A 57,365-nucleotide genomic window follows, 5' to 3' on the forward strand; every position below is an offset into this window, starting at 1 on the left:
ATCCCGGCCGCACCGACCAGCGGGCCGAGGATGCCCTGGACAACCTGGGCGAGGGTTTCTCGCTGCACCGCCCCGCGGACCGGGCCACCGATCATCCGTGGCACAGGCAGACCAACGCCACCGCAAGGATCCGCCGGGTGATCCGCCTGCGGGGCCGCAGCTACGAGATCGACGGCGGACTGATGGCGCGCCTGCGCCTGCGGCGGACCGGGGAATGAAACTCTACCACGCGCCGTTCTCGCCCTTCGTGAGGAAGGTCATGGTCCTGTTGCACGAGGCCGGGGCAACCGGGCGTGTCACCCTGGTCCCGGCCTCCGGCAACCCGCTCGATCCCGGCACGATGCCGGTGGATCGCAACCCCCTGGGCAAGATCCCGGCGCTGGAACGGCCCGACGGCCCGACCCTCTACGACAGCCGGGTCATCTGCCGCTTCCTCGACGATCAGCTGAAGGCCGGGCTCTACCCGGCAGCGCCGCGGCTCTGGGACACGCTGGTCATCGAGGCCACCGGCGACGGCATCGCGGATGCGGCTGTCCTGATGCGCTACGAGATGCATGTCCGCCCCGAGCCCAGCCGGTCTGCCGACTGGGCCAAGGCGCAATGGGGCAAGATCGCCCGCGCGCTGGCCGCGCTGGAGGCGCGCTGGATGAGCCATCTCTCCGGCCCGATCGACATGGGCCAGATCGCCGTCGGCTGCGCACTGGGCTATCTGGACCTCCGCCACGCCGAGCGGGACTGGCGCGGCCCCCACCCCGCACTTGCCGGATGGTTCGCCGGCTTTTCGTCCCGCCCCTCGATGCAGGCCACGCTGCCGCCGGGCTGAACCCGCGTTAAAGCCGTCATACGGGACAGTGTGCCGCAGAGAAATGCGCCCGATCTGGGCTAAGTCCGCTGGACGAGGGGGCAAGCCTTGGCTAAACACGCGCCCGGCGGGGCGTGGATTTCCATCGCCCCTAAATCCATATGGGCCGGCGCCTCCGGCCTGAAAGGGGAGAAGATCTCGTGTCCTACGCAGACGATCACGCAGGCACCGGCGAAGGCACTCGGCGGGATTTCCTGTACTACGCAACGGCGGGTGCCGGGGCGGTGGCCACTGGCGCCGCGGTCTGGCCGCTGATCAACCAGATGAACCCCTCGGCCGACACCCGGGCGCTGGCCTCGATCCTGGTCGATGTCTCGACGGTCGAGGTCGGCACGCAGCTGACCGTGAAATGGCTGGGCAAGCCGGTCTTCATCCGCCGCCGCACGCCCGAAGAGATCGAGGCCGCCCGCGCCACGCCGCTGACCGATCTGCCGGACACCGGGTCGGAAAACGCCAACCGGCCCGGCACCGATGCCTCGGACCAGAACCGCACGCTGGACGAGGCGGGCGAATGGCTGGTGATGATGGGCGTCTGCACCCATCTTGGCTGTGTGCCTCTGGGCGACGGCGCGGGTGACTTCGGCGGCTGGTTCTGCCCCTGCCACGGCTCGCATTACGACACCGCGGGCCGCATCCGCAAAGGCCCCGCACCGAAGAACCTGCCGGTGCCGGTGGCGACCTTCTTCGACGAAACCACCATCAAGCTTGGGTAAGGAGCAGCATCATGGCTGGAATTCCGCACGACCATTACGAGCCCAAGACCAGGGGTGAGCGCTGGCTTCACAGCCGCCTGCCCATCGTCGGGCTTCTCTACGACACCATCATGATCCCCACGCCAAAGAACCTGAACTGGATGTGGATCTGGGGCATCGTCCTGACCTTCTGCCTTGCCTTGCAGATCGTCACCGGGATCATCCTGGCGATGCATTACACGCCGCATGTGGACATGGCCTTCGCCTCGGTCGAACACATCATGCGCAACGTGAACGGCGGCTACTTCATCCGCTACCTGCACGCCAACGGCGCCTCGCTGTTCTTCTTCGCCGTCTACCTGCACATCTTCCGCAGCCTCTACTACGGCAGCTACAAGGCCCCGCGCGAGGTGACGTGGATCATCGGCATGGTCATCTACCTGCTGATGATGGGCACCGCCTTCATGGGTTACGTCCTGCCCTGGGGCCAGATGTCCTTCTGGGGCGCCACGGTCATCACCGGCCTCTTCGGCGCGATCCCCGGTGTCGGCGAGGCGATCCAGACCTGGCTGCTGGGCGGCCCGGCGGTGGACAACGCCACGCTGAACCGCTTCTTCAGCCTGCACTACCTGCTGCCCTTCGTGATCGCCGCCCTGGTCGCGGTGCACATCTGGGCCTTCCACACCACCGGTAACAACAACCCCACCGGGATCGAGGTGCGCCGCGGCTCGAAGGAAGAGGCCGCGCGTGACACCGTGCCGTTCTGGCCCTACTTCGTGATCAAGGACCTCTTCGCCCTGGCGGTGATCCTGGCGGTGTTCTTCGCCATCGTCGGCTTCATGCCGAACTACCTGGGCCACCCCGACAACTACGTCGAGGCGAACCCGCTGGCGACGCCGGCGCACATCGTGCCGGAATGGTACTTCCTGCCGTTCTACGCCATCCTGCGGGCGTTCACCGGCGATGTCTGGGTGGTGATCGCGGCCAACTGGCTGTCCTTCGGCATCATCGACGCCAAGTTCTTCGGCGTGCTGGCGATGTTCGGCGCGATCGCGGTCATGGCGCTGGCGCCCTGGCTGGACACGTCATCGGTGCGGTCGGGCAGGTATCGCCCGATGTTCAAGTGGTGGTTCGCGCTTCTGGTGATCGACTTCATCGTGCTGATGTGGTGCGGCGCCATGCCCGCGGAAGAACCCTATGCCACGATCTCGCTGCTCGCCTCGGCCTACTGGTTCGCCTATTTCCTGGTGATCCTGCCGATTCTGGGCGTGATCGAGAAGCCGCTGGCCCAGCCCGCGACCATCGAGGAAGACTTCAACGCCCAGTTTCAACGCCCACAACGGAACGCCCACTACGGGGCCCAGGCCACGCCGGCCGAGTAAGGGGAAACGCCACATGTTCCGCAATATCGCACTCATCGCCGCATCGGCCCTGACCCTGACCGCCGGCGGCGCGCTTGCCGCCGGGTCTGAAGGGCATGTCGAGGATGTGGCTTTCTCGTTCGAAGGCCCATTCGGCAAGTTCGACCAGTTCCAGCTGCAACGTGGCCTTCAGGTCTATACCGAGGTCTGCTCGGGCTGCCACGGGCTGAAATACGTGCCGATCCGCACCCTGTCGGACGAAGGCGGCCCGGGTCTGCCCGAGGATCAGGTCCGCGCCTATGCCAAGCAGTTCACCGTGACCGACAAGGAAACCGGAGAGGACCGCGAAGCCGTGCCGGCCGACAATTTCCCGGCCAACACCGGGGCCGGCGCGCCCGACCTGTCGCTGATGGCCAAGGCCCGCGCGGGGTTCCACGGGCCCTATGGCACCGGCATCAACCAGCTGTTCCGCGGCATGGGCGGGCCGGAATACATCTACTCGCTCCTCACCGGCTACACGGGTGAAGAGAAGGAAGAGTTCGGCTCGTATTTCTACGAGAACAAGGCCTTCCCCGGCGGCTGGATCGCCATGGCTCCGCCGCTGTCGGACGACCAGGTGACCTATGCCGACGGCCATCCCGCCACCGTGCATCACATGGCCGAGGATGTGGCGGCCTTCCTGATGTGGGCAGCCGAGCCGAAGCTGATGGACCGCAAGAGCGCGGGCTTTGTCAGCGTGCTGTTCCTGATCCTGCTTTCGACCCTGCTGTATCTGACCAACAAGCGGATCTGGGCCGGGGTCAAGGGCAAGCAGGCCCACGCCTGATCCCGTCGCCATCGCATTCGGAAAGCCCCGCCCCCGTGGCGGGGCTTTTCATTTGCGGCCCAGGTAGTCCTGCACCTCGGGGGTGGGATCGGCCAGCAGCGCCGCGGTTTCGACCGGCGCACTAACCCGGCCCTGTGTGACGAAGGCCAGGCTTCCGCCCAGCGCCCTTGCGTCCTGGGGGTCATGCGTGACCATCAGGACCAGCGCCCCGGTCTCGGCAGCGACCTCGCGCACCAGATCCAGCATCTCGGCCCGGAGCGCCGGGCCCAGCGCCGCGAAGGGCTCGTCCAGCAGGAGGATCGGTCGGGCGCGCAACAGGGCGCGGGCCAGGGCTGCCCGGCTGGCCTGCCCGCCCGAAAGCTGCGCCGGCCGTCGCCCGCCAAGCCCGGCCAGCCCGACACGGGTAAGGGCGGTCTCTACCCTCTCCCGGTCCCCTGCCGACAGCCGCAGGTCCGGGCGCAGGCCTAGCCCAAGGTTCTGCGCCACCGTCAGGTGCGGAAAGAGGTTCTGGTCCTGGAACAGGATCGTCACCGGACGCCGGCCGGGCGGAACCGGGGCCAGGTCGGCCCCCTGCCACAGCACGCGCCCCCCGGTCGGCGCCAGAAAGCCCGCGATCAGCGACAGAAGCGTCGATTTCCCCGCCCCCGACGGCCCCATGACCGCGATCAGGCTGCCGGGTTCGGCCGACCAGTCCGCCGTCAGGCGGAAGCCAGGTTGCGCAAGGCTCAGGCGGTCAAGATGCAGCACGGCGGCCTCCGGCGTCGCAGGCCCAGAACAGGGCGAAGGAAAGGGCGACCAGCACCAGAGCGGCGGCGGCGGCCGCCTCTGTCCGGTAGGCGCCAGCCAGTTGGCTGACCACCAGCGGCAAGGTGGCCTGCCGTTCGCCCGCGAACAGCGCGATGACGCCAAGGTCGCCCATCGAAAGCGCCGCCGCGATCCCGGCGCCAAAGCCCAGAGGCCGGGCGAGCCGCGGCAGGACCAGCCAGCGCAGCCGGGGCCAGCCTTGCAGGTCCAGACTGTCGGCAAGACGGCCATGATCCGCGTGCAGCGCCCGCGCCTCGGGCAGAAGGATGCGGAAGAGATAGGGCAGGGACAGGGCGACGTTGACCAGCACGGTCACCGGCAGGGCCAGCACCATGGGCGGCGCGAAGGGCTGGATCAGCAGGAACAGGCCCGTGCCCAGCACCAGCCCGGAGGTCGCCAGCGGCAGGGTCGCCGCGGCTTCGGCCCAGAGGCTTTGCCTTCGGGCTGCCAGCAGGGCGAGCGAAAGGGCGGCAGTCGTGGCCAGAAGCGCCGAGGCCAGGGCAACCGAGACCGAACGGGCAGCAGCGGGCAGGACCGGGGCCGGCAGATCGGCGAGACCCGGCAGACCGCGCAGGACCACGGCGAAGAGCGGCAGGACAAGGAACAGGGCGGTCAGGCTCAGGGCCAGCACGTCAAGCCCGTGGCGCCAGCCCGGCGGGGCCTCCAGCCGCAAGGCGCGGTCCAGCCCCGCGCCAAAGCCCGCCGGCCGGGCCAGAACCCAGGCCGCCAGCGCCGCCAGCCCGCCCAGCGCCAGTTGCACGCCGGCCAGCCCGGCCGCGCGCGACAGGTCGAATTCGAAGCGCACCGCCTGGTAGATCGCCAGTTCGATCGTGGTGGCCGCAGGGCCTCCGCCCAGGGTCAGGACCACGGCAAAGCTGGTCAGGCAGATGACCAGGACGATCAGCGCGACCCCTGGCAGGACCTCGCGCAGCATCGGCGCTTCCAGATGCCGGAAGGTCTCGCGCGGGGTGAAGCCCAGCGATTGCGCCAGGCGGATGCGCTCGGCCGGAATGGATTGCCAGCCTTGCAGGATCATCCGCGTGGCCAGCGGCAGGTTCAGGAAGACATGCGCCAGCACCACGCCATGCAGCCCGTAGATCGAGACCGGCGGCAGACCAAGGGCGATCAGCGTCTGGTTCAGGATCCCCGCGCGGCCGAAGACGGCAAGCAGTCCCAGGACGGCGACGACGGCGGGCAACAGGAAGGGCGCGCCCATCAGGGCGATCAGCGCCGTGCGGCCCGGGAACCGGCGACGGGCCAGCGCGCGGGCAACGGGAATGGCCAGAAGGGTGGAAAACAGGGATGACAGAAGCGCCTGGGTCGCCGAAAACCGCACCGCCGCCCAGTCGGCCGGCCCGAACGAGACCCCGGCGCCGCGCCAGCCCACGGCCAGCAGCGGCGCAAGCACCAGCGCCAGCAGCAGGCCGGCCAGCAGAAGCGCGGGCAGGTCCCGCCGCCGGAAGCGGGCGCGGCTCATCCGGCAAGCCCCCCACCCCCATCCCCTCCCCACCGGGGGGAGGGGAGGCGCCCGGCGACAGGCCGCGCGCGGTGGGTCATCTTGCCAGCGCCGCCTGCCATTCGGCCAGCGCCGGGTCACGGGCGGCCTGCGCCTCGGCTGGCGTCAGCAACAGGGATGTCGCAGGGCGGAAGGCGTCGAAGCCTTCGGGCAGGCCGGCCGCCGGCGTGACGGCGGGATACATCCAGTTTGTCCGGGGGATGGCCGACTGGAAGGCATCGGTCAACATGAAGGCGAGGAACCGGTCGGCCAGCTCGGGCTGGTCGGTGGCGGCCAGCTTGCCGGCGACCTCGATCTGCATGTAATGGCCTTCCTCGAACAGCGCGGCGGCCTTGCTGTCGTCGCCTTCCGCGATCAGGTGGTAGGCGGGCGAGGTGGTGTAGGACAGCACCATGTCCGCCTCGCCTTCGAGGAACAGGCCATAGGCCTCGGACCAGCCGGGGGTGACGGTGACGACATTGTCGGCCAGACCCGTCCAGATCTCTGCGGCGCGGTCGCCATGGGCCGCCTTGACCCACATCAGAAGCCCGAGACCGGGGGTAGAGGAGCGCGGGTCCTGGATCACGATCTTCAGGTCCGAGGCAGCAAGGGCCGCGAAGGAGGTCGGGGGTTCGGGAACCCTGGTCCTGTCGTGGACGAAGGCGAACCAGCCCCAGTCATAGGGCAGGAACAGGGGATCGGCGAAGTCCACCGGCAGGTCGGTGGCCGGGGTCAGGCCGTGCGGGGCGAACAGCCCGGTCGCGGCGGCGGCGGCGGTCAGGCTGGTGTCGAGGCCAAGCACCACATCCGCCTCGGACCCCGCTCCTTCCAGCTGGACGCGGGCCAGCAGCGCCGCGCCATCGCCCGCCGGCACCAGGCGCAGGTCGCAGCCGCAGGTAGCCTCGAAGGCCTTCTCGATCGCCGGGCCGGGGCCCCAGTCCGAGGTGAAGCTGTCATAGGTCAGCACGGTCAGCACGGGTGTTTCGGCCAGCGCGGCATTGGCGATGGTCAGCAGGCCCGCAGCAAGGAGGTGTCTTTGCATGTCTTTCTCCATGTTGCGACGGAATGGTCGGGGATGGAGAAACCCATGCACCTTCCCTCCGCCGGTATGATCCGGTTCAGGTTCAACGGGTTCGCTTGCGCGTCTCAGCCCGTTGCCGGGCACCCCGAGGTAGCTACGACCTTACGGAAATCGCTGGCGGGTGCAAGGGGGCTGGCCGGGTGCCAAGGTCAGGCCGCGGTCGCCTCCGGCGGGAGTATTTGTGACATGGGCAAGACCTGGTCGCGGCGCAGGAAGAGCGTTCCGTTCGGCTCGCCGTTCTCGTCCTCGGCGAATCCCAGTGCGGCGAGGGCGGGGACAAGCTTCGCGCGCGCCGACGTGACTTCGGAGGGGTCGAGGAAGGGGATCAGGATGCGGCGGACGCCGGTCAGCGCCGCGGCGTCGAAGGCCTCGGCCGGCAATAGGGGGCCGGAGAGACGAAGCGCCTCGGGGCGGGCGGTGGCAATCAGCCTGTGCAGACCGGACCAGATGCCGTCCGGGTTCAGCGTGGTCTGCGTCCAGGCCAGGCCGTCCGTTTCGGGAAAGTTCAGCGCGGCGATCCGGCGCGAGAGGAGGAGAAGCGCGGGGCGTTCTTCGTGGATGGTGACGCGCAGGTCGGGCAGCGCGGCGCGGGCGCGCAACGCGACAAAGCCGACGCCGGCGTCGAGGTCGAGCAAACTGGAACAGCCGTTCAGGAATCCGGCGATGTTGCGCGCGTGGCGGCGATCGAACTTGCCCGACTTCAGCACCTCGAGGCTGGCGGCGGTGAAGACGCGCGGGTCGAGGGGTATCTTAAGGCCCTGGTTTTCCACCAGTTCCAGCGGGATGTCCTGCGACAGGTCGGCCGAGCCCGAGACATAGGGCGAGGCGAAGGGCGAGCCCCAGCCGGGCGGTGGCGGGGTGCGGCGTTCTTCCTTGGGCAGGGCGTTGCGGCGCTGTTCCAGCCTGGTCTGGACGGCCCTCACCGCCTCGGGGTCGCGGGGCTTGGGCGGCTTGGCCACGACCTGGCTGATCGGCACGTTCGAGGCGGCCTCGAGATTGGCGACATAGGCGAGGTAGTCCGGCGACTGCCGGTACTCGGCCAGCCGCGCCTCGGCCCGGTCGTGGGCGGCCTCGTGCAGACGGCGGACCTCGGGGTCGGACAGAAGCTCGGCCATGATCGCGGCCCGGCGGTCGCGGTGGCGGAAGATGCGGGTGTCCTCGACCTCGTTGCGGTCCTGCAAGGACCAGTAGTCGGCGTTGTACTTGTCCTTCTTCAGGTTCGCGTTGCCGCGGAACTTGCGCAGGGAATAGGCCGCCATCGACTTGATGGCATAATGGTTGATCTGCGCCCAGTCGTAGCCGACCGTCCGCCGGATCGAGCGCCAGCCGCGGAACTTGAACCAGTCCTCGAGCGGCCGGCCAGACCCGTTCACCCAGAGCACGCTTTCGGGATAGTCGGTGTCCTTGTGCTGCGACTTGATGATCGGCCGGTGCATCCCCAGCCGCAGGTATTTCGGGTCGAACTTCAGCAGCGTCTTGGTGCCCCAACCCTTGTTCCAGAACTCGGGCGCGGCGCGGGTGAACTGTTCGGTGATGGGCGCGCGCGACCAGTCGCGGATGCCGGAAGAGCCGAAGATCCGCCAGGTCAGCACCATGGCGCTGGCGCCCATGGCGTTCAGGTCCGCCACCAGCCCGTCCAGCGTGCCCGAGGGGTGGTTGATGACCATGAACTCGTCGGCATCCAGCACCAGAAGCCAGTCGGAATTGACGATCAGCTCTTCCTCGGCGGCCGCCTTCAGCATCGAGGGGTGCGGCTTCATCCCTTCGGGGATCACGTTGTCGCGGTGGTGGACGCCGATGTCCAGCGCTGCAAGGCGTTTCAGAAGGTCGTCGGTCCCATCCGAACAGTCGTTCGTATAGACCATGATCTCGGTGAACCCGATCGCCAGGTGATGCGCAACCCATTCGACGACGGTCGGGCCCTCGTCCTTCATGGTGGACAGCGCCACCAGCGCGCCGTGCCGGCTGGTCTGTCTGGTGAAGGTCATTCTTCCAGCGCGGCTGTGGGGTCGATCTCCAGCCTTTCGCACATCCGGGCGATGTAGCTGCCCTTCAGCGGCGGGTTCTTCCGCCACCAGGGGCGGGCGGCGTTGGTGTAGATGTGCACCGAGAGGGTCTGGTCGGTGAAATGGCCCTCGACGTTGGAATGGGGGTCATAGAACACGTCGTTCAGCTGGAAGGGCACGGGGTAAAGCGTGTCGGCGGTCATCGCCTTGTCGATGTCGCCCGTCAGCTGCGCGAAATGGGTGAAGGCCTGGGGCCCGAAGGCGGTGCGTTCGGTCTGGAAGATGCGGACGGCCTTCGGCAGGCGGGGATCCAGCTTGTCCATCTTGCGGCGCTGCTTGTTGCCCCACCAGGCGGGGTAGTCGGGCAGGTTGTCGTAATAGTCGAGCAGGCTTTCGATCAGCCGCCCGGTCCGGGGCATCGCCACCACGCCGCAGTTCAGCGCGCCGCGCATGCCGTGGCCGGCATAGATATGCTCCTGGCCTTCGGGTAAGGGGCGGTGGCAGAAGGCGTCGCAGTCGATCCAGATCGCCCCGGTCGCGGCGATCATCTTGTAGCGGAACACGTTCGACAGGAACGAGGCCGAGGTCGCCTCGACCAGCGCGCGGTCGATCTGCATGATCTCGGTCGCGGGCCGCACCTCGACCCCTTCGGGCACGTTGCGCACCTTGTCGGTGCAGTAGAGCGTGACCGGATGGCCCATCACCAGATGCGATTTCAGGCAGAGCTGGTTGATGTAGTGCAGGCTTTCGCCAATCCAGAGCGAGGCGACAGGTCGGCGGTTCAGGTCCATGGTCTTGTCCTTTGCACGGTCAGAAGACCGAGGCGAAACGGTCGGGAAGGCGGTAGAGCGATTTGGTGCGGCCGCCGCCGAAGAAGGTGATCTTACCGTCGTGCAGGTGCTGCTGGCCCTCGATCATCCGCTTGCGGAACTCGGGCAGTTCGGCGTCCTCGCGTTCAGCCACGCCTTTCGACAGCTTGAGGAAGGTTTCCAGATCCTTGCCCCAGGCCTTGCCCACGGTCGCGGGATCGCGGTCGCCGGTCATGGTGGCGCGCATGTCCTTGCGGCCGGCCAGACGCTCGGTCACCATGTCGTGGTCGAAGAAGCGCAGGTGGATCAGGTAGAGATGCGGGTCCAGCACGCGCGGCTGGTGGTTGTTGGCGTGCCCGCCGACGGTAAAGCCGGTTTCCTTGCGCAACACGCAGGGCTTGGCGTAGTTGGCATTGGCGCGGAACACCCGGCGGCGCGACAGGATCGGCTGGTCATCGGCAAGGGGTTCGGGCTCTTCTTCGGGGTTGTGGATCAGCTCTATCCCGAAGGGACAGAGCGAGGCGGGCGTCCGTTTCGGGTCGGTGTAGCGGCCAAGGTAGGTCACCAGGTCGGGGGCCACGGCGGGATCGACGATCACCACCTCGTCCACATCGCCGACGATGAACCAGTTGTAATAGCGCAGCATCCCGGCCGAGAACTGGCTGTTGATGCTCCAGCGCCGCCGCTCCATCCGCCACAGCGTGGGGTCGCGCGGCAGGCGGATGACATTGGCGCCTTCGCAGATGCGGTCGTGTTCCGGGTCGCCGCCGTGCGAAAGGACGTAAAGATGTTCGCGCCCGAACTGGCGGCCGTAGTAATCGACCCAGCGGCGCAGGAAGTAATAGTCCTTGTAGACCATGGTCATGGCCCCGGCCGGCTTCTTGGTCGGGTCGAGCGTGGCTGGTCCGGGCTGGGTGGGGGGTTCGGTCATCCGGCCTTCCTGGGGCATGCGGACGGACCGTATCACGCGGATTCGCGCGGGTTCAAGCGCAGGAAGCGGCTTGCCGCCCTGCCCGCAGCCGGTCGATCGGTCGGCGCAACGGTCGCTGATGCCGCTGCGGCTCAGGTCCGTTACCCGCCGGCCCTGCCGGACATGCTGCTGTCCGAACGCGGGCCCGGACGTCAGGGACCTGCGTCCGGGCCGGATGGCTCAGCTGGTTGCGGCCTGAAGGGCCAGGTCCATCAGGGCCTTGATCTCGTCCCTGGCCGTGCCGGCAACGATGCGGCCAAGCTCCTTGTCGCCCTTCAGGACGACAAGGGTGGACCGGCGGGGTATGTTCAACTGTTTGACCAGATCGCCGTCGGACCAACGGTCCCAGTCGACGTTGATGAAGCTGAGGGATTGCTCATATTTCGGATTTTCCTTCAGCAGCGCAGTGATGACCCGTTCCTGCGCGGCGCAGGTGGAACACCAGCTGGCCTTGAAATCCAGGAACACGGTCTTGCCCGCGGCCAGTTCGGCCTTGAGCAGCTCGGGCGTGTAATCGGCTGCGGCACGGGCGGCGACCGGCAGGGCCAGGGTCACGGCGGCGGTGGCAATCAGGAAGTCGCGGCGGTTCATGGGAAGCTCCATTCAGAAGGAAACGCTGAGGTCGATCAGCCAGGTGGGAAGGTGGTCGATGAGCCAGGCTTCGGCGACGTGGTGCCAGCGGAAGAGGATGGCGAGGCCGACGGCCAGGAACATCGCCCCCATCACCGGCTTGGCGCGGTCGGCCAGACGGCGCAGCAGGTCGCGGCGGCGCAGGATCGCGGCGCGTGCGCCGTAGCCCAGCGCCAGGATCACTGTGGCGACCCCTGCGGCGAAGGCGGTCATGATCGCGCCCGCCCAGCCGAGGCTCTGGCCCTGGCTGGCCAGGCTGATCGCGCCGCCAAGGGTGGGGCCGATACAGGGGCTCCAGACCGCGCCGAGGAGGATCCCGGCAAGCACCTGACCGCCGAGGCCCGAGCGGTCGATCCCGTCGATCCCGGCATCGGCGCGGGCGGCGAACCCGGCGGTGACGGTGGCGAAACCGGCGTTGAGGCGGGGGATCAGGAGGATCAGGCCGAAGCCGATCATCAGGACAGCCCCGGCCTGCGCAAGGGTGCGTTCGTCAAGGCCAACGGCCTGGCCGAAGGCGGTGACGGTGAGGCCGAGAGTGACAAAGCTGACCGCCATGCCGCCCGCCATGGCCAGGGGTCCCAGCCGATGCGCCTGCAAGGCCGAGGCCAGCACGATGGGCAGCACCGGCAGGACGCAGGGGTTGATCAGGGTCAACAGCCCGGCAAGATATGCAAAGACAAGTTCCATGGCATGACCTTGCCGTGTGAGCCGGTTACAGTCACTCAAACCTTTCGTTGGCCTGTGTGATCCGCCGCGAGGCGGTTGTAACAATCGGCGTCAGCCGGGCGGCTGCCACAGCTCGATGGGCGTGCCTTCGGGATCGTGGATGCGGGCGAAGGTGCCGTAACTGCCGTCGCCGTCCCAATCGGCGCGGGTTTCGACCTCGATCCCCGCGGCGCGCAATGCCGCGATCATTCCGGTCAGGTCATCGACGCGCAGGTTCAGCATCCATTGCCGTTCGGCGGCAAAATAGTCGGTGTCGGCCTCGAAGGGCGAAAGGACCGTCGGTCCGGCCTGTTGCATCCAGACCGAGACCTCGGGCTGGGTGATGCCAAGATGCGTGCGATACCAGTCGTTCAACGCCGCAGGGTCCTGCGCCCGGAAGAAGATGCCACCGATGCCGGTGACCTTGGCCATGCCTGCCTCCCAAAGCAAAAGGGCCGCCTTGATGGCGACCCTCTCACATCCGGCGGACGGCGGAAAGCCTTAGCCGTTGACCACGTCCTTCAGCGCCTTGGCGATGGCGAACTTGACCTGCTTGTCGGCCGGCTTGGTCATCGTCTCGCCCGTGGCGGGGTTGCGGACCTGACGTTCCGGGCGGGCCTTGCAGGCCACCTTGCCAAGACCCGGCAGCGTGACGGTGCCGCCAGCGGCGACTTCGCGCGACACGACGGCGGCGATGGCATCCAGAGCGGCAGTCGCGGTCTTCTTGTCCCCACCCATCTCTTCGGCAACGGCGGCCACCAGCTGGGTCTTGGTCATCGGTTTGGACATTTGATCATCCTTCGTTGTTATTCGCTTCGTGTCATATGCACGGTTCGGCCCGCAAAGCACGGGCGTCCACCCCCGGTTGCGGGGCCACGGCCCAGACACACGGTTTGAGGGCCGAAATCAAGCCCCGAACCGCGAAACAAGGGGGTTTGACGGTTTTTTCGCCGTCTAGAGGAAGGCCGTTTCCTCGAAACTGCGCAGTTTCCGGCTGTGAAGGCGCTCGATCGGCGTTTCGCGCAAACGCTCCATGGCGCGGATGCCGATCTGGAGATGGCGGCTCACCTGGGTCTTGTAGAAGTCGGACGCCATGCCGGGCAGTTTCAGCTCGCCATGCAGGGGCTTGTCGCTGACACAGAGCAGCGTGCCGTAGGGCACCCGGAAGCGGAACCCGTTCGCGGCGATGGTCGCCGACTCCATGTCCAGCGCCACGGCGCGGGATTGCGACAGGCGGCGGACCGGGCCGGACTGGTCGCGCAGCTCCCAATTGCGGTTGTCGATGGTGGCGACGGTGCCGGTGCGCATGATCCGCTTCAACTCATAGCCTTCCAGCTGCGTCACCTCGGCCACCGCCTTTTCCAGCGCGATCTGGATTTCCGCCAGCGCCGGGATCGGCACCCAGACCGGCAGGTCGTCGTCCAGCACATGATCCTCGCGCAGATAGGCATGGGCCAGCACGAAATCGCCCAGCGACTGGCTGTTGCGCAGCCCCGCGCAATGGCCGACCATCAGCCAGGCATGCGGTCGCAGAACGGCGATATGGTCGGTGGCGGTCTTGGCGTTGGACGGGCCGACGCCGATGTTGACCAGCGTGATCCCGTTCCCGTCCGGCCGCTTCAGATGATAGGTCGGCATCTGCGGCATCTTCGCCACGGGCTGGATCACCCCGTCCGGCGTGGTGATGATCTGGTTGCCGGTCGCCACGAAGGCCGTGTAGCCCGAGGTCGGGTCGGCCAGCGCCGAACGGGCATAGGCCTCGAACTCGTCCACATAGAACTGATAGTTGGTGAACAGAACGTGGTTCTGGAAATGCGTCGGGTCGGTCGCGGTGTAATGCGACAGCCGCGCAAGACTGTAGTCCACGCGCTGCGCGGTGAATGGCGCAAGGGGGGCCGAGCCGTCGTCATAGCGCGTCATCACCCCGTTCACGATGTCGTCGTTGGTGGTGACGAGGTCCGGCACGTCGAACACGTCGCGCAAGCTGAAGTCCATCACCCCTTCCTGCGGGATCGCAACTTCGCTGCCCGAGACGGCGAAATGCACCGGCATCGGCGTGTCGGACAGGCCCACCTCGACCGTTACGCCGTGGTTGCGGATCAGAAGCTCGATCTGCTGGATCAGGTAGTTGCGGAACAGGTCGGGCCGCGTGACAGTGGTGGCATAGGTGCCGGGCGCCGAGACATGGCCGAAGGCAAGGCGGGTGTCGATCTTGTCGAAGCTGGTGACCGTCAGCCGGATCTCGGGGTAATAGGCGCGGATGCGCCGGCCGGGATGGCCTTTGGACACGGTTTTCAGGAACTGTTCGGACAGAAAGCGGGTGGCCTGGAAATAGAGCAGCTCAAGACGGTCCACGGCCTCGGCGGCATTGGTGAAACTTTCCATTGCCGGGGCGTCCGGGGTGAGAATGGCGCTGTTCTGGTCGTCTTGCATTCCGGGGTCCTGCGGTTGATCCGGCATATAAGCCGAAAGCCGGGCAGGTCCGCAAGTGAAGCCATTGTAACGGCCGTGGCTGCCCCGAAATCCCCCGTGCCAAGCCCCGCCTCCTGCGCTGGCCTCTTGCACACCGCTGTCCGCCCTCCGATAGTCCGGCCATGTCCACGCTTCTGTCCCTTGGCCACGGCTACTCCGCCCGCGCCCTTGCCCGCCGCCTGCTGCCGCAAGGCTGGCGCATCATCGGCACCACCCGCAATCCCCAGAAGGCCGAGGCCCTGCGCGCCGAAGGGGTCGAACCGCTGCTCTGGCCCGCCGACCCGGGCCCGGCACTGGCCGAGGCGACGCATATCCTCTGTTCCGCCGCCCCCGACGCCCAGGGCGACCCCTTCCTGCGCGCCGCACCGGAAATCGCCCGTTCCGGCGCGGTCTGGGTCGGCTATCTGTCCACCACCGGGGTCTATGGCGACCACGCGGGCGGCTGGGTGGACGAGACGACGCCCCTGACCCCGCAGTCCGACCGGGGCCGACAGCGGGTGCTGGCCGAGGGACAATGGCTGGCAACCGGACTGCCGGTCCACATCTTCCGGCTGGCGGGCATCTACGGCCCGGGGCGCGGACCGTTCGAGAAGCTGCGCGAGGGCACCGCGCGGCGGATCATCAAGCCGGGGCAGGTGTTCAGCCGCATCCATGTCGATGACATCGCGCAGGTGCTGGAGGCGTCGATCCGCCGCCCCAACCCCGGCGCGGCCTACAATGTCTGCGACGACAACCCCTGCCCGCCGCAGGATGTCATCAGCCATGCCGCCCGGCTGCTGGGAATGCCCGAGCCCCCCGCCGTGCCGTTTGCAGAGGTCGCCCCGACGCTGACGCCGATGGCACTGGGCTTCTACAGCGAATCGAAGAAGGTGCGGAACGACCGTATCAAAGAGGAGCTTGGGGTCAGGCTTCTGTATCCGGATTACCCGCAGGGCCTGGCAGCGCTTCTGGCCGAGGAACAGTCCTGACCGGCCCGCATCACTGCGCGGCAATGTCGCGTGGCTGGCTGGACAGGATCGCCTCGGTCACTTCGGACAGGGCCAGCGCCGCCGCGCCATGCGCCCACAGAAGGTCGCCCCAGGCGTGGATCTCGATCGGCGGGCGGGGGCGGCCGGTATTGATGGCCAGATTGTCCATCTCGGCCAGGGTCTCGGCGGCGTAGAGATAGTCATAGCGCATCCGCTCACCCGACAGGATGATCAGCGCGGGGTCGAAAAGGTTGACCACGTTCGACAGGCCGACCGCCAGATAGCGCCCGGCGCGGCGGAAGATCGACTTGGCGGTGGCGTTCCCGGCCTTCGCGTGGTCGTACAGGCTTTCCAGCAGCACGTTGATCGGCTGGCTTTCCTTGTGGCCCCAGTTCAGCGCCGTCGTCGCCTCGCGCGCCAGCGCATAGTCGGCGACATAGGCCTCGAGACAGCCGCGCTGCCCGCAGCGGCACAGCGCGCCGTCCAGATGCACCTTGGTATGGCCCAGCTCCATCCCCAGCCGCTGCGCGCCGCGATAGATGCGGTGGTTCATCACGAATCCCATGCCGACGCCGTGCTCGATGGTGACGACGGCGAAATCCGACAGGCTGCGCCCGGCGCCGAACCACAGTTCGGCCAGCGCGACCAGGTTCGCGTCATTGTCCACCTGCACCGGAATCCCCAGCCGCGCCGTGGCCGCCGCCGCGATCGGCACCGATCGCTCGACCAGGATCGAGGACCACAGCGCCATCCCGTCCTTGCAATCGACAAAGCCCGGCAATCCGATCCCGACGCCGGAAAGCTCGGCGCGGGCGACCTTCGCCTTGGTGCAGACCCGGTCCAGCAGTGCCTCGATCGTGTCGAGCAGTTCGCCCAGCTGCATCGGACCGGGCCGGCGCGGGATCGCCTCATCCGCGATCAGCTTGCCGGCGAAATCGACCACCACCGCGGTATGCTCGCGGTCCGACAGCTTCATGCCTGCGACCAGATGCGCCCCGGCCTTGACCCCCAGCGACACGGCGGGACGCCCGCGCCCGGCCTCGCCCGCGCGCTGGACGGCGACTTCCTCGATCAGGCCCGCCTCGATCAGCTCGGAGGAGATCGTTGTCACGCTGGCCGGGCTGATGCCCAGATCCTTGGCCAGCTGCACCCGGGGAATCAGGCCGGCGGCGCGCACAAGTTCGAAGACCTGCTGGCGCAGCGGACGCTGGCTTTCGGTCAGCGGCGGGATCAGCGGCCCGACACCCTTGCGCGGCTCTGTCGCGGCGGCATGCGTCGCCTTGGCCAACATTCCTTCGCCCCCCGAAGCAAAAGCCGCCGATTCTGCTGCGGATGAAGGCAGGCTCGCCGCAGAATGGCCGGACCTCCACCATTTCCTCCCTGAAGCAAGCTTTGACCAGCAGAATAATTTTGACAACTGAAATTGATGTGTCAGCGTAGCCATAGTTTTGCTCAACTGTGGGATTAGACACCCAGCAGGATGCAATCTAGGGGGGAGCGTTCATGCGAAAACTGATTTGGGTTGCGGCCCTGGCCCTGATGGCTCTGACCTCGGCCGCGCTGGCCGAAGGCAAGAAGATCGGCGTCGCCTGGGGCGACCTGGCCCAGCCGCGCTGGCGCTGGGACGTCACCGCGATGCGGTCGATCATCGAGCGCAGCGGCAACAAATACATCCCCGTCGATGCCGGCGGGTCTGCCGCAAAGCAGTTGCAGGACATCGAGAAGATGATCGTTGACGGCGTGGATGCCATCGTGATCCAGGCCGTGGACAAGGATGTGATCATGACCGCGGTGGAACGCGCCGCGGAAAGGGGCATCCCGATGCTGGCCTATGACCGGCTGATCGAACATCCGGGCGTGTTCTACATCACCTTCGACAATGTGGGCGTCGGGCGCATCATCGCCGCCATCGTCAAGCAGGCGCAGCCCACCGGCAACTATGCGATCATCAAGGGCGATCCGGGCGATCCGAACTCTGACTTCCTGCGCAAGGGCATGGAAGAGGTGATCGGTGCCTCGGTCGCGGGCGGGCAGATCAGGATCGTCGGCGAGGAATATGCCGATGGCTGGAGACCCGATGCGGCCAAGGCCATCATGGAAAGGATCCTGGCCGAGAATGGCAACCAGGTCGATGCCGTGCTGGCCGAGAACGACAACATGGCCGGTGCCGCCATCGAGGCGTTGCAGGCCGCAGGTCTGACCGTGCCGATCGGCGGCCAGGACGGCGACCCGGCTGCGCTGAACCGCGTCGCGCAGGGGATGCAGACGGTATCGGTCTGGAAGAACAGCTTCGATCTGGCCAGGCAGGCAGGCCGCATCGCCGTTCAGCTGGCAGAGGGCACACCGATGAGCCTGATTCCCGAGGCGCGGCAGTTCACGGGTGGCGAAAAGGGGATTCCGGTCTGGTCGATCCTGCTGAACCCGACCCCGATCACCGCCGACACGCTGGACGTCGTCATCGACGCCGATCATGTGACCAAGAAGGACGTCTGCAGGAACGCATTGCCGTCGGTCGCCGCCTGCCGCTAGGCCCATGCTCACGGTTGCAAGCGCCGGCCCGTGACGGGGCCGGCGCTTTTATATTTTGACAACTGAAATTATTGGCGGCATCTTCCGCCCTGTTCCGGCGAATCTGCCGGGCCGGTCCAATCAGGCCGATCCATAGGGAGGATACATATGCGTACCGCAATTCTCGCCGCCGTTCTGGCGGTGACTGGTTTCTCGTCGGCTGCTCTGGCCGAAGGCAAGAAGATCGGCGTTTCCTGGGCCCAGTTCCAGGAAGAGCGCTGGAAGATCGACGAAGCCGCGATGAAGGCCGCGATCGAGGCCGCCGGCAACGAGTACGTCTCGGCTGACGCCCAGTCCTCGGCCGAAAAGCAGCTGTCGGACATCGACGCGCTGATCGCCCAGGGCGTTGACGCGCTGATCATCAACGCCTGGGACAAGGACGCCATCGGCCCGGCCATCGAGAAGGCCGCCGCCGAAGGGATCCCGGTCGTGGGTTACGACCGTCTGATCGAGGACAACCGCACCTTCTATCTCACCTTCGACAACGTGGGCGTCGGCCGTATCATCGCGACCGAGGTCTTCAAGCTGGTGCCGAAGGGCAACTACGCGATCATCAAGGGCGATCCGGGCGACCCGAACGTCGGCTTCCTGCGCCAGGGCATGGAAGAAGTCATCGGCGCAGCCGTGGCCTCGGGCGACATCAAGATCGTCGGCGAAGCGAACTCGGACGGCTGGAAGCCCGAGAACGCCCAGAAGAACATGGAACAGATCCTGACCGCCAACAACAACGCCATCGACGCCGTGCTGGCGCAGAACGATGGCATGGCCGGTGGCGTTGCCGCGGCTCTGGCCGCACAGGGCCTGAACGTGCCGCTGGGCGGCCAGGACGGCGACCTTGCCGCGATCAACCGCGTGGCACGCGGCACCCAGACGGTTTCGGTCTGGAAGAACGCGCGCGACCTGGGCAAGGCGGCGGGCGAGATCGCCGGGATGCTGGCCGACGGCATGGCGCTGGACGCGATCCCGGGGGCGACCAAGTTCTCGGGCGGCGAGAAGGGCGTAGAGATGAACGCGATCCTGCTGGATCCGACCCCGATCACCAAGGACACGCTGAACATCGCCATCGAAGCGGGCCACATCACCAAGGAACAGGCCTGCGAAGGCGCGATGCCCGACGTCGCTGCCTGCCAGTGATCTGACCTACCGGCGCCGTCCTTTTCGGGGCGGCGCCTTCCTTTTCTCCTGGCTGGACCTGTGCCCTGCGGGGTGCGATGGCGCGCGGTGACGCGCCCGGATCCGGCACAGCCCCATCCCTCTCAGGCTGGACGAGGACATGACCGCTGCACCCCAATCCACGACGACACATGCGCCGAAGGAAGGCGGGCTCACCCGCTTTCTGCGCACGACCGAGATCGACCCCCGCCTTCTGGGCATGGTCGGCGCGCTGCTTCTGATCTGGCTGGCCTTCGAGGCCTATTCGACCTTCGTCCTCGGCCGCCCCTCGATGCTGCTGGGCGCATCCCAGGCCGAGGCGAACGGCTTCCTGACGCCGCGCAACCTGTGGAACCTGTCGGTGCAGACCGCCTATATCGGCATCATGGCGACGGGGATGGTGCTGGTCATCATCACGCGCAACATCGACCTGTCTGTGGGGTCGATCATGGGCATGGTCGGCATGTACATGGGCCTTTTGCAGGTCGAATACCTGACGCCCGCGCTGGGCCTGGGCCATCCGTCGATCTGGATCATCACGGTGATCTTCGGCATCGCGATGGGCGCGCTGATCGGCTGTTTCCAGGGCGTGCTGATCGCCTTCCTGGGCATCCCGGCCTTCATCGTCACGCTGGGCGGCCTGCTGGTCTGGCGCGGTGCGGCCTTCCTGGTGGCCGGCGGCAAGACCATTGCTCCGCTGGATGAAACCTTCGCGTTGATCGGCGGCGGCTCCTTCGGGGCGCTGGGCAAGACCGGCAGCTGGATCTTCGCCGTGATCGCCTGTGTCTTCGTGGTCTGGGCCTTCCTCAGCGGCCGCCAGTCGCGCAAGACGCACGGCTTTACCCTGCGCCCGGTCTGGGCCGAGACCTTCGTCATCGCGCTGGTCTGCGGTGCGATCCTTGGCGCGACGGCGGTGGTGAACAGCTACATCTGGCCCAAGGGCAATATCGAGAAATACTACAAGGCGCTGGGACAGGAGCTGCCCGAATGCGCCAAGTCGAACAGCACGATCTACAGCGATGTCTGCGCCAGCTTCGGCCACGGCTTCGCCTATCCGGTGCTGATCATGATCGCCGTGGCCATCGCGATGACCGTGCTGATGACCCGCACCCGGTTCGGCCGCTATGTCTTTGCCATCGGCGGCAACCCCGAGGCGGCGGCGCTGTCGGGCATCAATACCCGGGCGATGATCGTGAAGATCTTCACCCTGATGGGCGCGCTGGCAGGCATCGCCGCCGTCATCGGCGCAGCGCGGCAGAACAGCGCCACCAATGCCATGGGCAACCTTGACGAGCTTTACGTCATCGCCGCCGCCGTCGTCGGCGGCACCTCGCTGGCCGGCGGCGTGGGCACGATCTACGGCGCGATCATCGGCGCCCTGATCCTGACCTCCTTGCAGACAGGCATGGTGCTGATCGGCTTCGGCGACGGGTCTTACCAGCGCATCGTTATCGGCATTGCCCTCGTGCTCGCCGTGTACCTCGACATCGTTTACCGCAAACGCATCAAGTGAGGGGATAGGACCATGGTAGACAGAACCGGAACCCCGCTTGTCGAACTGCGCGACATCTCGATTTCCTTCGGGGGGATCAAGGCCGTGGATCACGTCACGGTCGATCTCTACCCCGGCGAGGTCGTGGGCCTTCTGGGCCACAACGGCGCAGGCAAGTCGACGCTGATCAAGTGCCTGTCGGGCGCCTATCAGAAGGACAGCGGCCAGATTCTCATCAATGGCCAGGAGGTCGAGATCAAGGACCCGCGCGACGCCCGCGCGCTGAACATCGAGACGATCTATCAGACGCTGGCGCTGGCCGACAACCTGGATGCCGCCTCGAACCTGTTTCTGGGGCGCGAGCTGGTGAACGCCTTCGGCTTCGTGGACGAATCGAAGATGGAGGCCGAGACGCGCAAGATCATGGGCCGTCTGAACCCGAACTTCCGCAAGTTCAACGTGCCGGTCAGCGCCCTGTCGGGCGGTCAACGCCAGTCGGTCGCCATCGCCCGCGCGGTCTATTTCAATGCGAAGATCCTGATCATGGACGAACCGACCGCCGCGCTTGGTCCGCATGAGACGCAGATGGTGGCCGAGCTGATCCAGGAGCTGAAGGCCCAGGGTCTGGGCATCTTCCTGATCGAACACGACATCCACAACGTGATGAAGCTCTGCGACCGGGCGTCCGTGATGAAGAACGGCCAGCTGGTCGGCACGGTGAACGTGGACGAAGTCACCGACGACGACATCCTGGGGATGATCATCCTGGGCAAGAAACCCCAGCATCTGGCCGCGTGATGTATATCGGGCTTGATCTCGGCACATCGGGAATCAAGGGAATCCTGATCGGCGAGGACCAGCGGGTCCTTGCCGAGGCGACGGCCCCCCTGACCGTTCAGCGCCCCGCCGAAGGCTGGAGCGAGCAGGCGCCGTCCGAATGGATCAGCGCGGCCGAAACGGTGTTCGACAAGCTGGCGCAGAAGGGTCTGGGCGGGGTGCGCGGGATCGGGCTTTCCGGCCACATGCATGGTGCCACGCTGCTGGATGCCGCGGACGAGGTGCTGCGGCCCTGCATCCTGTGGAACGACACCCGGGCCCATGCCGAGGCCGCGGCCCTGGACGCCGACCCGAAGTTCCGGCGCCTGACGGGCAACATCGTCTTTCCGGGCTTCACCGCGCCCAAGCTGGTCTGGGTGCAAAGACACGAGCCGCAGGTCTGGGACCGGGTGGCGAAGGTCCTGTTGCCGAAGGATTACCTGCGGCTCTGGCTGACGGGTGAGCATGTCGGAGAAATGTCGGATGCGGCGGGGACGTCGTGGCTGGATACCGGCAGACGCGACTGGTCGGACGAGTTGTTGGCCGCCACCGGCCTGACCCGGGCGCAGATGCCCCGTCTGGTCGAGGGAAGCCAGGTTTCAGGCACTTTGCGCGAAGCGCTGGCCAGCCGCTGGGGCCTGCCTAAGTCGGTCGTCGTGGCCGGGGGCGGTGGGGACAATGCCGCCTCGGGCGTGGGCGTCGGCGTGGTGCGCGCGGGCGAGGCCTTTGTCTCGCTTGGCACCTCGGGCGTGCTGTTCGCCGCGAATGACGGCTATCAGCCGGATCCGGCGACGGCGGTGCATACCTTCTGCCATGCCCTGCCGGACACCTGGCACCAGATGGGCGTGATCCTGGCCGCGACGGATGCGCTGAACTGGTATGCCCGGCTTCTGGGCACCGAGGCGGCGCGGCTTACCGGAGAGCTTGGCAGCACGCTACATGCACCGGGCAAGACGATCTTCCTGCCCTATCTGGGCGGCGAGCGGACGCCCCTGAACTCGGCCAGCGTGCGCGGGGCCTTCACCGGGCTGGAGCACGCGACCGACCGGCAGGCGGCCACCCGCGCGGTGTTGGAGGGCGTGACCTTTGCCATCCGCGACAGCCGCGACGCGCTGGCGGCCACCGGGACAAAGCTGGAGCATCTTCTGGCGGTCGGCGGCGGCTCGCGGTCGGACTACTGGCTGAAGCTGATCGCCACCGCGCTCGACTGCCCGGTGCAACTGCCCGTGGCGGGGGATTTCGGCGGGGCCTTCGGCGCGGCGCGGCTTGGCCTGATGGCCGCGACCGGGGCCGGGGCCGAGATCGCCACGCTGCCCCAGATTGCCCGCACCATCGACCCCGATCCTTCCCTCAAGGACGCCTTCGACGCGGGACATCAACGGTTCCGCGCCGCCCAATCTGCCATCAAGGATCTGACATGACCGACTTCTTCAGGGGCATCCCCGCCATCAAGTATGAAGGCCCTTCGTCCACCAACGAATTCGCCTTCCGCCACTACAACCCGGACGAAGTGGTCATGGGCAAGCGGCTGGAGGATCACCTCCGTTTCGCCGTGGCCTGGTGGCACAGCTTCGCCTGGCCGGGCGGCGACCCGTTCGGCGGGCAGACTTTCGAGCGCCCCTGGTTCGGCGACGGCATGGCTTTGGCCAAGCTGAAGGCCGATGTGGCCTTCGAGATGTTCGATATCCTTGGCGTGCCCTTCTACTGCTTCCACGACGCGGATGTCCGCCCCGAGGGCGCGACCTTCGCCGAAAGCCTGAAGAACCTGAACGAGATCGCCGATTACCTGGGCGAGAAGCAGCAGACCCACAAGGCAAAGCTTCTGTGGGGCACGGCCAACCTCTTCAGCCACCGCCGCTGGATGGCGGGCGCGGCCACCAACCCCGACCCGGACGTCTATGCCTATGCCGCCGCCACGGTGAAGGCGAACATGGATGTGACGCACCGGCTGGGCGGGCAGAACTACGTCCTCTGGGGCGGGCGCGAGGGCTATGAGACGCTGCTGAACACCGATCTGAAGGCCGAGCGCGACCACGCGGGCCGCTTCCTGCAACAGGTGGTGGAGTACAAGCACAAGATCGGCTTCAAGGGCACGATCCTGATCGAACCGAAGCCGCAGGAACCCTCGAAGCACCAGTACGATTATGACGTGGCCACGGTCTATGGCTTCCTGAAGGACTTCGGTCTGGAAAAGGAAGTGAAGGTCAACATCGAACAGGGCCACGCCATTCTGGCCGGCCACAGCTTCGAGCACGAGATCGCCCTGGCCGCCGCCTTGGGCATCTTCGGGTCGATCGACATGAACCGGAACGACTATCAGTCCGGCTGGGACACCGACCAGTTCCCGAACAACCACGCCGAAAAGGCCCTGGCCTTCTACGAGATCCTCAAGGCGGGCGGCTACACCACCGGCGGTACCAATTTCGACGCGAAGATCCGGCGTCAGAGCCTCGACCCCGAGGACCTTATCCTCGCCCATGTCGGCGCGATGGACACCTGCGCCCGCGCGCTGAAATGTGCGGCGGCGCTGCTGGAGTCGGGCGAACTGGAGGCCGCGAGGGCCGAGCGTTATGCCGGCTGGAAGGACACCAAGGCCCAGGCGATGCTGAAGGGCAGCCTCGAGGACGCCGCCGCGCGGGTGACGGCCGAGAAGATCGAGCCGCAGCCGAAATCGGGCCGGCAAGAGCGGCTGGAGAACCTCTGGAACCGCTACGTCTGACTGACGCGAAAGGAAACCCCGCCCCGGGCTTGACCCGGGGCCTCTTGCCGAACTGTCACCGTCTCTGACCGGAGAGGTCCCGGGTCAGGCCCGGGACAGGGTCTGGACATATGGACGGAGCCTGCCTTGAACCAGATCGACCGCATCCTTTCCGCCCCGCCATTCACCCTTGACGGGGCAGGGCGCGACTGGGTGCGGTCCACCCTTGGCGCGATGGACCGGGCGGCCAAGGTCCGGCAGTTGTTCGTCCATCTCTGCTTTGGCACCGGGGCAGAGGTCGTGGACCGCATCACCGCCCTCGCCCCCGCCGGGATCACCAAATTCTTCGGCCCCGACGCCACGGCGGAACTCGACACCCTCGACGCCCTGCGCGCCGCTGCCCCCATCCCCTACCTTGTCAGCGCGGACCTCGAAGGCAGCCGGATGAGCCCCTCCTTCGGGACCGAGGTGCCGAACCCCCTGGCGCTTGCGGCGGTGGACGACGCGCAGGCCTCGGCCACCATCGCCCGGATAATGGCCGAAGAGGCGCGCGCCGCAGGGATCAACTGGTCCTTCACGCCCGTCATCGACATCAACGCGCTGTTCCGGTCCCCCATCGTGGCGACTCGGGGGCTGGGGTCCGACCCCGACCGCATCCGTGCGCACGCCCTTGCGCATATCGCCGCGCTTCAGGCTCATGGCGTCGCCGCTACGGTCAAGCACTGGCCGGGAGAGGGGCACGACGACCGCGACCAGCACCTCTTGACGACGATCAACCCCCTGTCCATCGACGACTGGAACGCCACCCACGGCGCGCTTTACCGTGCCGCGATCGAAACAGGGGTGATGGCGGTCATGTCCGCCCACATCGCCTTTCCGGCCTATGTCCTCGCCCATGACCCCGATGCGGGGCTCGAGGCCTGCCGCCCTGCCTCGGTCTCGGCCCTTCTCAACCGGGTGCTCCTGCGCGGCGAACTGGGGTTCAACGGCGTCATCGTCTCGGACGCAACGCCCATGGCCGGTTTCGGCGCCTGGGCACATCGCGACGAGATGCTGCCAGAGGTCGTCGCCTCGGGCTGCGACGTGATCCTGTTCTCGGACGAACCCGAGGCCGACATCGCCCGGATCGAGGCGGCGCTGCACGATGGGCGGATCACGCCCGAACGGCTGGACGAGGCACTGATCCGGGTTCTGGGGCTCAAGGCATGGCTGGGGCTGCACCGCGACGGCCGCGCCCCCGCCGACCGCGGCCGGCTGGCCCGGCCCGAGGATGCCGCGACCGCGCAAGCGATCACCGCCCGCGCGCCGACGCTGGTGAAGGATGTGCGGGGCCTCCTGCCCCTGTCCCCCGACCGCCACCGCCGCGTTCTGGTCTACACGACCGGCATCGTGACTCCCCTGCATGGCGACGGGATGCCGATGGCCTTCCCGGACATGCTGCGCGCCGAAGGCTTCGAGGTCACGATCCATCGGCCCGGCGACCAGCTGGACCAGCGCGACTTCGATCTGGTGCTGTTCGTGATGGGCGAGGAAACGCTTCTGACCCGGGGCCGCATCTTCCTGGACTGGAACCGGCTGACCGGAGGCATGCACGGCGCGATGCAGCGGCACTGGCATCAGGTGCCGACGGCGCTGATTTCCTTCGGCTATCCCTATTACCTCTACGACGCGCCCCGGATGCCCTGCGTGGTCAATGCCTATGCCACGATGGACACGATGCAGCGCGCCACGCTCGACTGCCTTCTGGGCCGCGCGCCGTTCCGCGGCACGAACCCGGTCGATCCCTTCTGCGGCCTGCCCGACGCCCGCTACTGATCTGACTGGGTCCGGCCGGAAATCGAGAAGAAGGACTTGCCGCTCTGCCGATTTTCCGGGCTTCCTGCCGCGAAGGCGGGGTGCAAGAGTGGCGCGGCAAGGAGGTAGGGCGGGATGATGCGGAACGGCGGGCAGCTACTGGTCGAATGTCTGATCGCGCTGGGGGCGCGGAAGGGCTTCGGCGTGCCGGGGGAAAGCTATCTGGCCGTCCTGGACGCGCTGCACGACACGGCGGGCAGGCTGGATTTCGTGCTGTGCCGGAACGAGGGCGGTGCGGCCTTCATGGCAGCGGCCTGGGGCAAGCTGACCGGGCAGCCGGGCCTGTGCTTCGTGACGCGCGGTCCGGGGGTGACCAATGCCTCGATCGGCATCCACACGGCGATGCAGGACAGCGCGCCGATGCTCGTTCTGGTCGGCCAGGTCGGCACCGACATGCGCGGGCGCGAGGCCTTCCAGGAACTCGACTACCGCGCGGTTTTCGGCACCATGGCGAAATGGGTGGTCGAGATCGACGATGCAAACCGCATCCCCGAGCTTCTCTCCCGCGCCTGGATCACCGCCACCACGGGCCGCCCCGGCCCCGTGGTCATCGCCCTGCCCGAGGACATGCTGTCCGGTCCCGCCTCGGCGCCGGCGCTGACCGGCCTCGCCCGCATTGCCGAGCCGGCGCCCGAACCGGCAGCCCTGGCCGAGGCGCTGGCGCTGCTGGCAGGCGCCGAACGACCCGCGATCCTGATCGGCGGCTGCAACTGGACCGAGGCCGGTCGGGCCGCCCTGCAAGGCTTTGCCGAGGCCTCCGACATCCCCGTGGTGGCGGCGCTGCGCTATCAGGACATGTTCGACAATCACTCGCCCTGTTACGCGGGCGACCTGGGTCTTGGCCTTGCGGCGGGGGTGCGCAAGACCATGACCGAGGCGGACGTGGTGCTGGCGCTCAACACCCGGTTCGGCGAGATCTCGACCGAAGGCTACACGCTGTTCCAGGTCCCGACCCCGCGGCAGAAGATCATCCATGTGCATCCCTCGGCGGCCGAGATCGGCAAGGTCTATATCCCGATGCTCGGCATCCCCGCCGGGCCGAACGCCTTTGTCGCCGCCCTGACCCCGGTGCAGGGGCCCTGGGCCGACTGGCGCAAACGGGCGCGGGCGGATTACGAGGCGACTTTCGATCTGCCACCGCAGCCCTCTCCGGTGGACATGGGCGCGGTGACTGCCCACCTGCGCGAGGTGCTGCCCGAGGATGCGATCCTGACCAACGGGGCGGGAAATTTCACGGTCTGGCCGAACAAGTTCTTCCGCTTCGGCCCCAAGGCGCGGCTTCTGGCCCCGCAGTCCGGCGCGATGGGCTATGGCATCCCCGCCGCCATCGCCGCCAAGGTCGCCTGCCCTGACCGCACCGTGGTCTGCTTTGCCGGGGACGGCGATTTCCAGATGACCTGCCAGGAACTGGGCACCGCGATGCAGGCCGGGGCGCAGCCGATCGTCCTGATCCTGAACAACGGCACCTACGGCACGATCCGCGCGCATCAGGAACGCACCTACCCCGCACGGGTCTCGGGCACCGATCTGCACAACCCCGATTTCGTGATGCTGGCACAGGCCTACGGCTTCCACGCCGAACGGGTGGACCGCACCGCGGATTTCCCCGCCGCCTTCGCGCGCGCCCTGGCCAGCCCGACCGGCGCCGTCCTCGACCTTGCGATCTCGGCCGAGGCGCTGACCCCCCGGCAGACGCTGTCGCAGATGCGCGCCACAGCCCTTTCGGCGCGGGACCGGGGTTAGGACCGGCAGGCCCGTTGCGCTTTGCCCCGGCCGGGGCCAGACTGCCGCCGCCGGACCCCGACCGAAGAGGACCCGATGACCGACCGACTGCACCGCGCGCTTGCCCTGATCGACCAGGCCAATGCCGCCGACCCGAAGGGCGAGGCCCTGGCCTATGGCGAACGGATGACGGCGGAACTGGCCCGGCTGGCGCCCAATGCCTCCGAAGTGCTGCGGATCGCCGCGCGCGGGCAGCATGTCGAACGCTGGCTCCTGCCGCGGACGGATTATCCCGAAGGCAAGGCCGGCTATCTGGTCTGGCGGCGCGAACAGGCCCGAAGGCACGCGCTGCGGGTCGCCGGGATCATGGCCGAGGCAGGCTATGACCCCGCCGACTGCGACCGCGTGGGCGTCCTTCTGCGCAAGGAAGGTCTGAAGCGCGACGCCGAAGTGCAGCTGCTTGAGGACGTGATCTGCCTTGTCTTCCTGCGCTGGTATTTCGCCGATTTCGCCGCAAGGCACGACGAAGCCCAGGTGCTCGACATCGTGCAGAAGACCGCCCGGAAGATGTCCAATGCGGCGCGGCTGCGGGCGCTGGACGAATTCGCACTGCCGCCCTCACTGGCCGAGGCGCTCCGCCCGAACTGACCTGCGGCGCATCCGCGCGTCCAGTTCGGCATTGATCGCCCCGCCCAGCAACACGGCCCAGACCGACAGATACAGCCACATCATCAGGATGATGACCGCCCCGATCGAGCCATAGATCGCGTTGTAGCTGTTGAAATTCGCCAGATAGACCGAAAACCCGATCGACACCCCGGCCCATGCCAGCGCGGCGACCAGCACGCCGACACTGATCCAGGGGCTACGGAACCCGCCCGGCACGTTCGGACCGAAACGGTAGAGAATCGACAGGCAGGTCACCACCAGCAGGAACATCGCGCCCCAGGGCAGCACCTTGGTCAGCCAGGCCGCGAAGGTGCCGAAGGTAACATAGCTCAGCAGGATCGGCACCACGACGACCGTCACCAGCGCCACGAACAGCGCGCCGATCAGTGCGCCGGTCAGCAGGAAATCCACCGCCCAGCCGCGCAGCCAGCCGCGCGGCGTGGACTTGTGCACCACGTCCAGCCCCGCGACCAGCGCCGAAACCCCGGCCCGTGCCGAATACAGCGCGATCAGCAAGGACAGAAGCGTCGTCCATTGCAGGGCCCGTCGCGGCGCGGTGATCAGCCCCATGACCTGATCGTGGATCAATGCCCCCGCTTCAGGCGGCAGGAAACGTTCGGCCACTTCCAGATAGCCCTGGATGATGAGGGGATCGGCGAACATGCCCCAGACCGCAACGGCGGCCGCGAGGCCCGGAAACACCGCGAACATGGCAAAGAAGGCCACACCGGCGGCGATCAGGCCGAAATGCCCGTCGCCCACGCGCTGCCAGACGGCCACCACGAAATCCCAGACCTGCCGAAGCTGCCTCATGCCGCCAGCATCCCCCGGAATCCGGCCCGGCGCAACTTGAAGCCGCCCCGACCCCGGCGCATGATAGCGCCAACAGGAGGATCCCGATGACCTATGTCCCGAACCCCGACCGCTACGGTCGGATGATCTACAACCGCTGCGGCAGGTCCGGCCTGAAGCTGCCCGCGATCAGCCTCGGCCTCTGGCACAACTTCGGCCATGACACGCCACATGCCACGAAACAGGCGATCTGCCGCACTGCCTTCGACCTTGGCATCACCCATTTCGACCTCGCGAACAACTACGGCCCCCCGCCCGGCAGCGCCGAGGAAGCCTTCGGGGAACTCCTGCGCACCGATTTCCGTTCCCACCGGGATGAACTCATCATCTCTTCGAAGGCCGGCTACCTGATGTGGGACGGCCCCTACGGCGAATGGGGCAGCCGGAAATACCTGATCGCCTCCTGCGACCAGTCGCTGAAGCGGATGGGTCTCGACTATGTGGACATCTTCTATTCCCACCGCTTCGACCCCGACACGCCGCTTGAGGAAACCATGGGCGCGCTGGACCACATCGTCCGCTCGGGCCGCGCGCAATACATCGGGATCTCCAGCTACAATTCCCAGCGCACGCGCGAGGCGGTGGCAATCCTGAAGGATCTGGGCACGCCGCTCCTCATCCACCAGCCCAGCTACAACATCCTGAACCGCTGGGTCGAAACCGACGGTCTGAAGGATACGCTGAAGGAACTTGGCGTCGGCTGCATCGCCTTCGTGCCGCTGGCGCAGGGCATCCTGACGAACAAGTATCTGAACGGCATCCCCGCCGGCAGCCGTGCGACGCAGGACAAGTCGCTGCATGCTTCCGTGGTGGAAAAGGCGCTGGGTTCGGTCCGCAAACTGAACGACATGGCCGCTGCCCGAGGCCAGACCCTCGCCCAGATGGCCATCGCCTGGGTCCTGCGGGACGGCGGCATCACCAGCGCGCTGATCGGCGCATCAAAGCCCGAGCAGGTCGTCGATTGCATCGGCGCGCTGGACAAGCTGGACTTCACCACCGAGGAACTGGCCGCGATCGATGCCATCTCGGAAGAGAAGGACATCAACCTCTGGGCCAGATCCTCCGAGGACTGACGCCACTTCGACCACGCCGTGCTCTCGCCGGAAGCGAGAAGAGCACGACGTGCTCGACGAGCAGTCCTCCAGGGCTTACTTCGCCGCCAGCAGCTCCGGCACCGACAACAGGATGAACTCGTTGTCCGCTGCGCGGTCCAGCGCCCGGCCCGAGGAGAAGGGCAGGTTGTTGTCCACCGCCACCATGATGTGGCTGTCATCGACCTTCATCACGTTCTCGATGGTGAAGAACGGGAAGGTGAAGACCCCCGCCGTGCCGCCTGCCGTCTCCAGCCGCGCCTTGCCGTCCGGGTCGGCGATGGTCATCAGGTCGACATGGCCCAGCCGCTTGGCAAAGCCCTCGGCGTCGATCTGCGCGGTGTCGATCAGAACCACGTTCTTCACCATCGCCGGGGCGGGAAAGCAGTCGGGCTTCGGGTCGCCTTCGCATTTCAGCGCCGGAACACCTTCGCCATTGTCGCGTTCGATCACCAGCGCGCGGGTCTCGTCGATGAAGTTGAAGTCGCCGATCGCGGTCGCCCCTTCGGCCAAGGCGAACTTGAAGCCCTGGCCGGTCCATTCGCCCTTGGCCGGGTCAAAGGCCAGCACGCGCAGGAAGGCGCCTTCGTCCGCGCCCTCGGCGTTCAGCAGCGGCTTCTCCAGCATCGCCCACAACAGGCCCGTGCCCGGTTGCAGGCCCATGCCCTCGTACCCGCCGGACCGCGGCACGGTCCAGTCCTTGCCCTTGACCGACAGCGCGCCGATGCCGGGGGTGTCGGGGCTTTTCAGCTGCGCGCCGTCCAGCATGGTCGGATAGACCGCCCGCACCACGCCGTCGAGGCCCGCGCGGATCAGCCGGGGGCCGAATTCGTCGCCGATCCAGACCTCGTCGCCGACCAGCTGGATGCTTTCCAGATCGAAGTCGGCGCCGCTCAGATAACGGCTGTCGCTGCCCTCATAGGCGATGCGGAAGGGCACCTTGAAGTCGGGATCGCGCAGGAACACCGTCTCGCGCACCTCGACCGTGCCTGCGTCGAAATCCGGGTTCAGCTTGTGGAAGAACAGAAGCGCATCGGGGCTGTTCGCCTTGGACCCGAAGCCGTTGTCGGTCAGCGACAAAACGCTGCCATCCGCCGTCCGCTCCATCGCAAAGCCGGAAAAGCCCTGCAAGGGCTGGCCCCGGAAGGGCAGGCTGATGCCGGTCGGACGCTTGCCGTGGCTTGCACCCGTGTCGCCGGGCACAGTGCCGGGCTCCATCACCCGGGCCGCCCCGGTGAACTTGCCCGAAACCTGCGCATCCTTCGGCGCATCGGCCGGCGCGGGGATATAGCTTGCCGCGGGGATCAGCGCATGGCCGGCAAGTCTTGCGGGAAAGACGGTCTCGGCAGAAACCGGCGCGGCCAGTCCAAGCAGGACAGAGCAGAGCAGAAAGCGCTTCACGGTCATGTCGGGGTCTCCTCTGGAAAGATGACCCCGATCAGGTTTCACCGATCGGCGACTGCCGCATGAAGCCGAGGCAACATGCCGGTGAAACTTTTGCCATGCAGCGTGACGGCCCATGCGGCCCCCGGGCAGGCCGAGGGCCGCAGGTCGTCACTCCGCCGGAACCTTCGCCACCTCGTCCGACAGCGGATAGGGCAGGCGTTCCACCATCTCTTTCGGGCAGACCTGAAGGAAGTTCTGCCGCTCGCGGTCCCAGTTCGACAGGATCCGCTCGGCGATGCGGCTGCCGGTTTCCTCACGGTGCCGGGCGATCAGGCCCTTGAGCTGCATCTCCCAATGCGGATGCCCGACCGCGCAGGTCAGGATCGACTCCAGGTTCATGAAGTCCTCGGCCACGCCCTCGGGATCGTAGACATAGGCCATGCCGCCGGTCATCCCCGCCCCGAAGTTCGCGCCGATCCGGCCCAGGATCACCGCCACCCCGCCGGTCATGTATTCGCAGCCGTTCGACCCGCAGCCTTCAACGACCACATGCGCGCCCGAGTTGCGCACCGCGAACCGCTCTCCGGCGCGACCCGAGGCGAACAGGAACCCGTCCGTCGCGCCATACAGCACCGTGTTGCCGATGATCGTGTTCTCCTCGGCCTTCAAGGGCGAAGACATCATCGGCCGCACGGTGATCGTGCCGCCGGACAGGCCCTTGCCGACATAGTCGTTGGCGTCGCCCTGCACTTCCAGCTTGAGCCCCCGCACCGCGAAGGCCCCCAGCGACTGCCCGCAGGACCCCGTCAGCTTCACCGTCAGATGGTCGGGCTGCAAGGCGTTCCGCATCCCGAACTTCTTCACGATATGGCTCGACGCCCGCGTGCCGATGGTGCGGTGCGTGTTGCGCACCGCATAGGACAGCTGCATCTTCTCGCCCTCCTCGAAGAAGCGCGCGCCGTCGCGGATGATCTCGGCATCCAGCGTGTCAGGCACCGCATTCCGCGGCTTCGTCCGGTCATAGGTGATCGACCGCGCGCCATCCACGGTGATGAGCAGCGGGTTCAGGTCCAGATCGTCCAGGTTCGCGGCCCCCCGGCTGACCTGCGTCAGCAGGTCTGCCCGCCCGATGATCTCGTCCAGCGACCGCGCGCCGATCGACGCAAGGATCTCCCGCACTTCCTGAGCGTAGAAGGTGATCAGGTTCACCACCTTGTCCGCCGTGCCGGTGAACTTGGCGCGCAGGCGTTCGTCCTGAGTGCAGACGCCCACCGGGCAGGTGTTCGACTGGCACTGCCGCACCATGATGCAGCCCATGGCGATCAGCGCGGCGGTGCCGATGCCGTATTCCTCGGCCCCCATCATCGCCGCCATCACGATGTCGCGCCCCGTGCGCAACCCGCCATCGGTGCGCAGCGTCACCCGCTCGCGCAGGTTGTTCATCGCCAGCACCTGATGCGCCTCGGTCAGGCCCATTTCCCAGGGCAGACCGGCATATTTGATGCTGGTCGCAGGCGAAGCCCCCGTCCCGCCGTTGTGGCCCGAGATCAGGATCACGTCCGCCTTGGCCTTCGCCACCCCCGCCGCGATGGTGCCCACGCCGCTGGACGACACCAGCTTGACGCAGACCTTGGCACGCGGGTTGATCTGCTTCAGGTCGTAGATCAGCTGCGCCAGGTCCTCGATCGAATAGATATCGTGGTGCGGCGGGGGCGAGATCAGCGTCACCCCCGGCGTCGAATGGCGCAGCCGCGCGATCAGCGCCGTGACCTTCATCCCCGGCAGCTGGCCGCCCTCGCCGGGCTTGGCGCCCTGAGCCACCTTGATCTCCAGCTCTTCGCAGGCGTTCAGGTATTCCGCCGTCACGCCGAACCGGCCACTGGCCACCTGCTTGATCTTGGCGGACGGGTTGTCCCCGTTCGGCTCCGGCGTGAAATGCGCCGGGTCCTCGCCGCCTTCGCCGCTGTCGGACTTCGCCCCGATCCGGTTCATCGCCACGTTCAGCGTCTTGTGCGCCTCGGGGCTCAGCGCCCCCAGCGACATCCCCGGCGTGACGAACCGCTTGCGGATCGAGGTGATGCTCTCCACCTCCTCGATCGGCACCGGCTTGCCCAGGGGCTTGATGTCCAGAAGGTCGCGCAGATGGATCGGGGGATTGGCCCGCATCGCGGCCGAATATTGCTTCCAGACGTCATAGGACGCCCGGTCGCAGGCCGATTGCAGCATGTGCATCGTCTGCGCTTCCCAGGCGTGCTTCTCGCCCGTGCGCCGCGCCTTGTAGAAGCCGCCGATGGGCAGCACGTCCGCGCCCCCCAGCCAGCCCTTGCGGTGCACTTCCTCCAGCTTCTGCTCGATGCCCGTCAGCCCGATGCCGCTGATGCGCGACTGCATGCCAGGGAAATACTCGGCCACCATGGCGCGGGACAGTCCCACGGCCTCGAAGTTCAGACCGCCGCGATAGCTGGAGATCACCGAGATCCCCATCTTCGACATGATCTTCAGCAGGCCTGCGTCGATGGCATCGCGATAGCGCCGCATCGCCTCGGTCAGCGGGCCGTCGAGAAGGCCGCGCTCGATCCGGTCGGCGATGCTGTCCTGCGCGAGGTAAGGGTTCACCGTGGTCGCCCCGCAGCCGATCAGCACGGCAAAGTAATGCGGGTCGATGCATTCCGCCGACCGCACGTTGACCGAACAGAAGGTCCGCAGCCCCTTGCGCGTCAGCCAGCTGTGCACGGCACTGGTGGCCAGGATCATCGGCATCCCCACCTTCTCCGGCCCCTGATGCTCGTCCGTCAGCACCAGCTGCCCGGCCCCCGAGCGCACCGCATCCTCGGCCTCGGCCCGGATCCGCTCCAGCCCCTGCCGCAGGTCGTCCAGCCCCTCGCCCACCGGGAAGGTGCAGTCGATGAAGGCGACCTGATCGCCGAAGCGTTCGACCATCACCTCGAACTCGCGGTTGGCGATGAAGGGGCTTTCCAGCACCAGGATTTCCGTCTGGCTGGAGCTTTCGTCCAGCACGTTCTTCAGGTTTCCGAACCGGGTCTTCAGCGACATCACCCGGCCTTCGCGCAAGCTGTCGATGGGCGGGTTCGTCACCTGGCTGAAGTTCTGCCGGAAGTAATGCGACAGCGGGCGATAGACCGACGACAGCACGGCGGGCGGCGTGTCATCGCCCATGCTGGCGACCATCTCCTTCCCGTCCTCGGCCATCGGAGCCAGAACCTGCTCCAGCTCCTCGATGGTGAACCCCGCCGCGATCTGCCGCTTGCGCAGCTCCGTCCCGGTAAAGGTCTGCGTCTCGGGCACGTCGCGCAAGAGGCTGTTGAGGTCCACGACCTTCTCGATCCACTCGCCATAGGGCAGGGCGGCGGCCAGTTTGTCCTTGATCTCGGTGTCGTGGTAAAGCCTGCCCTCCACCATATCGACCGCGATCATCTGGCCCGGCCCCAGCGCGCCCTTCTCGCGCACGGTGGTTTCATCGACCGGCACCATGCCGGCCTCGGACCCCGCGATCAGCATCCCGTCGCCCGTCACCACATAGCGCATCGGGCGCAGACCGTTGCGGTCCAGGCCCCCGCAGACCCAGCGCCCATCGGTCATCGCCAAGGCGGCAGGGCCGTCCCACGGCTCCATCACGCTGTTGCAGTAGGAATACATGTCCGCCCAGGCCTTGGGCATGTTCACCGTCTGCTTCGACCAGGCCTCGGGCACCAGCATCGTCTTGGCCATCGGCGCATTGCGCCCCGACCGCACCAGCACCTCGAACACCGCATCCAATGCACCCGAGTCACTCGTCCCGCCCGGAATGATCGGCTTGATGTCCTCTGCCGCCTCGCCGAAGTTGTTCGACGCCATGCGGATCTCGTGGGACTTCATCCAGTTGACATTGCCCTTCAGCGTGTTGATCTCGCCGTTGTGCGCCAGCATGCGGAACGGCTGCGCCAGCCACCACTGCGGGAAGGTGTTGGTGCTGTAGCGCTGGTGGTAGATCGCAAACGCGCTTTCAAACCGCTCGTCCATCAGGTCGGGGTAGAAGGTCGCCACCTGCTCGGCCAGCATCATCCCCTTGTAGATGATGCTGCGGCAGGACAGCGAACAGAGGTAAAGCCCCGCGATACCCGCCGCCGTCGCCGCCTTCTCGATCCGGCGGCGGATGATGTAAAGCTCGCGCTCGAACTGTTCCTGGTCGATGTCCTTCTCGCAGCGGATCAGGATCTGCTCGATCTCGGGCCGCGTCGCGTTGGCCTTGTCGCCCAGAACCGAGACATCCACCGGCACATGCCGCCAGCCATAGATGTAATGCCCCATCCGCAGGACCTCGGCCTCCACGATGGTCCGGCAGCGTTCCTGAGCGCCAAAGTCCGTCCGCGGCAGGAACACCTGCCCCACGGCGATCAGCTTGTTCACATCCGGCTCATGCCCGGTCCGGCGCACCACGTCATAGAAGAACCTGACCGGGATCTGCACATGGATCCCCGCCCCGTCGCCGGTCTTGCCATCCGCATCCACCGCACCCCGATGCCAGACCGCCTTCAGCGCGTTGATCCCGTTCTCCACCACCTTGCGGCTGGGCTTGCCGCTGATGGAAACCACCAGCCCCACGCCGCAGGACGAATGCTCATCCTCGGCCTTGTAAAGCCCGTTCGCATCCAGCCAGGCGCGCTTTTCCTCTTCGGCCCGAACCCAGGCGGCATCGTATTTGGTCATGGCTTACTCCTTTTCGGTCACGGGCAGGGTGGCTGGCAGGATGGTCGCGGGCGCGCGGGCCGTCAGCGCGTCGCAGTCGTATTTCGGCTGGCGGGCAAGGAACCCCTCTTCGCCCGGGAAGATGAACTCCACCGGAGATCCGTCGATCGGCCGCCAGATGCCGTCGCCCAGGTCGGTCTCGCCGGGCCCGGCGAAGAACAGACGCCAGTCCGAGTGCATGTATTCGTTCCCGCGCGACCGGCGGATCAGCTTCCCCGAGCGGTCGTATTCCGCGAACTCGACTTCGGTCTCGCTCAGGGTGATCCCGTCGATCACCACGCTGCGGCCGGTCAGCCGGTCATAGCCCTCGGCCCGGCTGCCCGATCCGTCGGCTTTGGACAGGCTGAAGCTCCAGGTGTCCATGCCTTCTCCGATCAGTTCCGTCATGCTGGCCGGGTCCGCCGGGTCCGGGTCCAGCACCTGCATGATCGGGTCATAGCTTTCGACCCACTCGGCCTCGTGGTTGATGCGCGAATAGAAGAACGGACCTTCCTGATCCATGTCCACCCGCCACTGATCCCCCGGCGCGTCGGCGCTGCACCGGTAATGGTGCGACACCCGGCAGGCCTTGGACTGCACGGTCATGAAGGCCTCGCAGCCTTCGGGCACCGTCCAGCTGGCGGCCAGCGCAGGCGCGGCCGGGACGGTCAGGCAGGCAAGGATCGCAATGGTCCGCATCGCCGGTTCACCTTTCGGATGGGTCATCCATCCTGACGTTTCTTGACATGTCCTGTCCTGGGGTCGGTCATCCGCGCCCGACGGATGCCAGACGCATGCCAGACGCATGCCAGACAGTTGACCGACCGTTCATCATTCCGCCGCCACCGCCCCGGTCTGGGCCAGATAGGACAGGATGGCCTCGGCCGCCTCGCGCCCGTCGCGGATCGCCCAGACCACCAGCGAGGCGCCGCGCACGATGTCGCCCGCCGCATAGACGCCCGGCAGGCTGGTCGCATGGGTGCGGAAATCGGCCTTGATCGTGCCCCAGCGGGTCACCTTCAGCTCGGGCACGCCCCACAGCGTCGGCAGATCCTCCGGTTCGAAGCCCAGCGCCTGGATCACCAGGTCGGCGGGTTCCACATAATCCGCGCCCTCGATCACCTCCGGCGTCTGCCGCCCTGTCGCATCTGCCGGGCCAAGGCGCATCTTCTGCACGATCACGCCTTCGACCTCGGTGCCGCCGGTGAACCCTTTGGGGGCCGAAAGCCACACGAATTCAACGCCTTCTTCCTCGGCATTCGCCACTTCGCGCTGCGACCCCGGCATGTTTGCCCGGTCGCGGCGATAGAGGCACTTCACCGACAAGGCCCCCTGCCGGATCGCCGTGCGCACGCAGTCCATCGCCGTGTCGCCGCCGCCGATCACCACCACGCGCTTGCCCGCGGCGTTCAGCTCGCCGCTCTCGAACTCCGGCACATCGTCGCCAAAGCCCTTGCGGTTCGATACCGTCAGATAGTCCAGCGCCTTCACGATCCCCTTCGCCCCCACGCCCGGAGCCTCGATGTCCCGCGCCTTGTAGACTCCGGTTGCGATCAGCACCGCATCATGCCGGCCCCGGATCGCATCGAAGGAGATGTCCTCGCCGACATTGCAGTTCAGGACAAAGTTCACGCCCCCGTCCGCCAGCTGGGCATTCCGGCGTTCCACCACGTCCTTCTCCAGCTTGAAGCCGGGGATGCCATAGGTCAGCAACCCGCCCGCGCGGTCATAGCGGTCATAGACCGTGACCTGCACGCCCTGCCGTCGCAGCATATCCGCCGCCGCCAGCCCCCCCGGCCCCGCGCCGATGATGCCGACGCTTTCGGGGCGTTCGACATGCGGGCGGATCGGTTTGACCCAACCTTCCTCCCATGCGGTGTCGGTGATGTATTTCTCCACCGCGCCGATGGTGACCGTGCCATGGCCCGACTGTTCGATCACGCAGTTGCCTTCGCAGAGCCGGTCCTGCGGGCAGATGCGGCCGCAGATTTCCGGGAAGGTGTTGGTGGCCTGGCTGATCTCGTAGGCCTCCTGCAACCGGCCCTCGGCGGTCATCTTCAGCCAGTCGGGGATGTTGTTGTGCAAGGGGCAATGCGACTGGCAATAGGGCACGCCGCACTGGCTGCACCGGCTGGCCTGCTCGGCGGCCTTGCGGTCGGCGTACTCGCGGTAAATCTCGTGGAAATCCTGTGCGCGCGAAGCTGCGTCACGTTTTTCAGGCATCTCTTTGCCGACCGTGACAAACTTCAGCATCTTCTGCGTGGCCATGGCTGCGCCTTTCACCGGAATCCTTCGGACATGCTGGATAGCTTGGATCGCGGCGCAGTAAAAGTAAGTATTGCTGACCTATATGACGCTTTTCGGCCCGATGCGTCAGTAAAGCTGACAAATTTCTTCGATAATGGGTCAGTATAGCTGACTTATATCCTGAAAAGCCTTCAGATATTGGCCCAACCGCCATCGATCACATGGGCAACTCCCGTGGTGTAGGAGGATTCGTCCGAGGCCAGATAGACCACCAGCGCGGCGATTTCCTCGGCCCGGGCCATGCGACCGATGGGCTGACGAGCCGTGAAGGCCGCCCGGGCAGCCTCATAGTCTCCGGTAGCGCGCAGCCTTTCCTCCAGCGAGGGGCTTTCCACGGTTCCGGGGCAGATCGCGTTGCAGCGGATGCCCCTGCCGACGAAATCGGCGGCGATGGATTTGGTCAGCCCGATCACCCCGGCCTTGGTCGCGCCATAGACAAAGCGGTTCGGCGCGGCGATCACCGACGAGGCGACCGAGGACATGTTGATGATCGACCCGCCGCCCCGTTCCAGCATCCCCGGCAAGAAGGCACGGCACATGCGGTACATCGCCGTCAGGTTCAGATCGACGCTGAAGGCCCACTGCTCCTCGTTGCAGTCCAGGATCGTCCCGTTGGCGACATAGCCCGCACAGTTGAACAGGACATCCACGGCACCCGCCGCAGCGACCGCCGCCGCGATGTCCTTCGGATCGCGGACGTTCAGAATCCGGGTCTCGATCCCCTCCGAGCGCAGCTCCTCCAGCGTCGCGGCATTGATGTCGGTGGCCAGAACCCGAGCCCCTTCCCGCGCCATGGCCAGCGCGCTTGCCCGCCCGATGCCCTGCCCGGCCGCCGTGACCAGCACCCTCTTGTCCTTCAACCGATCCGTCACGACTCGCCTCCCCTCTGCTTGCGTCCCCGCCCCCGGCCAACCGCCGCGCTATCTCGCAACCCCGGCCAGAGCCCGGTCAAGATGCGTGTAGCCGCCATCCACGAACAGCCATTGCCCGGTCAGGTGACGCGCCCGGTCCGACAGGGCAAAGACCGTCATCGCGGCAATCTCGGCCGCCTCGGTCATGCGCTGGCCCAGAGGAATCCGCGCGGTGATTTCCGCCAGCTTGGCGTCCGGGTTGTCGAAGGTCCGCAGCCAGCGATCGTAAAGCGGGGTCATCACCTCGGCCGGAATGACCGCATTGACCCGCACGCCATGCGGCGCAAAGGCCGCCGCCCATTCCCGCGTCAGACCCAGCTGCGCCGCCTTGGCCGCGACATAGGCCGAGGTATTGCCCTGGCCGGTCACCGCCGTCTTGGAGCTGATGTTGACGATGGCGCCCTGCGCGGCCTTGATATCCTCGGCCAGAAGATGAACCAGCGTGTAATAATGCACCAGATTGCGGTCGAGAGAGGCGCGGAAGGCCTCTGGCCCGGCCTCGATCCCGATGCCATCATTGCTGCCGGCATTGTTGACCAGCCCGTAGACCTGCCCGAACCGCGATCGGACCCCGGCCACCGCGGTCCGGCACTGGGCGTCGCTGGACAGCTCGACCTCGATCCAGCCGGCCTGCGGCCCCAGGCCGGCAAGCCAGTCCGGGTCTGGAGCGCGGCGGGCGAAGATCACCGGGATCGCGCCTTCTGCGGCCAGATCCTCTGAAATGGCCCTTCCGATCCCGGCCGCACAGCCGGTCACCACGACCACCTTGCCGCTCAGGCCAAGGTCCATTGCCGCCCCCCTCCGCTGCCGCAGCATGCTGCGTCCCGGGCGATCCTGACCGACCGGCCGGCGGTGTCAACGCCCAGTTCACCCGCCAACCCCGGCATCTCGCGCCCGCCACGGTGACCGCCGGGATCCGGGTTACGGCATCCTGCAACGACAGGAAAGGGAGTTTGCCATGGAGATACCGGGCGTGATTGCCGCGGAACTTGCCGCATTCCGTGATCGCCGGAGCCAACATCGTCGCCGGCAGCGGCGTGATGGGTCCTGTGCAGATGCTGTTCTGACGCCCGAGGGTCAGTGCAGCCATCAGAAAGGTTTCGCAAATGAACGAAGGGCCCCGCACCCCTACGGAACCCTTCATCCAACCCACGCGCACACCCCTTAGCACCGCGTGTCTGTATTAGGGTCCCGGGCTTCCTGCCCTGACTGAAGCTTTCTCTCCCGAATCCCCGCCCCGTGGCAAGTCAGGAGTATCAAGGCCTTTAGACAAATGCGCGCCAACGCGTGCGGCAAGGCCCGCTCCTTTCGGAACGGGCCGGGCGTGTGTTCCGCAGCCGGGGATTACTGATAGGCGGCTTCCTTGCCGAAGTGCTTGACCAGCAGGTAGTAGAACGCTGCACGGTACTTGTTGCGCTCGGACTTGCCATAGGTTTCGACGGCGGCGTTGATGCCTTCCATGAGTTTGGGGCTGTCGGCAAGGCCCAGCTTCTTCATCAGGAAATTCTTCTTGATCCGCTCCAGCTCCTCTGGGTCAGAGGCGGCGACGGTCTGGGCGTCGTTGTCGTAGATCGAAGGGCCGCAACCGATGGTGACTTTGGTCAGAAGAGCCATGTCCGGCGTCACCTTGCACTTGTTCTTCAGGTCATCGGCATACTTCGCGATGAGCTCGTCTCTCTTACCCATGTTGTCCTCGTTCCTGTTACCTGTCCCGTTCCGCCTTGTCCGGGCGGAGACCGCAACAGCTTACGTTAACGAGACCAAACGGCAACGGGAAATCTCTGCCATGCTTCCCCGCTGGCGACCGAGGGGCCGAAAACCCGGGCTTCAGTAGCGATAGTGGTCCGACTTGAACGGGCCGTCCACATTGACGCCGATATAGTCAGCCTGGTCCTTCCGCAACTCGGTCAGCTTTGCGCCGATCTTCTTCAGATGCAGGCGGGCGACTTTCTCGTCCAGCTGTTTCGGCAGGATGTAGACGCCGGGAGCATAGTCCTTGCCCTTGGTCCAGAGCTCGATCTGCGCCAGCACCTGGTTGGTGAAGCTGGCGGACATGACGAAGGACGGATGGCCGGTCGCGTTGCCCAGGTTCAGAAGGCGGCCTTCCGACAGAAGGATGATCCGGTTGCCCGAGGGCATCTCGATCATGTCCACCTGGTCCTTGATGTTCGTCCACTTGTGGTTCCGCAGGGCCGCGACCTGGATCTCGTTGTCGAAGTGGCCGATGTTGCCGACGATGGCCATGTCCTTCATCTCGCGCATGTGCTCGATGCGGATCACGTCCTTGTTGCCGGTGGTGGTGATGAAGATGTCGGCGGTCTTGACCTCATCCTCCAGCAGCGTGACCTCATAGCCGTCCATCGCGGCCTGAAGCGCGCAGATCGGGTCGATCTCGGTCACCTTCACGCGTGCGCCCGCGCCGCGCAGGGACGCAGCCGAGCCCTTGCCCACATCGCCGTAGCCGCAGACGACCGCGACCTTGCCGGCCATCATCGTGTCGGTGGCGCGGCGGATGCCGTCCACCAGGCTTTCCTTGCAGCCGTATTTGTTGTCGAACTTCGACTTCGTCACGCTGTCGTTGACGTTGATCGCCGGGAAGGGGAGGAGGCCCTTCTTGTGCAGCTCGTACAGACGGTGGACGCCGGTGGTGGTCTCCTCCGACACGCCGCGGATCGCATCGCGCTGTTTGGTGAACCAGCCGGGAGTCGCGGCCATGCGCTTCCTGATCTGGTTGAACAGGCAGACCTCTTCCTCGCTGGTCGGCACGGCGATCAGGTCGGTCTCGCCTGCCTCGACCCGCGCGCCGAGGAGGATGTAGAGCGTCGCATCCCCGCCGTCGTCGAGGATCATGTTGCAGGTCCCGCCCTCGCCGCCGAACTGGAAGATGCGGTCGGTGTAGTCCCAGTAATCCGCAAGCGTCTCGCCCTTGATCGCGAAGACCGGGGTGCCCGAGGCCGCGATGGCGGCGGCGGCGTGGTCCTGGGTCGAGAAGATGTTGCACGAGGCCCAGCGCACATCGGCGCCCAGGGCCTTCAGCGTCTCGATCAGGACGCCGGTCTGGATCGTCATGTGCAGCGAGCCCGCAATCCTTGCGCCCTTCAGCGGCTGCGAGGCGCCGAATTCCTCGCGGCAGGCCATCAGGCCCGGCATCTCGGTTTCCGCAATGGTGAGTTCCTTGCGGCCGAAATCCGCCAGTGCGATGTCCTTGACGATGTAATCCGATGCCATCCTGGCGCTCTCCTTGATCCTTGCTTGGGCGGGCAGATAGCATCGAAACGGCAAACAGACAACAAAGGCCCGAAAATGAAACAACCCCGCGCCTGGCAGAGGATGTTATCTGGCCGGCGTCTTGATCTGCTTGACCCTACGCCGGTCGATGTCGAGATCGAGGACATCGCGCATGGCCTGGCTTTCGTGGCGCGCTGGAACGGGCAGACCCGCGGAGACTGGCCCTATTCGGTGGCGGAACATTCGCTCCTGGTCGAAGAGATCTTCGTCCGCGCCAATCCGGGCATCTCGGCGAAGTGGCGGCTGGCGGCGGTGCTGCATGACGCGCCGGAATATGTGATCGGCGACATGATCAGCCCGGTCAAGGCGGCGGTCGGGCCGGGATACGGCGAGCTGGACCAGCGGCTGACGGCGGCGGTGCATCTGCGCTTTGGCCTGCCTGCGGTGCTGCCTTCGCCGATCAAGAAGGCGATCAAGGCGGCGGACAAGGTCTCGGCCTGGCTGGAAGCGGTGCGGATCGCGGGGTTCCGGGAGGCAGAGGCCGACAAGCTGTTCGGACGGCCCGCGCCGGAGCTGATCCACCGGCTGGAGATACGGCTTCGCCCGCCCGCAGAAGTGCGGGCGGACTATGTCTCGACCGTGGCAAGACTGCTTGCCGACTGCTGACAGCGGCCGGGCATCAGCGGCCCGTGCGGCGCAGATGGTCGGCGGTGTTCAGGCCCTCGATCTCCATGAACTCGCGCGGGCTGCGCCGGACTTCGCGGCGGGGCAGGTAGCGTTCGGTCCGCTGATCCATGCGGGCAGCGATCAGCAGGGCTTCGGCGAAGATATTCAACATGACCTTTCTCCTTTTCGGTTTTCGATGATTGCTTTTGCCATTTCCTGGGCCATGATGCGACTCAGGAAGTCTGCATAAATGTAAGTTTGGCTATCATATGATTGAATGGCACAACCTGCCCTCGCTGACCGCCCTTCGGGCGTTTGCGGCTACAGCAGAGCTGCGGAACTTCAGCCAGGCCGCGCGGGCGCTGAACGTCACCCATGCCGCCGTCGCCCAGCAAGTCCGCGGCCTGGAAGAGGCACTGGGCCGTCCGCTTGTCCAGCGTGAGGGGCGCGGTGTCAGCCTGACCACAGATGGCGAGCAACTTGCCGCCGCCTTGGCGGAAGGCTTCGGCGCGATGCAGCGGGGTCTGGAAGCGCTGCGGGTTGGAGAAGCCGACCGTCCGGTCCGCATCACCCTGACCGCCGCCTTCGCCACGCAGTGGCTGATGCCGCGGCTGAAGGATTTCTGGCAAAAGCACCCAGACATCGGCCTGTCGCTGCATCCCGACAGCAAGGTCGTCGATCTGCACCGCGAACGCATGGACGTGGGCATCCGCTATGGCAACGGCAACTGGCCGGGTGTCGAGACGGAATATCTGACCTCGGCCCGGCTGGTGATCGCAGGCGCGCCCTCGCTGATCGGGAATCGCGACCCGACCATCGCGGACATGGCCGGCATGGACTGGATCCTGTCGCGGAACTGGCCGGAACAGGATGCCTATCTGCGACAACTGGGACTGGACCCGGCGAAGCTTAGCAGCACGGATATCAGCACCGAGGAACTGGCGTTGGCCGCCGCGCGGCAGGGATTGGGGCTGGTGGTGGAAAGCGTCGCCCTGATCGAGACCGACGTGGCCGAAGGCAGGTTGCGCATCGTGCACGAAAGCCGCGAAAAGCTGCCGGCCTATTTCATCGTGTCACTGCCCGGTCCAAAACGCGCAGCAGCCCGGGCATTTCTGAAATGGCTCAGATCCCTGGCCTAGGCGATCAGATCGCCATATCCTCGGGCTTCTTGCCCTTGGCCAGCGCCTCGGAAAACCAGCGCGGCTTGCGGCCCCGGCCCGACCAGGTATCGGCGGGATTGGCGGGATTCGCATATTTCGCCACCGACGGAGAGCGTTTGCGACCCGTCGAAACGCCGGTCAATTCGGCCAGCGAAAAACCTCTCGCCTTTGCGATTTCATCAAGCTCGGCAAGCAGTTCCTTCTTGCGACGATCCTCGAATCCCGCAATCGCCTTTGCTACCTGAGATTGCAGATCCTTCAGCTCTTTCAAGGAAAGGCTATTCAAATCGACGTTCAATGTCCGATCTCCCGTGGATAAGTCCCGCACTTGATAGGACGAATACCGGGCGCACGCAAGGAAACCGCACTATTTGGGGCTGCGCTTTGCCAGAATGCGCTGCAATGTGCGGCGGTGCATGGACAACCGACGCGCGGTTTCCGAGACATTTCGGTCGCACATCTCGTAGACCCGCTGGATGTGTTCCCAGCGCACACGATCCGCCGACATCGGGTTTTCCGGTGGTTCGGGCAGGGCACCGCCGCGGGCCAGAAGGGCTTTGGTCACGTCATTCGCATCCGCCGGTTTCGACAGATAGTCGATGGCCCCGATCTTGACCGCCGCAACCGCAGTTGCAATCGCCCCGTATCCGGTCAGCACCACCACGCGGCAGGAGGGGCGGTTTTCGTGCAGGACCTCGATCACCTCAAGCCCGTTGCCGTCTTCAAGCCGCAGGTCCACAACGGCATAGGCCGGAGGTCGCGCCAGCGCCTTGGCACGACCTTCGGCCACGCTTTGCGCCGTTTCGGGCAGGAAGCCGCGTTTCTCCATCGCCTTGGCAAGCCGCTTCACGAAGGGCTCGTCATCGTCGACCAGCAAGAGCGTGCGATCCGGGCCAAGCTCTGCGGCGAAGTCATCAGTCATCGGCATTCCTGTATCGGTTTAGGTCATTTCATTGCAGCTTTGCCTGCCTCGACAAAACAGGCAACGCTTTCCGCCATCTGTTCGGATGTAATCTCGCGGCGGAAGAAATCCACAAAACCCGTTCCCGGCAACATCAGATAGGTGAAGGTCGAATGGTCAATCAGGTAGAATTCGTCACCGGTGTCGCGGCGCTTGTAGAAGGTCTTGTAAGCCTGCGAGGCCGCCCGGACCTGCTCGGCACTTCCGGTCAGCGCCACCAGCTTGGGGTGCAGGTTCGTTTCGTAATCGGCAAGGGTTTCGGGCGTGTCGCGTTCGGGGTCGATCGAGATGAAGACCGGAGTCACGTCGATGCCGCGCTGGTCCAGAATGTCCACCGCCTCGACATTGCGCGACATGTCCAGCGGGCAGACATCGGGGCAGAAGGTATAGCCGAAATAGACAAGCGACGGTTTCGTCAGCACCTCGGCATCCGTCACCGTCTGGCCGGCGCTGTTGACCAGAGTGAACGGCCCGCCGATCTCGCCGCCCGCGACCTGGCCCTGGCGGCACTGGGCAAAGGCGTCGGCCGGGCGGTCGGAGAGGACATACCAGGCCGATGCCCCCAGCAAGGCGGCAAGGGCCGCAGCAGCCACGGTTGCGTAAACTCTTGTCATCTGCCTGTCTCCCAAGGATCAACGGGTCGCATTGATCTCAGATGGGTGCAGCCTTAACAATGGGCAATCCGCCGACAAGGACATCCAGTCACAGCATGGCCAGCTTCACCACCGGCTTTCTACCCCGGGAGACCGGGACCAACTGGGTGCGCCTGAGAACGCTGATCCTCTTGCGCTGGATGGCGATTGCGGGGCAGATCGCGGCGATCCTGGTCGCAAGCCAGATCTACGGGCTTGACCTGCCGCTTGGGCCCTGCGCCCTGGCGGTCGGGGCCTCGATCCTGGCAAACCTTGCCCTGGTCATGCTGTTCCCGGAAAGTCGCAGGCTGTCCGAGGCCGAAGCCTTCCTGACCCTGCTGTTCGATCTTGCCCAGCTTGGCATCCTGATTGTTCTGACCGGCGGGCTGACCAACCCCTTCGCGATCCTGGTTCTGGCTCCGGTCACGATTTCGGCCAGTGTCCTGCGCCTGCGGTCCACCATCGCGCTTGGCGCGCTGGCGATCCTGATCGTGACTGCCGCACTGACCTGGCACCTGCCCCTGCGCTTTGCCGACGGGCGCGAACTGGTCATCCCTCCCCTGTTCGTCTTCGGCTTCTGGCTATCGATCGTGATCGGCATCCTGTTTCTGGGGCTCTATTCGCGCCGGGTGTCCAGCGAGATGCGGTCGATGTCCGAGGCGCTGCTGGCCACTCAGATGGCGCTGGCGCGCGAGCAGAAGCTGACCGACCTTGCCGGCGTTGTCGCCGCCGCCGCGCATGAGCTTGGCACGCCCCTGGCCACGATCAAGCTGGTCAGTGCCGAACTGATCGAGGAACTGGACGGCCAGCCCGAATTGCAGGAGGACGCCCGGCTGATCCGGGCGCAGGCCGACCGCTGCCGCGACATCCTGCGCGACATGGGGCGGGTCGGGAAGGACGACCGCTACCTGCGGCAGGCGCCGCTGTCCGCGGTCCTGCGCGAGGCGGCAGAGCCGCATCTTGGCCGCGGCAAGGAAGTGATCTTCACCTGCGGTCCTGTCCAGGACGGCAGCGACGAACAGCCAGCAATCCAGCGCCGGCCCGAGATCATCCATGGCCTGCGCAACCTGGTGCAGAATGCGGTCGATTTCGCCCGGTCGCGCGTCTGGATCGAGGGCGAATGGACCGCTCAACGGGTGATCGTCCGCATCACCGACGACGGCGACGGTTTTCCTGCCAGCGTCATCGGGCGGATCGGCGACCCCTTCGTGCGGGCGCGGCGCAGCGACCCGGAACGCGACCAGCGCCCGGGCTATGAAGGCATGGGCCTGGGGCTGTTCATCGCCAAGACCCTGCTGGAGCGATCGGGGGCAGAACTGTCCTTCGCCAATGCGACCGACCCTTTTCTCGCCCCGAAGGACCGCCCGGAGCGCTGTGGCGCGGTTGTCGAGGCGGTCTGGGATGCCGGCGACCTTGTCACCGCGCCCGCACCCGGCGGTCTGGGCGAAAACGCCCGCATCGACGGATGAGCCCGGATTAACCGGCAATTAACCGTTCCCGTCTAGCTTTCGTTAAAGTTGTTTCCTTTTCAGGAGTCCTTGCGGAATGGGCGATCTGGCGATGATCCTGGGCATGGTTCTTGCGGCCTTTCTGGTTGCCCTTTCCGCCCTCGTGCTGATGCAGGCCTGGCTTGACCGGCACCCGGCGCGCGTCGCCAGCATCTTCGACCTGGCCCCGTCGCAGGTTGCCTTCCTTTTTGACGGCGAGCGGCTGATCGACGCCTCGCCCGCCGCCCGGTCCCTGTTGCCGGAAGGCGAGGATACGCGAGCATGGGGCAGGTTGATGGCGCGCTTTGGCCCGGATTTTCCCGGCCTGGCCGAGCGGCTGGCCAGCCTGCCGCGCAGTGGCCAGATCCGGATCGCCTCGCTGCCGACCACGGCCCCGCCGCTGGTCCTGAAGGCCGAGCTGCGCTCCGGCCTTCTGCATCTGGCGCTGGAGGCCGGCCAGACCGAAGCGTCGCCACATCAGCGGCCGGGCCAGAACGACGCGGCCACGGCGGCCGCGCTTCAGCAAGAGGTGCAGGCCCAGCGCGCAATCCTGTCGCGGGCGCCGGTTCTGATGTGGAAGGAGGCGGCCGACGGCGCGGTGATCTGGGCCAACCACGGTTACCTGATCCGCGCGGTCGAGCTGCTGCCGGACGGCGAGGATCTGTCCTGGCCCTTGCCGAAGCTGTTCGACACGGCAGCCGGCAGTTCGACCCGGTTGAAGTTGCAGATGCCCAGCGGCCCGGAATGGTTCGACCTGGTACGGCTGCCTGCTGGCGAGGAACGGCTGTGCTATGCGATGGCGGCCGACAAGGCGGTGCAGGCCGAGACCGCCCTGCGCGAGTTCATGCAGACCCTGACCAAGACCTTCGCCGACCTGCCGATCGGGCTGGCCATTTTCGACCGCTCACGCTGCCTTCAGATGTTCAACCCGGCCCTGACCGACCTGACAACGCTGCCGCCGGAAATGCTCATCGCCCGGCCCTCGCTGAACGCCTTCCTCGATGCGATGCGCGCCCGGTCGATGATCCCCGAGCCGCGCGACTATCGCAGCTGGCGCAAGCAGCTGGCGCGACTCGAGGAGGAGGCCAGCATGGGCATCTTCGAGGAAACCTGGAGCCTGCCGGGCGGCCAGACCTACCGCGTCATCGGCCGACCGCATCCGAACGGCGCGCTTGCCTTCATGTTCGAGGACATCTCGACCGAGATGACGCAGACGCGCCGGTATCGGGCCGACCTGGAGCTGGGCCAGTCGGTGATCGACGCCGTGGAAGACGGGGTTGCGGTGTTCTCGCAGGGGGGGCAGCTGGTGATGTCCAACGCGGCCTATGCCCAGCTCTGGCAACACGATCCGCAGGTGCTTCTGTCCGAGGCCAGCATCACCACGCTGTCCGACTGGTGGCGCGACCATTCCGCGCCGACGCTGCTGTGGGACGACGCCACCGATTTCGTGACCAGCGCCGGGGACCGGACGCCCTGGGAGGGCGATGTGCGCCTGCTGGACGGGCGGCTGATCTCGTGCCGTTTCCGGCCGCTGACCGGCGGCGCGACGCTGATCACCTTCCGCCACCAGGTCGCGGCGCCATTGACCGCGGTTTCCGACAGCCGACTGCGCGAAGAGCTGATGGCCTGAGCCTTGCGGCGGCGGGCGGGACCGCTAAAGTCGCGCCATGTCCGCCGACACCGCCCCAGAACTGACCTTGGCCTTGCCCGATGCCGCCGCGACCGAGGCGCTTGGCCAAAGGCTGGCCGCGCTGTTGCAACCCGGCGACGTGGTGCTTCTGGAAGGCCCGATCGGCGCGGGGAAAAGCTGCCTCGCCCGTGCGCTGATCCGTGCCCGCATCGGCGAAGCCGAGGAGGTTCCCTCGCCCACCTTCACGCTGGTGCAGGTCTATCAGGACGCGGCGGGCGAGATCTGGCATGCCGATCTCTACCGCCTGACGCATCCGGACGAGGTCTGGGAACTGGGTCTGGATCAGGCCTTCGAGACGGCGGTCTGTCTGGTGGAATGGCCCGACCGGCTGGGCAGCCACCGTCCGGACGGGGCACTGACGATCCGGCTGGAGCCGCTGGGCGAAGGCCGCCGCGCCGTTTTCGGCGGCGGGCGTGCCGGTCTGGCCGGGGCGCTGCTGGATGGCTGACCGCGCTGCCGAACTGACGGCCTTCCTGCAACAGGCCGGCTGGGGCGCGGCCGAGCATCTGCATCTGGCAGGCGACGCGTCGGACCGGCGCTACACGCGGCTGCGGCTTGGCGCGGCGACCGCGGTCCTGATGGACAATCCACCCGGCGGTGTGGACGATCCGGTGGCCTTTTCTGCCATGGCCCGGCATCTCTGCGGACTTGGCCTTTCGGCGCCGCAGGTGCTGGCCGAGGATCTGCCGCGCGGCATCCTGCTGCTGGAAGACCTGGGCGACGACCTCTTCGCCCGCCTGATCGCCGCCGAGCCGTCCCGCGAAGCCGTCCTTTATGCCGCGGCGGTGGATGTGCTGGTGCATCTGCAATCCGCGCCGCCGCCCGTGGGCCTGCCCGACCTTTCGGCCGCCGACTTGGCGCAGGCCGCCGCCTTCGCGCTGGACTGGTACGCCCGCGCGGCAACCGGCGTCGGCCCTGACCCCCGGCAGTTCCTCGACGCGCTGACCCTTGTGCTGCGGGCCCATGCCGACGGCCCGCGCGTGCTGATCCTGCGCGACTTCCATGCCGAGAACCTGATATGGCTGCCGGGCCGCGCCGGCCTCGCGCGGGTGGGGCTGCTGGATTTCCAGCTCGGCCAACTCGGCCAGCCTGGCTATGACCTGGTCTCGCTGTTGCAGGACGCGCGGCGGGATGTCGGGCCAGGGACGGAAGCCGCGATGATCTCGCGCTTTGTTGCGGTCACGGGCGCGGATCCTGAGGCCTTTGCGGCCCAGTATGCCGCATTGGGGGCGCAGCGGGCGCTGCGCATCCTGGGGGTCTTCGTGCGGCTGGCACTGGTCGCGGGCAAACCGGGCTATCTGCCGCTGATCCCGCGCGTCTGGGGCCAGTTGCAGCGGAACCTCGCGCATCCCGCCCTGGCCGATCTGCGCGCCGTCTGCGACCGGCTTCTGCCGCCGCCCACGCCCGAAACCCTGCACAGGATCCGCGCCGCATGTCCGCCTATCCCTTCCCGCTGATGCTGTTCGCCGCGGGCTTCGGCACCCGGATGGGGGCGCTGACCGCCGACCGGCCGAAGCCGCTGATCCCGGTCGCGGGCCGCGCGCTGATCGACCATGCGCTTGATCTGGCAGAAGGGGCTGGCGTCGATCGTATCGTCATCAACACCCATTACCGGGCCGAGCAGATGGCGGCCCATCTTGCCGGGCGCGGCGTGGCGATCAGCCACGAGGCCGGGCGGATCCTGGAAACCGGGGGCGGGCTGAAGGCCGCCTTGCCGCTTCTGGGCGCGGGGCCGGTGGCGGTGCTGAACAGCGACGGGATCTGGACCGGGCCGAACCCGCTGACAACGCTTGTCGCCGCCTGGGACGGCAGCCGGATGGAGGCGCTGCTCTTGCTGCTGCCAGTTGAGCGGGCGCGCGCCCATGGGTCGAAGGGGGACTTCCGGCTGGATGCGGAGGGCCGGCTGTCGCGCGGGCAGGGGGGTGAGGATCACGTCTATATCGGCGCGCAGATCCTGAGCCCCGACCGGATCCGGGCAATGCCCGACGAGGTCTTTTCCCTGAACCGGCCCTGGGATGCGATGATTGCCGCCGGTACCGCCTTCGGAGTCCTGCATCCCGGCGACTGGTGCGATGTCGGCCATCCCGCCGGTATTGCCGAGGCCGAGGCCCTGCTGCAAGCTGCGCGCCATGGCTGACCGCCCGCCCATCTTCGCCCTGCCGCCTGGCGCCGACTTCCCTGCCGAACTGGTGGCGGGGTTGCGGCAGCGCCTGTCCGGCCAGCCGCCCGAGGTCATGGCGAAGGTCACGCTGATCCTGAACACCCAGCGCATGCGGCGCCGGGTGACCGAGTGCCTTGTGACCCAAGGCGCAGTGTTCCTGCCGCGCCTCATGCTGGTGACGGAAGCTGCGCTGCTTTCCGACCTGCCCTTGCCGCGCCCGATCTCGCCCCTGCGGCGTCGGCTGGTGCTGTCGGTGCTTCTGGACCGTCTGCTGGCAACGGAAACGACGCATTTTCCGCGCGCGGCCCTCTATGACCTGGCCGACAGCCTGGCCGGGCTGATCGCCGAGATGCAGGGCGAAGGCGTCCCGCCCCAGCGTGTCGCCGCGCTGGATGTGGCGAACCATTCCGCCCATTGGGCACGAACGCAGGCCTTTCTGGGCATCGTGACCGAGGCCCTTGCGGCGGACGCTCCCGATGCCGAAACCAACCTGCGCCGCGCGGTCGAGGGCCTGCCCGAAACCTGGGCCCGGCGTCCTCTGCCGGGTCCGGTGATCCTGGCGGGCTCTACCGGGTCGCGCGGGACGACGGCGCTGTTGATGCAGGCCGTTGCCGGACATCCGCAGGGGGCCATCGTCCTGCCCGGCCACGACTTCGACCTGCCCCACGAAGTCTGGGCGGGCATGGACGACGCGCTGACGGCCGAGGACCACCCGCAGTTCCGCACCCGCCGACTGATGGACCTCTTGGGCTTCGGGCCGCAGGATGTGCAGCCCTGGACCACGACACCGGCCCCGGATCCGGCGCGCAACCGGCTGATCTCGCTGGCCCTGCGCCCGGCGCCGGTCACCGACCAGTGGTTGTCCGAGGGGCCGAAGCTGGCCGACCTTCTGACCGCGACCGAAGGCCTGACGCTGGTCGAGGCGCCGACGCCGCGGGCCGAGGCCATGGCGATCGCCCTGATCCTGCGCGAGGCCGCCGAGGCGGGAAGGCGTGCCGCGCTGATCTCGCCCGACCGCAACCTGACGCGGCGCGTCACGGCGGCACTGGACCGCTGGGGTATCCGACCCGACGATTCCGCCGGCCGGCCACTGGCCCTGTCGGCGCCGGGGCGGATGCTGCGGCAGGTCGCGGCGCTGTTCGGCCAGCGCCTGACGGCGGATGCCCTGCTGGCGCTTCTGAAGCACCCGCTGGCCTTTTCCGGCGCCGACCGCGGGCAGCACCTGATCCTGACACGAGAGTTCGAGCTGCATATCCGTCGCAATGGCCCGGCTTTTCCCACCGCCGAAAGTGTCCGCAACTGGGCCAAGGGGGCGCGTCTTGACCGGGCAGAGACATGGGCCGGAATCGTGGCGGACGTCCTTTGCGACCAGGAGGTCCAGGAACGCCTGCCCCTGACCGCGTTTGTCGCCCGGCACCTGAGCCTGACCGAACGGCTGGCCGCAGGTTTCGACGCGGCGGGGGCTGGGGCGCTGTGGCTGAAGGAGGCGGGAGAAAAGGCGTTCGCGGTGATGCGCGAGCTTCAGGCCGAGGCCCAGGCGGCAGGCGACCTGACATCGGCCGACTATGCGGGGCTGATCCTGGGCCTTCTGAACCGCGAGGACGTGCGCGAAAGCGAGGGGCTGCATCCCGGCATCATGATCTGGGGCACGTTGGAGGCGCGGGCGCAGGGGGCGGAGCTGGTGATCCTGGGCGGGTTGAATGACGGCACATGGCCCGCGCAGCCGCCGGCCGACCCCTGGCTGAACCGCGCGATGCGCAAGGAGGTAGGGCTTCTGCTGCCCGAACGCCAGATCGGCCTGTCGGCGCATGACTGGCAGCAGGCGGTGGCCGCGCCGCGCGTCGTCCTCAGCCGGGCCAGACGCGGAGCCGAGGCGGAAACCGTGCCCTCGCGCTGGCTGAACCGGATGGTGAACCTGCTGGCTGGCCTGCCCGATCAGCGCGGTCCCGAGGCGCTGGCCGCGATGCGCGACCGCGGCGCGGGCTGGCTGCGCCTTGCCCAGGCCTTCGACACCGCTCCGCCTGTGGAGCCGGCCCGGCGCCCGTCGCCGCGTCCTCCGGTTCCGGTCCGCCCGCGTCAGCTGTCGGTGACGCAGATCAAGACCCTGATCCGCGACCCCTATGCGATCTACGCCTGCCATGTGCTGAAACTGCAACCGCTGGACCCGCTGCGCCCCGAAGCCGACCCCCGCCTGCGCGGCACGGTGCTGCACGAGATCCTGGAGCGCTTCCTGAAACAGGGCGGAGGCGACCGCCAGACGTTTCTGGCTCTTGCCGAGACGGTGCTGGCGGACCGGGTCGCCTGGCCTCTGGCCCGGACGATCTGGCTTTCCCGTCTGGCCAAGGCGGCGGATGCCTTCCTTGACTACTCGTCCCGGACCGGTGGCGTGCCGGTGCTTCTGGAGGAAAAGGGCGCGCTGCGCCTGCCGGGGCTGGACTTCACCCTGACCGGCAAGCCCGACCGGATCGACCGGCTGGCGGACGGGCGGCTGATGCTGATCGACTACAAGACCGGCGCTCCGCCTTCGCCCAGGCAGCAGGAGCATTTCGACAAGCAGCTTCTGCTGCTGGCCGCCATGGCAGAAGGCGGCGCCTTCCGGGGCCTTGACCCGGCCGAGGTTGCCCGTGTCGCCTATGTCGGACTGAAGGCGCAGTTGATGGTCGAGGAAATCACCCTGGAACCCGGCCAGGTGGCCGATGTCTGGAAACGCTTCGGCGCGCTGATGGCCAGCTATGCCCGCCCAGGCCAGGGCTACACCGCCCGTCGAGCCCTGGAAAAGGCGGCCGACCCCGGCGACTACGACCATCTGTCCCGCTATGGCGAATGGGAGATGACCGACGACCCCGTGCCCGAGGCTGTGGAATGACCGAAGCCTTCGCCCGCCAGATCGCTGCCGCCAACCCGCGGCGCAACACCTGGCTGTCGGCCAATGCCGGTTCGGGCAAGACAAGGGTGCTGACCGACCGGGTGGCGCGGCTTCTGCTGAACGGGGTCGATCCGCAGCGCATCCTTTGCCTGACCTACACCAAGGCCGCCGCGACCGAGATGCAGAACCGGCTGTTCGAACGGCTGGGCGAATGGGCGATGCGGCCCGAAGCCGCGTTGCTGAAGAATCTGTCCGACCTGGGCGAAGGCGACCTGACCCCCGAACGTCTGGCGCGGGCCCGGCAGCTGTTCGCCCGCGCGATCGAAACGCCGGGCGGGCTGCGCATCCAGACCATCCACAGCTTCTGTGCCAGCCTCTTGCGCCGCTTTCCGCTGGAGGCCGGCGTCTCTCCGGGCTTTGTCGAGATGGAGGATCGCGCCGGGCGGCTGATGCGGGCCGAGATCGTCGAGGAAATGGCCGACGGTCCGCAGGCCCATGTCGTGCGGCGCTTGTCCGAGATCCAGGCCGACGAGGACTTCGGCAGTCTGGTCGAGGCCATCGTCTCCCGGCGCGCGCATTTCGATCCGCCGCTGGACCGACCCGGGGTGCTGCGCCTGTTCGGCCTGCCCGAGGGGGTGGACGACCGCCATCTTCTGTCGCTGGCGTTCAACGGGTCCGAGGACTGGCTGATCGCGCGAACCCTGCCTCTGTTCCGGCAGGGCAGCCAGACCATGCAGGACCTTGCCGCGGTGCTGGCCGCGCATGACTGGCAGGCGCCGACGAAGGCAGCGCTTGAGGCGCTTTATGGAGCGCTGCTGAAGAAGGACGGCCAGCCGAACTTCGCCAAGGTGCCGACGGTGAAGGTCCGCACGGCCATGGGCGACATGCAGCATGACTTCGACGATTTCATGCAGCGTGTCGCAAATGCGCGGGATGCCGAGAAGGCGGTCGCGGCGGCGGAACGGACGCTTGCGCTGCATGATTTCGCCGGTGTCTTCCTGAAGGAATATGCCGCGCGCAAGGCCGCGCGCGGCCTTCTGGACTTCGACGACCTGATCCGCCGCGCGCTGCAGCTTCTGAAGGATCCCTCGCTGGCGGCCTGGGTGCTGTATCGGCTGGATGGCGGGCTGGATCACATCCTGGTGGACGAGGCGCAGGATACCAGCCCCGACCAGTGGCAGCTGATCGAGGAACTGGCGGCGGAGCTGATCTCGGGCGAGGGATCGGCGACGCGGGACCGGACGCTGTTCGTCGTGGGCGACAAGAAGCAGTCGATCTATTCCTTCCAGGGCGCCGATGTCGCGGCCTTTGACCGGATGCGCAAACATTTCGGCGCGCGGCTGGCCGGGGGGGCCGGGCTGGACGACCGCGTACTGGAACATTCCTTCCGGTCTTCGCCCGCGATCCTGAACGTGGTCGATGCCACCTTCACACCGGCGGAACAGGTCGCACTGGGCGGGGCGTCGCACCACATCGCCATCAGCCCGAACCTGGCCGGCCGGGTCGATGTCTGGCCGGTGCTGGAGAAGGCCGAAACCCCTGTACCCGGCCCCTGGGACGAACCGCTGGACATGCGCCACCCCGAGGACGCGCAGATCGTGCTGGCACAGCGGATCGCGCGCTGGATCAAGGAACAGCTGGACCAGGGCACGCAGATCCCGCAGGCCGCCCGCCTGGGCGGGCCGAGCGAACGCCCGGTGCGGCCCGGCGATTTCCTGATCCTCGTGCAGCGCCGGACCGGCGTCTTCCACGACATCATCCGCGCTTGCAAGGCGGCCGGTCTGCCCATCGCCGGGGCCGACCGCCTGCGGCTGGGCGGCGTGCTGGCGGTGCGCGACCTTTCGGCGCTTCTGGCCTTTCTGGACACGCCCGAGGACGACCTGTCGCTGGCCTGCGTGCTGCGCTCGCCGCTGTGCGGCTGGAGCGAGGCCGAGCTGTTCCGACTGGCCCAGCCCCGGCAGGGCTATCTGTGGCAGGCCCTGCGTGCGCATCCGGATCATGCCGAAACGCGGGCCTTCCTGGACGACATGCGCGCCCAGGCCGATTTCCTGCGGCCCTATGACCTGATCGAGCGTGTCCTCAACCGCCACGACGGCCGCCGCAAGCTGGTCTCCCGGCTGGGTCCCGAGGCCGAGGACGGGATCGACGAGCTGCTCAGCCAGGCGCTGGCATACGAGACGGCCGAAGTCCCCAGCCTGACCGGCTTCCTGACCTGGATGGAAACCGACGATGTCGAGGTCAAGCGCCAGGCCGAGGGTGCCGGAGATCTGATCCGGGTGATGACGGTGCACGGCGCCAAGGGTCTGGAAGCAGAGATCGTCATTCTGCCGGAATGTGCGGACTATTCGCCCCCGCAACGGGGACAGATCGAGGTGCATCCCACCGGCCCCGCGCTGTGGAAGATGAAAGAGGGGGAAAGCCCGGCCCTGCTGACCTCGCTGCGCCAGGATCGCGCCGAGCGCGAGGCGGCCGAGCGGCTGCGGCTTCTTTATGTCGCGATGACCCGGGCGCGCTGCTGGCTGGTGGCTGCGGGGGCGGGCAAGGTCACGCAGGACACGACCTGGCACCGCCTGATCGCCGCCGGGGTCTC

Annotated in this window: 50 protein-coding genes and 1 riboswitch (2 of these 51 running past the window's edge); of the genes, 25 read left to right on the plus strand and 25 right to left on the minus strand. The window is 66.9% G+C overall.

The window, feature by feature from the left end; translation table 11 throughout:
- From G8O29_RS07450 to G8O29_RS07470, 5 genes are all read left to right on the plus strand, one after another.
- Positions 1-218, plus strand: partial view of a hypothetical protein gene (locus G8O29_RS07450; RefSeq protein WP_166402610.1) — the 3' portion only. It extends 100 nt beyond the left edge of the window; the window shows 218 of its 318 coding nt (coding positions 101-318); its start codon lies off the left edge, out of view; the stop codon is at positions 216-218.
- The gene (locus G8O29_RS07455) at positions 215-823 is read left to right on the plus strand and encodes a glutathione S-transferase (RefSeq protein WP_166402611.1); all 609 of its coding nucleotides are present in this window, start codon (positions 215-217) and stop codon (positions 821-823) included. The genes G8O29_RS07450 and G8O29_RS07455 overlap by 4 nt, the downstream gene beginning before the upstream one ends.
- Positions 824-1,002: 179 nt before the next feature.
- Complete coding sequence (gene petA / locus G8O29_RS07460) at positions 1,003-1,575, plus strand: ubiquinol-cytochrome c reductase iron-sulfur subunit (RefSeq protein WP_166402612.1); 573 nt, start codon at positions 1,003-1,005, stop codon at positions 1,573-1,575.
- Between the two features lie 11 nt (positions 1,576-1,586).
- Positions 1,587-2,936: a cytochrome b gene (petB, locus tag G8O29_RS07465; RefSeq protein ID WP_166402613.1), complete on the plus strand. Its 1,350-nt coding sequence runs from the start codon at positions 1,587-1,589 to the stop codon at positions 2,934-2,936.
- 13 nt (positions 2,937-2,949) lie between these two features.
- Positions 2,950-3,741, plus strand: coding sequence for a cytochrome c1 (locus tag G8O29_RS07470; RefSeq protein WP_166402614.1), 792 nt, complete (start codon positions 2,950-2,952; stop codon positions 3,739-3,741).
- Between the two features lie 48 nt (positions 3,742-3,789).
- On the opposite strand, the gene G8O29_RS07475 is transcribed toward G8O29_RS07470, so the two are convergent.
- The 11 genes from G8O29_RS07475 to G8O29_RS07525 all read right to left on the minus strand — a co-directional run bounded on the left by G8O29_RS07475 (position 3,790) and on the right by G8O29_RS07525 (position 14,674).
- A complete protein-coding gene (locus tag G8O29_RS07475; protein WP_166402615.1) occupies positions 3,790-4,488 on the minus strand; it encodes a thiamine ABC transporter ATP-binding protein in 699 nt (232 codons plus the stop codon).
- The gene (locus G8O29_RS18440; RefSeq protein ID WP_166402616.1) at positions 4,475-6,022 is read right to left on the minus strand and encodes an ABC transporter permease family protein; all 1,548 of its coding nucleotides are present in this window, start codon (positions 6,020-6,022) and stop codon (positions 4,475-4,477) included. Before G8O29_RS18440 ends, G8O29_RS07475 begins: the two co-directional genes overlap by 14 nt.
- A 76-nt stretch (positions 6,023-6,098) precedes the next feature.
- Positions 6,099-7,082, minus strand: coding sequence for a thiamine ABC transporter substrate binding subunit (gene thiB, locus G8O29_RS07485; RefSeq protein WP_166402617.1), 984 nt, complete (start codon positions 7,080-7,082; stop codon positions 6,099-6,101).
- A 36-nt stretch (positions 7,083-7,118) separates the two neighbouring features.
- A riboswitch (TPP riboswitch) is annotated at positions 7,119-7,219 on the minus strand.
- A 51-nt stretch (positions 7,220-7,270) separates the two neighbouring features.
- A complete protein-coding gene (locus G8O29_RS07490) occupies positions 7,271-9,109 on the minus strand; it encodes a bifunctional glycosyltransferase/class I SAM-dependent methyltransferase (protein ID WP_166402618.1) in 1,839 nt (612 codons plus the stop codon).
- Positions 9,106-9,918 carry a hypothetical protein gene (locus tag G8O29_RS07495; RefSeq protein WP_242678963.1) on the minus strand — a complete coding sequence of 271 codons (813 nt, stop codon included), beginning with the start codon at positions 9,916-9,918 and terminating at the stop codon, positions 9,106-9,108. Before G8O29_RS07495 ends, G8O29_RS07490 begins: the two co-directional genes overlap by 4 nt.
- 19 nt (positions 9,919-9,937) lie before the next feature.
- On the minus strand, positions 9,938-10,867 hold the full coding sequence (locus G8O29_RS07500) for a glycosyltransferase family protein (protein ID WP_166402619.1): 930 nt from the start codon (positions 10,865-10,867) through the stop codon (positions 9,938-9,940).
- Between the two features lie 219 nt (positions 10,868-11,086).
- A complete protein-coding gene (locus tag G8O29_RS07505) occupies positions 11,087-11,497 on the minus strand; it encodes a thioredoxin family protein (protein ID WP_166402620.1) in 411 nt (136 codons plus the stop codon).
- A gap of 12 nt (positions 11,498-11,509) precedes the next feature.
- The gene (locus G8O29_RS07510) at positions 11,510-12,223 is read right to left on the minus strand and encodes a cytochrome c biogenesis CcdA family protein (protein ID WP_166402621.1); all 714 of its coding nucleotides are present in this window, start codon (positions 12,221-12,223) and stop codon (positions 11,510-11,512) included.
- 90 nt (positions 12,224-12,313) lie between these two features.
- Positions 12,314-12,673 (minus strand): VOC family protein, encoded by a 360-nt coding sequence (locus G8O29_RS07515; protein ID WP_166402622.1) that lies wholly within the window; start codon positions 12,671-12,673, stop codon positions 12,314-12,316.
- A gap of 69 nt (positions 12,674-12,742) precedes the next feature.
- On the minus strand, positions 12,743-13,030 hold the full coding sequence (locus tag G8O29_RS07520) for an HU family DNA-binding protein (RefSeq protein WP_128516215.1): 288 nt from the start codon (positions 13,028-13,030) through the stop codon (positions 12,743-12,745).
- Positions 13,031-13,195: 165 nt separating this feature from the next.
- The gene (locus G8O29_RS07525; protein ID WP_166402623.1) at positions 13,196-14,674 is read right to left on the minus strand and encodes an AMP nucleosidase; all 1,479 of its coding nucleotides are present in this window, start codon (positions 14,672-14,674) and stop codon (positions 13,196-13,198) included.
- Positions 14,675-14,835: 161 nt separating this feature from the next.
- Here G8O29_RS07525 and G8O29_RS07530 point away from each other — a divergent pair, with 161 nt between their 5' ends.
- Positions 14,836-15,681, plus strand: coding sequence for an SDR family oxidoreductase (locus G8O29_RS07530; RefSeq protein WP_166402624.1), 846 nt, complete (start codon positions 14,836-14,838; stop codon positions 15,679-15,681).
- A 10-nt stretch (positions 15,682-15,691) separates the two neighbouring features.
- Here the strand turns inward: G8O29_RS07530 and G8O29_RS07535 are convergent, their stop codons facing one another.
- On the minus strand, positions 15,692-16,972 hold the full coding sequence (locus G8O29_RS07535; protein WP_166402625.1) for an ROK family transcriptional regulator: 1,281 nt from the start codon (positions 16,970-16,972) through the stop codon (positions 15,692-15,694).
- Between the two features lie 212 nt (positions 16,973-17,184).
- Between G8O29_RS07535 and G8O29_RS07540 the strand changes: the two genes are divergently transcribed.
- The 9 genes from G8O29_RS07540 (at position 17,185) to G8O29_RS07580 (ending at position 28,631) form a co-directional block, all read left to right on the plus strand.
- Entirely contained in the window at positions 17,185-18,210 is a 1,026-nt protein-coding gene (locus G8O29_RS07540; RefSeq protein ID WP_166402626.1) for a substrate-binding domain-containing protein, read from the plus strand.
- Between the two features lie 147 nt (positions 18,211-18,357).
- Positions 18,358-19,383 carry a substrate-binding domain-containing protein gene (locus G8O29_RS07545; protein ID WP_166402627.1) on the plus strand — a complete coding sequence of 342 codons (1,026 nt, stop codon included), beginning with the start codon at positions 18,358-18,360 and terminating at the stop codon, positions 19,381-19,383.
- 139 nt (positions 19,384-19,522) lie between these two features.
- Positions 19,523-20,914, plus strand: coding sequence for a sugar ABC transporter permease (locus G8O29_RS07550; protein WP_166402628.1), 1,392 nt, complete (start codon positions 19,523-19,525; stop codon positions 20,912-20,914).
- Between the two features lie 12 nt (positions 20,915-20,926).
- Entirely contained in the window at positions 20,927-21,691 is a 765-nt protein-coding gene (locus G8O29_RS07555; RefSeq protein ID WP_166402629.1) for an ATP-binding cassette domain-containing protein, read from the plus strand.
- On the plus strand, positions 21,691-23,130 hold the full coding sequence (gene xylB, locus G8O29_RS07560) for a xylulokinase (protein WP_166402630.1): 1,440 nt from the start codon (positions 21,691-21,693) through the stop codon (positions 23,128-23,130). Before G8O29_RS07555 ends, xylB begins: the two co-directional genes overlap by 1 nt.
- Positions 23,127-24,428: a xylose isomerase gene (gene xylA, locus G8O29_RS07565; protein ID WP_166402631.1), complete on the plus strand. Its 1,302-nt coding sequence runs from the start codon at positions 23,127-23,129 to the stop codon at positions 24,426-24,428. The genes xylB and xylA overlap by 4 nt, the downstream gene beginning before the upstream one ends.
- A gap of 126 nt (positions 24,429-24,554) precedes the next feature.
- On the plus strand, positions 24,555-26,222 hold the full coding sequence (locus tag G8O29_RS07570; protein WP_242678964.1) for a glycoside hydrolase family 3 protein: 1,668 nt from the start codon (positions 24,555-24,557) through the stop codon (positions 26,220-26,222).
- Positions 26,223-26,336: 114 nt separating this feature from the next.
- Positions 26,337-28,004, plus strand: a complete 1,668-nt coding sequence (locus tag G8O29_RS07575) for a thiamine pyrophosphate-binding protein (protein WP_166402632.1) — start codon at positions 26,337-26,339, stop codon at positions 28,002-28,004.
- A 75-nt stretch (positions 28,005-28,079) separates the two neighbouring features.
- Positions 28,080-28,631 (plus strand): DUF4202 domain-containing protein, encoded by a 552-nt coding sequence (locus tag G8O29_RS07580; RefSeq protein WP_166402633.1) that lies wholly within the window; start codon positions 28,080-28,082, stop codon positions 28,629-28,631.
- Here G8O29_RS07580 and G8O29_RS07585 read toward each other — a convergent pair.
- A complete protein-coding gene (locus G8O29_RS07585; protein ID WP_166402634.1) occupies positions 28,602-29,465 on the minus strand; it encodes a YihY/virulence factor BrkB family protein in 864 nt (287 codons plus the stop codon). The two genes, G8O29_RS07580 and G8O29_RS07585, sit on opposite strands and share 30 nt — an antisense overlap.
- Before the next feature lie 86 nt (positions 29,466-29,551).
- Here G8O29_RS07585 and mgrA point away from each other — a divergent pair, with 86 nt between their 5' ends.
- Positions 29,552-30,577 carry an L-glyceraldehyde 3-phosphate reductase gene (mgrA, locus tag G8O29_RS07590; protein WP_166402635.1) on the plus strand — a complete coding sequence of 342 codons (1,026 nt, stop codon included), beginning with the start codon at positions 29,552-29,554 and terminating at the stop codon, positions 30,575-30,577.
- 75 nt (positions 30,578-30,652) lie between these two features.
- On the opposite strand, the gene G8O29_RS07595 is transcribed toward mgrA, so the two are convergent.
- The 8 genes from G8O29_RS07595 to ahcY form a co-directional block, all read right to left on the minus strand.
- Positions 30,653-32,002, minus strand: a complete 1,350-nt coding sequence (locus G8O29_RS07595; protein ID WP_166402636.1) for an esterase-like activity of phytase family protein — start codon at positions 32,000-32,002, stop codon at positions 30,653-30,655.
- Between the two features lie 147 nt (positions 32,003-32,149).
- Positions 32,150-36,688, minus strand: coding sequence for a glutamate synthase large subunit (gene gltB / locus G8O29_RS07600; RefSeq protein ID WP_166402637.1), 4,539 nt, complete (start codon positions 36,686-36,688; stop codon positions 32,150-32,152).
- Positions 36,689-36,691: 3 nt separating this feature from the next.
- Positions 36,692-37,432, minus strand: coding sequence for a hypothetical protein (locus G8O29_RS07605; protein WP_242678965.1), 741 nt, complete (start codon positions 37,430-37,432; stop codon positions 36,692-36,694).
- 105 nt (positions 37,433-37,537) lie between these two features.
- On the minus strand, positions 37,538-38,974 hold the full coding sequence (locus G8O29_RS07610) for an NAD(P)-dependent oxidoreductase (RefSeq protein ID WP_166402638.1): 1,437 nt from the start codon (positions 38,972-38,974) through the stop codon (positions 37,538-37,540).
- A gap of 170 nt (positions 38,975-39,144) precedes the next feature.
- Entirely contained in the window at positions 39,145-39,885 is a 741-nt protein-coding gene (locus G8O29_RS07615; protein ID WP_166402639.1) for an SDR family oxidoreductase, read from the minus strand.
- Positions 39,886-39,933: 48 nt separating this feature from the next.
- Positions 39,934-40,713, minus strand: a complete 780-nt coding sequence (locus G8O29_RS07620) for an L-fucose dehydrogenase (RefSeq protein WP_166402640.1) — start codon at positions 40,711-40,713, stop codon at positions 39,934-39,936.
- 555 nt (positions 40,714-41,268) lie between these two features.
- Complete coding sequence (locus G8O29_RS07625; RefSeq protein ID WP_166402641.1) at positions 41,269-41,610, minus strand: DUF2853 family protein; 342 nt, start codon at positions 41,608-41,610, stop codon at positions 41,269-41,271.
- Between the two features lie 141 nt (positions 41,611-41,751).
- Positions 41,752-43,152: an adenosylhomocysteinase gene (gene ahcY, locus G8O29_RS07630; protein WP_166402642.1), complete on the minus strand. Its 1,401-nt coding sequence runs from the start codon at positions 43,150-43,152 to the stop codon at positions 41,752-41,754.
- 75 nt (positions 43,153-43,227) lie between these two features.
- On the opposite strand from ahcY, the gene G8O29_RS07635 reads away from it, so the two are divergent.
- Positions 43,228-43,818 (plus strand): HD domain-containing protein, encoded by a 591-nt coding sequence (locus tag G8O29_RS07635; protein WP_166402643.1) that lies wholly within the window; start codon positions 43,228-43,230, stop codon positions 43,816-43,818.
- Positions 43,819-43,831: 13 nt separating this feature from the next.
- On the opposite strand, the gene G8O29_RS07640 is transcribed toward G8O29_RS07635, so the two are convergent.
- On the minus strand, positions 43,832-43,990 hold the full coding sequence (locus tag G8O29_RS07640; protein ID WP_166402644.1) for a hypothetical protein: 159 nt from the start codon (positions 43,988-43,990) through the stop codon (positions 43,832-43,834).
- Positions 43,991-44,087: 97 nt separating this feature from the next.
- Between G8O29_RS07640 and G8O29_RS07645 the strand changes: the two genes are divergently transcribed.
- A complete protein-coding gene (locus tag G8O29_RS07645) occupies positions 44,088-44,957 on the plus strand; it encodes a LysR family transcriptional regulator (RefSeq protein WP_166402645.1) in 870 nt (289 codons plus the stop codon).
- Between the two features lie 4 nt (positions 44,958-44,961).
- Here G8O29_RS07645 and G8O29_RS07650 read toward each other — a convergent pair whose 3' ends face one another.
- The 3 genes from G8O29_RS07650 to G8O29_RS07660 form a co-directional block, all read right to left on the minus strand.
- Entirely contained in the window at positions 44,962-45,276 is a 315-nt protein-coding gene (locus G8O29_RS07650; protein ID WP_166402646.1) for an H-NS histone family protein, read from the minus strand.
- Between the two features lie 69 nt (positions 45,277-45,345).
- Positions 45,346-45,900 carry an ActR/PrrA/RegA family redox response regulator transcription factor gene (locus G8O29_RS07655; protein WP_166402647.1) on the minus strand — a complete coding sequence of 185 codons (555 nt, stop codon included), beginning with the start codon at positions 45,898-45,900 and terminating at the stop codon, positions 45,346-45,348.
- A 23-nt stretch (positions 45,901-45,923) separates the two neighbouring features.
- Entirely contained in the window at positions 45,924-46,553 is a 630-nt protein-coding gene (locus G8O29_RS07660; RefSeq protein WP_166402648.1) for an SCO family protein, read from the minus strand.
- A gap of 95 nt (positions 46,554-46,648) precedes the next feature.
- On the opposite strand from G8O29_RS07660, the gene regB reads away from it, so the two are divergent.
- The 7 genes from regB to addA all read left to right on the plus strand — a co-directional run.
- Complete coding sequence (regB, locus tag G8O29_RS07665) at positions 46,649-48,040, plus strand: sensor histidine kinase RegB (protein ID WP_166402649.1); 1,392 nt, start codon at positions 46,649-46,651, stop codon at positions 48,038-48,040.
- 76 nt (positions 48,041-48,116) lie between these two features.
- Positions 48,117-49,688, plus strand: a complete 1,572-nt coding sequence (locus tag G8O29_RS07670; RefSeq protein ID WP_166402650.1) for a PAS-domain containing protein — start codon at positions 48,117-48,119, stop codon at positions 49,686-49,688.
- A 37-nt stretch (positions 49,689-49,725) separates the two neighbouring features.
- Positions 49,726-50,196 (plus strand): tRNA (adenosine(37)-N6)-threonylcarbamoyltransferase complex ATPase subunit type 1 TsaE, encoded by a 471-nt coding sequence (gene tsaE / locus G8O29_RS07675; RefSeq protein WP_166402651.1) that lies wholly within the window; start codon positions 49,726-49,728, stop codon positions 50,194-50,196.
- Positions 50,189-51,205 (plus strand): aminoglycoside phosphotransferase family protein, encoded by a 1,017-nt coding sequence (locus G8O29_RS07680; protein ID WP_166402652.1) that lies wholly within the window; start codon positions 50,189-50,191, stop codon positions 51,203-51,205. Before tsaE ends, G8O29_RS07680 begins: the two co-directional genes overlap by 8 nt.
- Positions 51,181-51,885: a nucleotidyltransferase family protein gene (locus tag G8O29_RS07685; protein ID WP_166402653.1), complete on the plus strand. Its 705-nt coding sequence runs from the start codon at positions 51,181-51,183 to the stop codon at positions 51,883-51,885. The genes G8O29_RS07680 and G8O29_RS07685 overlap by 25 nt, the downstream gene beginning before the upstream one ends.
- Positions 51,878-54,775, plus strand: coding sequence for a double-strand break repair protein AddB (gene addB, locus G8O29_RS07690; RefSeq protein ID WP_166402654.1), 2,898 nt, complete (start codon positions 51,878-51,880; stop codon positions 54,773-54,775). Before G8O29_RS07685 ends, addB begins: the two co-directional genes overlap by 8 nt.
- A protein-coding gene (addA, locus tag G8O29_RS07695) for a double-strand break repair helicase AddA (RefSeq protein WP_166402655.1) crosses the window boundary here: on the plus strand, positions 54,772-57,365 show its 5' portion. It continues 712 nt past the right edge of the window; 2,594 of the gene's 3,306 nt are visible here — the first part of the coding sequence; its start codon is at positions 54,772-54,774; its stop codon lies beyond the right edge, outside the window. The genes addB and addA overlap by 4 nt, the downstream gene beginning before the upstream one ends.

Source organism: Rhodobacter calidifons (genome assembly GCF_011174775.1).
GTDB lineage: Bacteria > Pseudomonadota > Alphaproteobacteria > Rhodobacterales > Rhodobacteraceae > Tabrizicola > Tabrizicola calidifons.

What these genes read in the sequence shown, in the direction of transcription:
- G8O29_RS07640 (WP_166402644.1), bottom strand. Translation starts at nt 43,990, where the DNA reads ATGTTGAATATCTTCGCCGAAGCCCTGCTGATCGCTGCCCGCATGGAT.
- G8O29_RS07670 (WP_166402650.1), top strand. Translation starts at nt 48,117, where the DNA reads ATGGGCGATCTGGCGATGATCCTGGGCATGGTTCTTGCGGCCTTTCTG.
- G8O29_RS07620 (WP_166402640.1), bottom strand. Translation starts at nt 40,713, where the DNA reads ATGGACCTTGGCCTGAGCGGCAAGGTGGTCGTGGTGACCGGCTGTGCG.
- G8O29_RS07490 (WP_166402618.1), bottom strand. Translation starts at nt 9,109, where the DNA reads ATGACCTTCACCAGACAGACCAGCCGGCACGGCGCGCTGGTGGCGCTG.
- G8O29_RS07515 (WP_166402622.1), bottom strand. Translation starts at nt 12,673, where the DNA reads ATGGCCAAGGTCACCGGCATCGGTGGCATCTTCTTCCGGGCGCAGGAC.
- G8O29_RS07530 (WP_166402624.1), top strand. Translation starts at nt 14,836, where the DNA reads ATGTCCACGCTTCTGTCCCTTGGCCACGGCTACTCCGCCCGCGCCCTT.
- G8O29_RS07625 (WP_166402641.1), bottom strand. Translation starts at nt 41,610, where the DNA reads ATGGGTAAGAGAGACGAGCTCATCGCGAAGTATGCCGATGACCTGAAG.
- G8O29_RS07605 (WP_242678965.1), bottom strand. Translation starts at nt 37,432, where the DNA reads ATGACCCATCCGAAAGGTGAACCGGCGATGCGGACCATTGCGATCCTT.
- G8O29_RS07685 (WP_166402653.1), top strand. Translation starts at nt 51,181, where the DNA reads ATGTCCGCCTATCCCTTCCCGCTGATGCTGTTCGCCGCGGGCTTCGGC.
- G8O29_RS07660 (WP_166402648.1), bottom strand. Translation starts at nt 46,553, where the DNA reads ATGACAAGAGTTTACGCAACCGTGGCTGCTGCGGCCCTTGCCGCCTTG.
- G8O29_RS07510 (WP_166402621.1), bottom strand. Translation starts at nt 12,223, where the DNA reads ATGGAACTTGTCTTTGCATATCTTGCCGGGCTGTTGACCCTGATCAAC.
- xylB (WP_166402630.1), top strand. Translation starts at nt 21,691, where the DNA reads ATGTATATCGGGCTTGATCTCGGCACATCGGGAATCAAGGGAATCCTG.
- G8O29_RS07520 (WP_128516215.1), bottom strand. Translation starts at nt 13,030, where the DNA reads ATGTCCAAACCGATGACCAAGACCCAGCTGGTGGCCGCCGTTGCCGAA.
- G8O29_RS18440 (WP_166402616.1), bottom strand. Translation starts at nt 6,022, where the DNA reads ATGAGCCGCGCCCGCTTCCGGCGGCGGGACCTGCCCGCGCTTCTGCTG.
- xylA (WP_166402631.1), top strand. Translation starts at nt 23,127, where the DNA reads ATGACCGACTTCTTCAGGGGCATCCCCGCCATCAAGTATGAAGGCCCT.
- G8O29_RS07525 (WP_166402623.1), bottom strand. Translation starts at nt 14,674, where the DNA reads ATGCAAGACGACCAGAACAGCGCCATTCTCACCCCGGACGCCCCGGCA.
- regB (WP_166402649.1), top strand. Translation starts at nt 46,649, where the DNA reads ATGGCCAGCTTCACCACCGGCTTTCTACCCCGGGAGACCGGGACCAAC.
- G8O29_RS07470 (WP_166402614.1), top strand. Translation starts at nt 2,950, where the DNA reads ATGTTCCGCAATATCGCACTCATCGCCGCATCGGCCCTGACCCTGACC.
- G8O29_RS07535 (WP_166402625.1), bottom strand. Translation starts at nt 16,972, where the DNA reads ATGTTGGCCAAGGCGACGCATGCCGCCGCGACAGAGCCGCGCAAGGGT.
- G8O29_RS07595 (WP_166402636.1), bottom strand. Translation starts at nt 32,002, where the DNA reads ATGACCGTGAAGCGCTTTCTGCTCTGCTCTGTCCTGCTTGGACTGGCC.
- G8O29_RS07575 (WP_166402632.1), top strand. Translation starts at nt 26,337, where the DNA reads ATGATGCGGAACGGCGGGCAGCTACTGGTCGAATGTCTGATCGCGCTG.
- G8O29_RS07680 (WP_166402652.1), top strand. Translation starts at nt 50,189, where the DNA reads ATGGCTGACCGCGCTGCCGAACTGACGGCCTTCCTGCAACAGGCCGGC.
- G8O29_RS07500 (WP_166402619.1), bottom strand. Translation starts at nt 10,867, where the DNA reads ATGACCGAACCCCCCACCCAGCCCGGACCAGCCACGCTCGACCCGACC.
- G8O29_RS07645 (WP_166402645.1), top strand. Translation starts at nt 44,088, where the DNA reads ATGATTGAATGGCACAACCTGCCCTCGCTGACCGCCCTTCGGGCGTTT.
- G8O29_RS07655 (WP_166402647.1), bottom strand. Translation starts at nt 45,900, where the DNA reads ATGACTGATGACTTCGCCGCAGAGCTTGGCCCGGATCGCACGCTCTTG.
- G8O29_RS07540 (WP_166402626.1), top strand. Translation starts at nt 17,185, where the DNA reads ATGCGAAAACTGATTTGGGTTGCGGCCCTGGCCCTGATGGCTCTGACC.
- G8O29_RS07545 (WP_166402627.1), top strand. Translation starts at nt 18,358, where the DNA reads ATGCGTACCGCAATTCTCGCCGCCGTTCTGGCGGTGACTGGTTTCTCG.
- addB (WP_166402654.1), top strand. Translation starts at nt 51,878, where the DNA reads ATGGCTGACCGCCCGCCCATCTTCGCCCTGCCGCCTGGCGCCGACTTC.
- mgrA (WP_166402635.1), top strand. Translation starts at nt 29,552, where the DNA reads ATGACCTATGTCCCGAACCCCGACCGCTACGGTCGGATGATCTACAAC.
- thiB (WP_166402617.1), bottom strand. Translation starts at nt 7,082, where the DNA reads ATGCAAAGACACCTCCTTGCTGCGGGCCTGCTGACCATCGCCAATGCC.
- tsaE (WP_166402651.1), top strand. Translation starts at nt 49,726, where the DNA reads ATGTCCGCCGACACCGCCCCAGAACTGACCTTGGCCTTGCCCGATGCC.
- petB (WP_166402613.1), top strand. Translation starts at nt 1,587, where the DNA reads ATGGCTGGAATTCCGCACGACCATTACGAGCCCAAGACCAGGGGTGAG.
- gltB (WP_166402637.1), bottom strand. Translation starts at nt 36,688, where the DNA reads ATGACCAAATACGATGCCGCCTGGGTTCGGGCCGAAGAGGAAAAGCGC.
- G8O29_RS07555 (WP_166402629.1), top strand. Translation starts at nt 20,927, where the DNA reads ATGGTAGACAGAACCGGAACCCCGCTTGTCGAACTGCGCGACATCTCG.
- G8O29_RS07455 (WP_166402611.1), top strand. Translation starts at nt 215, where the DNA reads ATGAAACTCTACCACGCGCCGTTCTCGCCCTTCGTGAGGAAGGTCATG.
- G8O29_RS07505 (WP_166402620.1), bottom strand. Translation starts at nt 11,497, where the DNA reads ATGAACCGCCGCGACTTCCTGATTGCCACCGCCGCCGTGACCCTGGCC.
- G8O29_RS07635 (WP_166402643.1), top strand. Translation starts at nt 43,228, where the DNA reads ATGAAACAACCCCGCGCCTGGCAGAGGATGTTATCTGGCCGGCGTCTT.
- G8O29_RS07585 (WP_166402634.1), bottom strand. Translation starts at nt 29,465, where the DNA reads ATGAGGCAGCTTCGGCAGGTCTGGGATTTCGTGGTGGCCGTCTGGCAG.
- ahcY (WP_166402642.1), bottom strand. Translation starts at nt 43,152, where the DNA reads ATGGCATCGGATTACATCGTCAAGGACATCGCACTGGCGGATTTCGGC.
- G8O29_RS07550 (WP_166402628.1), top strand. Translation starts at nt 19,523, where the DNA reads ATGACCGCTGCACCCCAATCCACGACGACACATGCGCCGAAGGAAGGC.
- G8O29_RS07580 (WP_166402633.1), top strand. Translation starts at nt 28,080, where the DNA reads ATGACCGACCGACTGCACCGCGCGCTTGCCCTGATCGACCAGGCCAAT.
- G8O29_RS07610 (WP_166402638.1), bottom strand. Translation starts at nt 38,974, where the DNA reads ATGGCCACGCAGAAGATGCTGAAGTTTGTCACGGTCGGCAAAGAGATG.
- G8O29_RS07495 (WP_242678963.1), bottom strand. Translation starts at nt 9,918, where the DNA reads ATGGACCTGAACCGCCGACCTGTCGCCTCGCTCTGGATTGGCGAAAGC.